Source organism: Xanthomonas sp. NCPPB 2922, from assembly GCF_041520885.1.
Classification (GTDB): Bacteria; Pseudomonadota; Gammaproteobacteria; order Xanthomonadales; family Xanthomonadaceae; genus Xanthomonas; species Xanthomonas campestris.
Map to the genome: position 1 here is coordinate 225,087 of NZ_JBGOFY010000004.1, position 55,293 is coordinate 280,379.

At 65.0% G+C, this 55,293-nt stretch carries 52 protein-coding genes, 3 tRNA genes and 2 other RNA genes (2 of these 57 running past the window's edge); 37 read left to right on the top strand and 20 right to left on the bottom strand.

Annotation, left to right across the window (positions count from 1 at the left end; translation table 11 throughout):
- Positions 1-547 carry the beginning of an MFS transporter gene (locus tag ACD584_RS07720; RefSeq protein WP_076035920.1) on the bottom strand. The gene continues 860 nt to the left of window position 1, outside the view, so only the first 547 of its 1,407 coding nucleotides appear in the window; its start codon is at positions 545-547; its stop codon lies beyond the left edge, outside the window.
- 422 nt (positions 548-969) lie between these two features.
- On the opposite strand from ACD584_RS07720, the gene ACD584_RS07725 reads away from it, so the two are divergent.
- Together ACD584_RS07725 and ACD584_RS07730 are read left to right on the top strand one after the other, a co-directional pair.
- Positions 970-1,971: an LLM class flavin-dependent oxidoreductase gene (locus ACD584_RS07725; RefSeq protein WP_076035919.1), complete on the top strand. Its 1,002-nt coding sequence runs from the start codon at positions 970-972 to the stop codon at positions 1,969-1,971.
- A gap of 60 nt (positions 1,972-2,031) precedes the next feature.
- A complete protein-coding gene (locus ACD584_RS07730) occupies positions 2,032-2,532 on the top strand; it encodes a pyridoxamine 5'-phosphate oxidase family protein (RefSeq protein ID WP_070693339.1) in 501 nt (166 codons plus the stop codon).
- A 31-nt stretch (positions 2,533-2,563) separates the two neighbouring features.
- Here ACD584_RS07730 and ACD584_RS07735 read toward each other — a convergent pair whose 3' ends face one another.
- Positions 2,564-3,238, bottom strand: coding sequence for an exopolysaccharide biosynthesis protein (locus ACD584_RS07735; RefSeq protein ID WP_175611495.1), 675 nt, complete (start codon positions 3,236-3,238; stop codon positions 2,564-2,566).
- Positions 3,222-4,532 (bottom strand): hemolysin family protein, encoded by a 1,311-nt coding sequence (locus ACD584_RS07740; protein ID WP_070693335.1) that lies wholly within the window; start codon positions 4,530-4,532, stop codon positions 3,222-3,224. The genes ACD584_RS07735 and ACD584_RS07740 overlap by 17 nt, the downstream gene beginning before the upstream one ends.
- Before the next feature lie 273 nt (positions 4,533-4,805).
- On the opposite strand from ACD584_RS07740, the gene ACD584_RS07745 reads away from it, so the two are divergent.
- The 3 genes from ACD584_RS07745 to ACD584_RS07755 all read left to right on the top strand — a co-directional run bounded on the left by ACD584_RS07745 (position 4,806) and on the right by ACD584_RS07755 (position 7,540).
- Positions 4,806-5,432 (top strand): DUF47 domain-containing protein, encoded by a 627-nt coding sequence (locus ACD584_RS07745; protein WP_011036867.1) that lies wholly within the window; start codon positions 4,806-4,808, stop codon positions 5,430-5,432.
- 9 nt (positions 5,433-5,441) lie between these two features.
- Positions 5,442-6,569 (top strand): inorganic phosphate transporter, encoded by a 1,128-nt coding sequence (locus ACD584_RS07750; protein ID WP_011036868.1) that lies wholly within the window; start codon positions 5,442-5,444, stop codon positions 6,567-6,569.
- A 209-nt stretch (positions 6,570-6,778) separates the two neighbouring features.
- Positions 6,779-7,540: a YdcF family protein gene (locus ACD584_RS07755; protein WP_050911563.1), complete on the top strand. Its 762-nt coding sequence runs from the start codon at positions 6,779-6,781 to the stop codon at positions 7,538-7,540.
- 54 nt (positions 7,541-7,594) lie between these two features.
- Here ACD584_RS07755 and ACD584_RS07760 read toward each other — a convergent pair whose 3' ends face one another.
- Positions 7,595-9,091 (bottom strand): S10 family peptidase, encoded by a 1,497-nt coding sequence (locus tag ACD584_RS07760; protein WP_076037714.1) that lies wholly within the window; start codon positions 9,089-9,091, stop codon positions 7,595-7,597.
- A gap of 69 nt (positions 9,092-9,160) precedes the next feature.
- On the opposite strand from ACD584_RS07760, the gene ACD584_RS07765 reads away from it, so the two are divergent.
- A complete protein-coding gene (locus tag ACD584_RS07765) occupies positions 9,161-10,027 on the top strand; it encodes a CDP-diacylglycerol diphosphatase (protein WP_228437999.1) in 867 nt (288 codons plus the stop codon).
- A gap of 268 nt (positions 10,028-10,295) precedes the next feature.
- On the opposite strand, the gene parE is transcribed toward ACD584_RS07765, so the two are convergent.
- Positions 10,296-12,185: a DNA topoisomerase IV subunit B gene (gene parE / locus ACD584_RS07770; RefSeq protein ID WP_076035918.1), complete on the bottom strand. Its 1,890-nt coding sequence runs from the start codon at positions 12,183-12,185 to the stop codon at positions 10,296-10,298.
- A 163-nt stretch (positions 12,186-12,348) separates the two neighbouring features.
- Here parE and ACD584_RS07775 point away from each other — a divergent pair, with 163 nt between their 5' ends.
- The 9 genes from ACD584_RS07775 to truD all read left to right on the top strand — a co-directional run bounded on the left by ACD584_RS07775 (position 12,349) and on the right by truD (position 20,301).
- Positions 12,349-12,588 carry a hypothetical protein gene (locus ACD584_RS07775; RefSeq protein ID WP_175611494.1) on the top strand — a complete coding sequence of 80 codons (240 nt, stop codon included), beginning with the start codon at positions 12,349-12,351 and terminating at the stop codon, positions 12,586-12,588.
- A gap of 166 nt (positions 12,589-12,754) precedes the next feature.
- Positions 12,755-14,419 (top strand): CTP synthase, encoded by a 1,665-nt coding sequence (locus tag ACD584_RS07780; protein WP_070693331.1) that lies wholly within the window; start codon positions 12,755-12,757, stop codon positions 14,417-14,419.
- A 414-nt stretch (positions 14,420-14,833) separates the two neighbouring features.
- Positions 14,834-15,664, top strand: coding sequence for a 3-deoxy-8-phosphooctulonate synthase (gene kdsA, locus ACD584_RS07785; protein WP_011036875.1), 831 nt, complete (start codon positions 14,834-14,836; stop codon positions 15,662-15,664).
- Positions 15,661-16,023 carry a hypothetical protein gene (locus tag ACD584_RS07790; protein WP_075285768.1) on the top strand — a complete coding sequence of 121 codons (363 nt, stop codon included), beginning with the start codon at positions 15,661-15,663 and terminating at the stop codon, positions 16,021-16,023. Before kdsA ends, ACD584_RS07790 begins: the two co-directional genes overlap by 4 nt.
- 126 nt (positions 16,024-16,149) lie before the next feature.
- Positions 16,150-17,442, top strand: a complete 1,293-nt coding sequence (gene eno / locus ACD584_RS07795; RefSeq protein ID WP_076035916.1) for a phosphopyruvate hydratase — start codon at positions 16,150-16,152, stop codon at positions 17,440-17,442.
- Between the two features lie 3 nt (positions 17,443-17,445).
- Entirely contained in the window at positions 17,446-17,811 is a 366-nt protein-coding gene (gene ftsB / locus ACD584_RS07800; protein WP_014507476.1) for a cell division protein FtsB, read from the top strand.
- On the top strand, positions 17,808-18,605 hold the full coding sequence (ispD, locus tag ACD584_RS07805; protein ID WP_014507477.1) for a 2-C-methyl-D-erythritol 4-phosphate cytidylyltransferase: 798 nt from the start codon (positions 17,808-17,810) through the stop codon (positions 18,603-18,605). Before ftsB ends, ispD begins: the two co-directional genes overlap by 4 nt.
- Positions 18,606-18,610: 5 nt before the next feature.
- Positions 18,611-19,102, top strand: a complete 492-nt coding sequence (gene ispF / locus ACD584_RS07810) for a 2-C-methyl-D-erythritol 2,4-cyclodiphosphate synthase (RefSeq protein ID WP_076035915.1) — start codon at positions 18,611-18,613, stop codon at positions 19,100-19,102.
- A 95-nt stretch (positions 19,103-19,197) separates the two neighbouring features.
- The gene (gene truD / locus ACD584_RS07815) at positions 19,198-20,301 is read left to right on the top strand and encodes a tRNA pseudouridine(13) synthase TruD (RefSeq protein ID WP_076035914.1); all 1,104 of its coding nucleotides are present in this window, start codon (positions 19,198-19,200) and stop codon (positions 20,299-20,301) included.
- Between the two features lie 117 nt (positions 20,302-20,418).
- On the opposite strand, the gene ACD584_RS07820 is transcribed toward truD, so the two are convergent.
- Both ACD584_RS07820 and ACD584_RS07825 read right to left on the bottom strand, forming a co-directional pair.
- Positions 20,419-20,494: non-coding RNA, sX9 sRNA (locus tag ACD584_RS07820), on the bottom strand.
- Positions 20,495-20,554: 60 nt separating this feature from the next.
- Positions 20,555-21,094: a Smr/MutS family protein gene (locus ACD584_RS07825; RefSeq protein WP_070693324.1), complete on the bottom strand. Its 540-nt coding sequence runs from the start codon at positions 21,092-21,094 to the stop codon at positions 20,555-20,557.
- Between the two features lie 99 nt (positions 21,095-21,193).
- Between ACD584_RS07825 and surE the strand changes: the two genes are divergently transcribed.
- Genes surE through ACD584_RS07845 form a run of 4 tightly spaced genes read left to right on the top strand, consistent with a single transcriptional unit; the run spans position 21,194 to position 24,059 of the window.
- On the top strand, positions 21,194-21,973 hold the full coding sequence (surE, locus tag ACD584_RS07830) for a 5'/3'-nucleotidase SurE (RefSeq protein WP_076035912.1): 780 nt from the start codon (positions 21,194-21,196) through the stop codon (positions 21,971-21,973).
- Positions 21,970-22,647: a protein-L-isoaspartate(D-aspartate) O-methyltransferase gene (locus ACD584_RS07835; protein ID WP_011036884.1), complete on the top strand. Its 678-nt coding sequence runs from the start codon at positions 21,970-21,972 to the stop codon at positions 22,645-22,647. The genes surE and ACD584_RS07835 overlap by 4 nt, the downstream gene beginning before the upstream one ends.
- A gap of 18 nt (positions 22,648-22,665) precedes the next feature.
- Entirely contained in the window at positions 22,666-23,280 is a 615-nt protein-coding gene (locus ACD584_RS07840; protein ID WP_011036885.1) for a YqaA family protein, read from the top strand.
- Positions 23,277-24,059: a peptidoglycan DD-metalloendopeptidase family protein gene (locus ACD584_RS07845; protein ID WP_029628973.1), complete on the top strand. Its 783-nt coding sequence runs from the start codon at positions 23,277-23,279 to the stop codon at positions 24,057-24,059. The genes ACD584_RS07840 and ACD584_RS07845 overlap by 4 nt, the downstream gene beginning before the upstream one ends.
- A 192-nt stretch (positions 24,060-24,251) precedes the next feature.
- Here the strand turns inward: ACD584_RS07845 and ACD584_RS07850 are convergent, their stop codons facing one another.
- The gene (locus tag ACD584_RS07850) at positions 24,252-24,626 is read right to left on the bottom strand and encodes an Mth938-like domain-containing protein (protein WP_011036887.1); all 375 of its coding nucleotides are present in this window, start codon (positions 24,624-24,626) and stop codon (positions 24,252-24,254) included.
- 16 nt (positions 24,627-24,642) lie between these two features.
- Positions 24,643-24,948: a ribosome assembly RNA-binding protein YhbY gene (gene yhbY / locus ACD584_RS07855; protein WP_011036888.1), complete on the bottom strand. Its 306-nt coding sequence runs from the start codon at positions 24,946-24,948 to the stop codon at positions 24,643-24,645.
- Positions 24,949-25,013: 65 nt separating this feature from the next.
- On the opposite strand from yhbY, the gene rlmE reads away from it, so the two are divergent.
- The 7 genes from rlmE to ACD584_RS07890 all read left to right on the top strand — a co-directional run bounded on the left by rlmE (position 25,014) and on the right by ACD584_RS07890 (position 32,433).
- Positions 25,014-25,646, top strand: coding sequence for a 23S rRNA (uridine(2552)-2'-O)-methyltransferase RlmE (gene rlmE, locus ACD584_RS07860; protein ID WP_012438562.1), 633 nt, complete (start codon positions 25,014-25,016; stop codon positions 25,644-25,646).
- Positions 25,647-25,707: 61 nt separating this feature from the next.
- Entirely contained in the window at positions 25,708-27,648 is a 1,941-nt protein-coding gene (gene ftsH / locus ACD584_RS07865; protein ID WP_040941435.1) for an ATP-dependent zinc metalloprotease FtsH, read from the top strand.
- 312 nt (positions 27,649-27,960) lie between these two features.
- Complete coding sequence (folP, locus tag ACD584_RS07870) at positions 27,961-28,863, top strand: dihydropteroate synthase (RefSeq protein ID WP_175611493.1); 903 nt, start codon at positions 27,961-27,963, stop codon at positions 28,861-28,863.
- Positions 28,863-29,846: a tRNA (adenosine(37)-N6)-dimethylallyltransferase MiaA gene (miaA, locus tag ACD584_RS07875; RefSeq protein ID WP_076035909.1), complete on the top strand. Its 984-nt coding sequence runs from the start codon at positions 28,863-28,865 to the stop codon at positions 29,844-29,846. Before folP ends, miaA begins: the two co-directional genes overlap by 1 nt.
- A gap of 76 nt (positions 29,847-29,922) precedes the next feature.
- Positions 29,923-30,201, top strand: coding sequence for an RNA chaperone Hfq (gene hfq / locus ACD584_RS07880; protein WP_011036893.1), 279 nt, complete (start codon positions 29,923-29,925; stop codon positions 30,199-30,201).
- Positions 30,202-30,212: 11 nt separating this feature from the next.
- Positions 30,213-31,532, top strand: coding sequence for a ribosome rescue GTPase HflX (gene hflX, locus ACD584_RS07885; RefSeq protein WP_070693316.1), 1,320 nt, complete (start codon positions 30,213-30,215; stop codon positions 31,530-31,532).
- A 406-nt stretch (positions 31,533-31,938) separates the two neighbouring features.
- Entirely contained in the window at positions 31,939-32,433 is a 495-nt protein-coding gene (locus ACD584_RS07890) for a CinA family protein (RefSeq protein ID WP_016945236.1), read from the top strand.
- Positions 32,434-32,623: 190 nt separating this feature from the next.
- On the opposite strand, the gene ACD584_RS07895 is transcribed toward ACD584_RS07890, so the two are convergent.
- Positions 32,624-32,698: non-coding RNA, sX9 sRNA (locus tag ACD584_RS07895), on the bottom strand.
- Between the two features lie 437 nt (positions 32,699-33,135).
- Between ACD584_RS07895 and ACD584_RS07900 the strand changes: the two genes are divergently transcribed.
- From ACD584_RS07900 to ACD584_RS07940, 9 genes are all read left to right on the top strand, one after another.
- Positions 33,136-35,484, top strand: coding sequence for a TonB-dependent receptor (locus ACD584_RS07900; protein ID WP_228438000.1), 2,349 nt, complete (start codon positions 33,136-33,138; stop codon positions 35,482-35,484).
- A 422-nt stretch (positions 35,485-35,906) separates the two neighbouring features.
- Positions 35,907-37,583 (top strand): 2-polyprenylphenol 6-hydroxylase, encoded by a 1,677-nt coding sequence (gene ubiB / locus ACD584_RS07905; RefSeq protein WP_011036897.1) that lies wholly within the window; start codon positions 35,907-35,909, stop codon positions 37,581-37,583.
- A gap of 66 nt (positions 37,584-37,649) precedes the next feature.
- Positions 37,650-38,291: a transcriptional repressor LexA gene (gene lexA, locus ACD584_RS07910; RefSeq protein WP_011269877.1), complete on the top strand. Its 642-nt coding sequence runs from the start codon at positions 37,650-37,652 to the stop codon at positions 38,289-38,291.
- A gap of 172 nt (positions 38,292-38,463) precedes the next feature.
- Positions 38,464-39,495, top strand: a complete 1,032-nt coding sequence (gene recA, locus ACD584_RS07915) for a recombinase RecA (protein WP_011036899.1) — start codon at positions 38,464-38,466, stop codon at positions 39,493-39,495.
- Positions 39,496-39,610: 115 nt separating this feature from the next.
- Positions 39,611-40,099, top strand: a complete 489-nt coding sequence (gene recX, locus ACD584_RS07920; RefSeq protein WP_076035908.1) for a recombination regulator RecX — start codon at positions 39,611-39,613, stop codon at positions 40,097-40,099.
- 101 nt (positions 40,100-40,200) lie between these two features.
- Entirely contained in the window at positions 40,201-42,849 is a 2,649-nt protein-coding gene (gene alaS, locus ACD584_RS07925) for an alanine--tRNA ligase (RefSeq protein WP_076035907.1), read from the top strand.
- Between the two features lie 141 nt (positions 42,850-42,990).
- On the top strand, positions 42,991-43,203 hold the full coding sequence (csrA, locus tag ACD584_RS07930; protein ID WP_014507494.1) for a carbon storage regulator CsrA: 213 nt from the start codon (positions 42,991-42,993) through the stop codon (positions 43,201-43,203).
- 85 nt (positions 43,204-43,288) lie between these two features.
- Positions 43,289-43,381 (top strand) — tRNA-Ser (locus ACD584_RS07935).
- Between the two features lie 1,035 nt (positions 43,382-44,416).
- Positions 44,417-46,381 (top strand): methyl-accepting chemotaxis protein, encoded by a 1,965-nt coding sequence (locus ACD584_RS07940; protein WP_076035906.1) that lies wholly within the window; start codon positions 44,417-44,419, stop codon positions 46,379-46,381.
- A gap of 691 nt (positions 46,382-47,072) precedes the next feature.
- On the opposite strand, the gene ACD584_RS07945 is transcribed toward ACD584_RS07940, so the two are convergent.
- A complete protein-coding gene (locus ACD584_RS07945; RefSeq protein WP_076035905.1) occupies positions 47,073-47,774 on the bottom strand; it encodes a pirin family protein in 702 nt (233 codons plus the stop codon).
- Between the two features lie 137 nt (positions 47,775-47,911).
- Here ACD584_RS07945 and ACD584_RS07950 point away from each other — a divergent pair, with 137 nt between their 5' ends.
- Positions 47,912-48,862: a LysR substrate-binding domain-containing protein gene (locus ACD584_RS07950; protein ID WP_076035904.1), complete on the top strand. Its 951-nt coding sequence runs from the start codon at positions 47,912-47,914 to the stop codon at positions 48,860-48,862.
- Between the two features lie 38 nt (positions 48,863-48,900).
- Positions 48,901-49,893 (top strand): DedA family protein/thiosulfate sulfurtransferase GlpE, encoded by a 993-nt coding sequence (locus ACD584_RS07955; RefSeq protein ID WP_076035903.1) that lies wholly within the window; start codon positions 48,901-48,903, stop codon positions 49,891-49,893.
- A 65-nt stretch (positions 49,894-49,958) separates the two neighbouring features.
- Here the strand turns inward: ACD584_RS07955 and ACD584_RS07960 are convergent.
- From ACD584_RS07960 to ACD584_RS08000, 9 genes are all read right to left on the bottom strand, one after another.
- A tRNA-Arg gene (locus ACD584_RS07960) sits at positions 49,959-50,035 on the bottom strand.
- Positions 50,036-50,131: 96 nt separating this feature from the next.
- Positions 50,132-50,208, bottom strand: a tRNA-Arg gene (locus tag ACD584_RS07965).
- A 68-nt stretch (positions 50,209-50,276) separates the two neighbouring features.
- On the bottom strand, positions 50,277-51,128 hold the full coding sequence (locus ACD584_RS07970; RefSeq protein WP_076035902.1) for a serine aminopeptidase domain-containing protein: 852 nt from the start codon (positions 51,126-51,128) through the stop codon (positions 50,277-50,279).
- Entirely contained in the window at positions 51,119-51,934 is an 816-nt protein-coding gene (gene thiD, locus ACD584_RS07975) for a bifunctional hydroxymethylpyrimidine kinase/phosphomethylpyrimidine kinase (protein ID WP_162277157.1), read from the bottom strand. The genes ACD584_RS07970 and thiD overlap by 10 nt, the downstream gene beginning before the upstream one ends.
- Before the next feature lie 66 nt (positions 51,935-52,000).
- Entirely contained in the window at positions 52,001-52,480 is a 480-nt protein-coding gene (locus tag ACD584_RS07980; protein ID WP_014507502.1) for a hypothetical protein, read from the bottom strand.
- The gene (locus ACD584_RS07985) at positions 52,480-53,877 is read right to left on the bottom strand and encodes a PhoH family protein (RefSeq protein ID WP_011036911.1); all 1,398 of its coding nucleotides are present in this window, start codon (positions 53,875-53,877) and stop codon (positions 52,480-52,482) included. The genes ACD584_RS07980 and ACD584_RS07985 overlap by 1 nt, the downstream gene beginning before the upstream one ends.
- 82 nt (positions 53,878-53,959) lie before the next feature.
- Positions 53,960-54,442 carry a peroxiredoxin gene (locus ACD584_RS07990; protein WP_076035900.1) on the bottom strand — a complete coding sequence of 161 codons (483 nt, stop codon included), beginning with the start codon at positions 54,440-54,442 and terminating at the stop codon, positions 53,960-53,962.
- A 38-nt stretch (positions 54,443-54,480) separates the two neighbouring features.
- Positions 54,481-54,831: a ribonuclease E inhibitor RraB gene (locus ACD584_RS07995; protein WP_162277156.1), complete on the bottom strand. Its 351-nt coding sequence runs from the start codon at positions 54,829-54,831 to the stop codon at positions 54,481-54,483.
- A 13-nt stretch (positions 54,832-54,844) separates the two neighbouring features.
- Positions 54,845-55,293 carry the 3' portion of a glycine cleavage system protein R gene (locus ACD584_RS08000; RefSeq protein ID WP_011036914.1) on the bottom strand. The gene runs 178 nt beyond the window's last position, so the window shows 449 of its 627 coding nt (coding positions 179-627); its start codon lies off the right edge, out of view; its stop codon occupies positions 54,845-54,847.

The window sequence follows — 55,293 nt, forward strand, 5'->3', positions numbered from 1 at the left end:
TCAGCGCCACGCTGGGCACCGCCAGGAACTGCAGGAAAAACGCGAACGCAAATGCGGCCCCGCGCATGTGACGCGGTACCAGTTCGGACAGGTAGGTATCGATGGTCACCAGTTCGATGCCCAGCCCGATCCCCACCACAAAGCGCAGCACGATCACTGCCGTGGCAGTGCTCTGCAGGCCCATGGCCACCGTGGCGGCGGTGTACCAGACCAACGCCACGGTGAACACCAGGCGGCGACCGAAGCGATCGGCAAAGGGGCTGAGCAGGGCGGCCCCGACGAACAGACCAAGAAAGGTCGCCGCGGCAAACGCGGCTTGATCGGACATGCCGAAGGCGCCGTCATTGCCGCTGGCAAAGATGCCGTCGCGAATGAGCCCCGGGCTGATATAGGCGGTCTGGAACAGGTCGTACAACTCGAAGAAACCGCCCAGCGCCAGCAGCCCGACCAGCCGCCACAGCGTGGCGCTGGCGGGCAGGCGGTCGATGCGCGCGGCGATCTGCGCACTGCTCGCCGTCGCGGCAGCGGAGGTGGAAGAAGACGTCATTGCAGGCGCCAAGTGGCAGGGCGCCTGAGCATAGCCAAGCCAGCTGCGGCATTGCGCAGTGCGGCTTCGCTACCTGCGCTGCATGTTCGCAAGGGGGTGTGTGCCCGCCTGACATGCCCGCTGGCGGAGGGCTGCAGCGCGGCTTTGCGTGATTTCACCACTGCGAAATGCACGCGCGATGCCGTGCCCCACATGCGCACGTATGCGTCGCGGCTGCCGTTCGCTGGCCATCAATCCGCTCAAGCAAGCCCGACCACTCCCGCGACACAGTACGCTTCGCTGCGGTCTGCCTGACCGCCACAGACGCGCCCACCGGTGTTCACCTGCTGGGACGCTGTAATCCCCCAGCCAGCCCTTGTACCGCTGGCAATGCGCGCAGCGCAGCCCCATCTCTGTCCCATCATTCTTCCCGGAGTCATCCAATGACGCCCATTTCCGTGCTGGACCTGGCACCGGTCTGCGAAGGCAGCGACACCACCCACGCCTTCGCCAACATGCTCGATCTCGCGCAGCACGCCGAACGCTGGGGCTACCAGCGCTACTGGCTTGCCGAGCACCACAACATGCCGGGCATCGCCAGCGCTGCTACCGCGGTGTTGATCGGCCATGTCGCCGGTGGCACCAGGACCATCCGCGTGGGCGCTGGCGGCATCATGTTGCCCAACCACGCCCCGCTGCAGGTGGCCGAGCAGTTCGGCACGCTGGCCTCGCTGTATCCGCAGCGGATCGACCTGGGCCTGGGCCGCGCGCCCGGCACTGACCAGCCCACCGCCCGCGCCCTGCGCCGGTACTTCGACAATGCCGACCAATTCCCGCAGGACGTGGCCGAACTGCTGCGCTATTTCGCGCCGGCCGTGCCGGGCCAGTTGGTGCAGGCCGTGCCCGGTGCGGGCCTGGACGTGCCGGTGTGGCTGCTCGGCTCCAGCCTGTTCAGTGCGCGGCTGGCCGCGGCGATGGGGCTGTCGTTTGCCTTTGCCTCGCACTTCGCACCCGATGCAATGGATGAAGCAGTGGCAATTTACCGCCGCGAGTTCCGTCCCTCCGCGCAGCTGTCCAAGCCGTACGTGATGCTGGCGCTGAACGTAGTGGCTGCCGAAACGCACGCGCAGGCACGCAAGTTGTTCACCACCCAGCAGCAGAGCTTCGTCAACCTGCGTCGCGGCCGGCCGGGCAAGATTCCGCCGCCGGTGGACGACATCGAAACGTTCTGGCAGCCGCATGAAAAAGCCGGCGTGGAGCGTGCATTGGCCTGCACCGTGCTCGGCGATGCAGATCAGGTGGCGCAGGGCGTTGCCACCTTCATCGAACGGCACGCACCGGACGAGTTGTTGTTCACCGCCAATATCTACGAGCACGCCGCGCGTCTGCGCTCGTTCGAGATCGCTGCGGCGGCCTGCCGCGAGCTGGACGTGACCACGGCGTGATTCACGTTGCTTTGCGCACCGATCCGCTCAGATGCAGCCACATCTATTGGGAGTGACTGCATGCAGATCCAGGAACGTGGCGAGAGCATCAAGCAACTGGCGGAATTGATCCGCGGGGTGAACGTGGCAATGTTCACCACCGTGTCGGCCGACGGCCGGCTGGTCAGCCGGCCGCTCGGCACGCAGGAAGTGGAGTTCGATGGCGACCTGTGGTTTGCCACCGCCGCCGACAGCCCGAAGGTGGCCGAAATCGCCGCCGATCCGCGCGTCAATGTCGCCTATGCCTCGGCATCGAAGAACAGCTACGTCTCGGTGGCCGGCACTGCGCGGGTGATCGATGACCGCGTCAAGATCGAGCAACTGTGGTCGCCGGCAATGAAGGTGTTCTTCCCCGGCGGAAAGGACGACCCGAACCTGCGCCTGATCCACGTGCGCGCCGAATCGGCCGAGTATTGGGACGGCCCCGGCGGGCTGCTCGGCAAGGCGCTGTACTTCGTGATGACTGCAGTGACCGACGATCCGGGCAGCCTGTCGGACAACCGCGTCGTGGACCTCAAGTAAAGCGGGTGATGCAGCTGCCTGCCGCCTGCGCTCAGCGCCAGGCGGCAGGCCACCAGCCACGGATCAGGTCCACCAATTGGTCGGAGGTCACGCCAAAGGCGGCCACCGACAGCAACGCTGCGCCCCAGCCAACCAGCAGCAGGGCGCCATCGCGTTCGAGCAATGCCAGCGCGAACAGCAGCAGGATCAGCCCGAAGATGTAGTTGGTGAACGGGATCGGCAGGGTCAGCAGAATGCCGACCAGCACCAGCAGCAATCCGGTGAATACCTGCGCCGGACGGCGATCGACCAAACCGTGCAGACGCGGCTTGAGCATCCGGTCCAGGCGTCGCAGTGTCGGCGCCAGCCGCGTCATGAAGCGTTGGCCGGTACTGCGGCGCGGCCCGCGTTCGCCAATGAAGCGCGGCACCCAGGGCTTGCGCAGGCAGCACATCATCTGCACGCCAATGAGTACCGTCAGCGGGCCGCTGATGCCGCCGGCTACGCCCGGAATCGGGATGAACGATGGCAGGATCGCCAGGAACAGAAACACGCCGAACGCGCTCTGCTGCAGGTCGGCCAGGATCTCGCGCACGCGCAGCACCTGCTGCGGGTCGCCGTCGCTGAAGGCAGCCAGCAGGCTGCGGATACCTTCGTTGCGGTAGCGCATCTGCTCGCGGTCTGCCGCCGCATCGGGCGGCGGCGCGGCATCACCCGACGATGTCATCGCTGTCCTCGTCGCCAACGCGGCGCAACAGCAGTTTGTCCACGCGCGCACCGTCCAGGTCGACGATCTCGATGCGCCAGCCGGCCCAGTCGAAGAATTCGCCGGCCTGCGGAATGCGGCCGAAGTAGTAGATGCACAGGCCCGCGAGCGTGTGGTAATCGCCCTCATCGGCTTCCGGCAGCTCGGCGCCCAGCACTTCGCGCAGTTCTTCCACCGGCAGCGAGCCATCGATCAGCAGCGAGCCGTCTGCGCGCGTGACCACCAGCGCATCGTCGTCGGTGTTTTCCACCGCCTGCAGGCGGCCGACCACCGCGCCCATCAGGTCGCTGATGGTGACCAGCCCGCGGATCTCGCCGTATTCGTCCACCACCAGCGCCATCGATTGCTGTTCTTCGCGGAAGATTTCCAGCAGCTTCATCGCATGCGTGGATTCGGAGACGAACAAGGTGTCACGCAGGTTCTGGAACAACTGCGCGCCGTGGCCATCCATGCGCGTCACCAGCGATTTGACTTCCAGCACGCCGGCAATGTCCTGGTCGCTGCCGCGGTACACCGGGTAGCGCGAGAACTCGTGTTCGCGCATCACATGCAGATTGCGTTCGGGTTCGGCGTTGGCATCCAGCCAGGCGATGCGGTTGCGTGGCGTCATCAGGCTGTCGGCGGTGCGGTCGCCCAGGCGCATCACCCGGTTCATCATGTCGCGCTCGTGCGCGTCGATCACGCCGGCTTCGTGGCTTTCGGCCACCAGCATGCGGATCTCTTCTTCGCTGACAGACGCCGATTCGTCCTTGCCCATGCCCAACATGCGCAGCACCAGCCGGGTGGAGCGCGCCAGCACCCACACGCCGGGCGCGGCGATCTTCGCCAGCCAGGCCATCGGTACGGCCACCACGCCGGCAATGTCTTCGGAATTGCGCAGGGCCAGGCGCTTGGGCACCAGCTCGCCAAAGATCAGCGTCAGGAAGGTGATCAGCGCCACCGCGAGGGTCTTGCCGATCACCGGCGCGTACGGGTCCAGCGCCGGCACGATGCCTTGCAGCCAGGTGCCGATGGCGATGCCGATCGCCTCGCCGCCGAACACGCCGGTCAGGATGCCGATCAGGGTGATGCCGATCTGGACCGTGGACAGGAAGTTTTCCGGGCTCTCGGCCAGGGCCAGCGCCCGCGCGGCGCGCTTGCTCGAGCCTGCCATCTGCTTCAGGCGGCTCTTGCGAGACGTCATCAGCGACATCTCCGACATGGCGAAGAAGCCGTTCAACAGAATCAGGGCGATGACGATCAGGAACTCAACCACGGGCGCATTCCCCGGTCAGTGAAGGGGAGGGCGGGGTGGGACGCAGGTCGCCGGCGGCCTCAAGGGCGGAGCGGCAACAGGGGGGGCTAGGGTCGTCTTCCATAGGATGCGCCCGAAGGCGCGGTGTCATGTTAGCAAATCACAGGGTGGTTCGAGCCGGGAAATGCCCATGTGAAGGGGCCGCGCAGCGTCGATATACCCAGACAGGTCATGGAACGGTCATAATTCGCCCTTGGTGCCGTCTCTCCCTCGACGGCAGGAAGTCCTCCACCCATGTTCTCGTTGCAGACCATCTTCGGTTCCGGCAAGCAGTTCTACGCGCTTCTGAACGAAGCGGCCGAGGCCGCCTACGACAGCACCAAGGCCTTGCACGCCATGATGCGCGAATCCGACCGGCAACCCGCGTTGGACGCGTTCAAGCTGGCCCGCCTGCGCGAACGCGCTGCCTCCGACAAGATCGGCCAGGCGCTGGTGGACAGCTTCATGACCCCGATCGAGCGCGAAGACATCGAGGCGCTGGGCTCGGCGTTGTACAAGATTCCCAAGCAGGTCGAGAAGTTCGCCGACCGTTATTCGCTGGCCACCCAGCACCTGGAACACATCGATTTCGCCCCGCGCGCCTCGATGCTGGAGCAGGCCGCCGCGGTGGTGGTGGAAATGGTCACCGACCTGCCGCGCATGAACATCGACCGCATGACCGCGCTCAACGACAAGCTGCGCATGCTGGAAAACGAAGCCGACCGTCTGATGCTCGAGCTGTACCGCGACATCTATTCCGGCCGCCTGGATACCCTGCAGATGTTCCTGCTCAAGGAGTTCTTCGAGATCCTGGAAAAGGCCATCGACCGTTGCCGCGAGGCCGGTGTGGTGGTGTACCAGATCGTGCTGAAGAACAGCTGAGGTCGCCGCGTGCTTACCCTTGTTCTGGTGGTGATCCTGGCGGCGCTGGTGTTCGAGTTCATCAACGGCTTCCACGACACCGCCAATTCCATTGCCACCGTGGTGGCCACCAAGGTGCTCTCGCCCGGCTGGGCGGTGATGCTGGCGGCCGGCATGAACCTCATCGGCGCGCTCACCGGCACCGCCGTGGCGCTCACCATCGCCTCGGGCCTGCTCAACACCAACGTGGTGGATGTCACCCCGCAGGTGATCCTGTGCGCGCTGCTGGGCGGCATCATCTGGAACCTGATCACCTGGTGGAAGGGGCTGCCGTCGTCGTCCTCGCACGCCTTGATCGGTGGGCTGTGCGGTGCCGGCCTGGCCGCCGCCCACAACAACTGGGATGCGCTGATCTGGTCGGAAAACATCGGCAACTGGGCCAAGAACAAGGGCCTGTTGTGGAAAGTGTTCGTGCCGATGATCACCTCGCCGATCGCCGGCTTCCTGCTCGGCATCGTGGTGATGCTGCTGCTGTGGGCGCTGATCGCCGGTATGGCCAAGCTGGGCGGGCCGATCGGCCGGCTGGCGCGTCCGCGCTGGGTCAACGCGTTCTTCGGCAAGGCGCAGATCGCCTCGGCGGCCTACATGGGCTACGCGCACGGCCATAACGATGCGCAAAAGACCATGGGCATCATCGCGATGACCCTGATCGGCGCGCAGTCGGCCGGTGCACTGGACGATCTGCCGAGCTGGCTGTCGTTTCTGCATCCGGGCACCGGGCTGGCCGCAGGTGCCGGCATTCCGATGTGGATCGTGCTGACCTGCGCAGTGGTGATGGCTGCCGGTACCGCCTCGGGCGGCTGGAAGATCATCAAGACGCTCGGCCACAAGATGGTCAAGCTGCACCCCATCCACGGCTTTGCGGCGGAAACCAGCTCGGCCACCGTGCTCACCGTGGCCGCGCACTTCGGTATGCCGGTGTCCACCACGCACAGCATTTCCACCGCGATCATGGGCGTGGGCTTTGCCAAGAATCCGCGCTCGCTGCGGCTGGGCGTGATCGAACGCATCGTCTGGGCCTGGATCCTCACCATCCCGGCTGCCGGTGGCGTGGCGTATCTGATCCTGCGCGGGTTCGAACTGTTCGGCTGGACCTGAGGTCTGTCGCGCGGCGGTCATCTGCATTGTCGACGATGTGCCGCCTCGCACGGCGCTGTCCGACGCTTGGGCGGATGCGGTCAGTAGTCCACGCATGAGGCATGCTGGCCGGGGGATGGGTGCGATACGCGCCGCTGTCAGGCGTCACGCGCCTGCGTCTGCGCGACGCAAACGCCTGAAGTCCCGCTCTTGGCTGACGGAGACGCAAGATGATGCTGTCGCTGGTCTGTGTGCTGTTCGGCTTTTCCTGGCTGATCGATCGGCTGGGCATGCGGCGCTTCTCGCGCCTGCTCGGCGCGCTGAGCCTGCTGCTGGTGCTGGCCGTGGGCTGCGGCCCGCTGCCGTCGTGGATGCTGCGCGACCTGCAACGCACCGGCGCCAACGATTTCACTGACTGGGGCGCGCGCAACGCCATCGTGCTGCTTGGCGCGGGCACGGTGCGTTCCGACCGTGCCGGCGCGCCGGCCGAAGCAAACGTGTTCGCGTATGGCCGCATCGTCGAGGCGGCGCGCCTGTACCGCGCCTGCGCCGCCACCGGCAACGATTGCAAGATCGAGATCAGCGGCGGCGATGCGCGCGGGCTCGGGCTGAGCGAGGCAGTGGTGTACCGGCGGGTTTTGCTGGGCTTGGGTGTGGAGGCCGGCGATTTGATTCTGGAGCCGGCCAGCATGACCACCTGGCAGAACGCGCAGTTCAGCCAGCCGCTGCTGCGCGCGTACCGGCCGCAGCGCATCGTCTTGGTGTCCTCGGCCACGCACCTGCATCGCGCCGAGCTGTATTTCCTGCACTTCGGCATGCGCACCACGCCGGTCCGCTCGGACTGGTTGCGGGCCTCGTGGTCGCTGCTGCCGCAGAGCTACAACTTCACCCTGGCCGATGTGGCGCTGCACGAATACCTGGGCATCGCGCGCTACCGTGTCTACGAATGGCTGGGCTGGAACGTGGAGGCCACGCTGCCCGGTGCGCTGTGATCGCTGCAAGGCATTGCGCCCTGCCGGCGACTGCTGCCGCCGGCAGGACCAACCTCAGCGTGTCTCGTACATCGCCTTGACGTCGCTGCGGAACGCGGCCTGGCTGTCGGCGCGGTTGTAGAACATGTGGCCGCCCGGGTACTCGCGCACCTGCACGCGCTTTGGGTCGCTGCCCATCGCCGGCATCTGGTCCACGGTGAGCACCGAACCCATGAAGGGGCAGGAGAGGTCGTTCCAGCCGTGCGCGATCAGTACGCGCAACTTCGGGTCGATCGCCACCGCCTGGCGCAATTGCGTCACCGCGCCCTTGCGCAGCTCATCGTCCCAGTCCCAGAGCTTGTTGACGTCGTAATTGAGTGCCTGGTAGCGCGCATCGATCTTCCAGCCCACCACGCGGGTCACGAAGTCCACCATCGCGGTGGTGGTGGGCGCGATGATGCTGTCCAGCAGTGGGTCGTTGGCGCGTTGCTCGGGGTCGTTGGGGAACGGGTCGAACGCGGTTACGTTGGAATCGTAACGGCTGCCCAGCTCGCCTTTATCGCGGAACACTTCGCGCAGATACGCCTGGGTTTCCAGGCGCCCGCCGGAGCGCCGCACATAGGCCGGATCCAGCCCGGTCATGCGCGTGACCTGCTGCAGCATCGCCTCGCTGGCCTGCGGGTCGGTGCGTCCTTTCATCAGCGCCACCGCGTAGTCGCCGCGCGTGTAGTCGATGACCTGGCGCATCGCCGCGTCGGTGAGCTGGCCCTGGCGTTCCAGGTGCGCGGCGGCGATGGAGGGCAGCGTCATCATCCAGGCCAGCGGCGACACATCGCTGTTGTCGTCCAGGGTCGGGTTGAGGTACGGCGACACCAGCACCACGCCATTCATCGCCACGCCCAGGCGGGTCTGCAGGTAGTGGGTGATGCGTGGGCCGCGGAAGCCGCCGTAGCTTTCGCCCACCAGGTATTTGCGTGCCTGCAGGCGGCGGTTCTTGAGCAGCCAGTCGTAGACCACGCGCGAAAGATATTCGACGTCGACCTGCGGGTTGTAGAACTGCTTCTTGGCCTCGTCGTCACTGATCAACGAGCGGCTGAAGCCGGTGCCGATCGGGTCGATGAACACCAGGTCGGTGAAGTCCAACCAGGTGCCGGGATTGTCGCGAAGCGCGGCCGGTGCCGAGGCGCTGTTGCCTTCGGCGCCAAATGCCACCACCTTTGGCCCGATCGCGCCCATGTTGAGATACACCGATGAAGCACCCGGGCCGCCATTCAACGCAAAGGTGACCGGGCGGTCCTTGCCGTCGACGGTGTAGGCGGTGAAGACCACCTCGCCGGTGGTCTTGCCCTGCGCATCGCGGACCGGCAGGGTGCCGACGGTGGCGGTGTAGCTCAGTGAGCGCCCGGCCACGCGGGTGCTCTGGCGTACGCTGGCATCGGCAGGCAAGGGCGCCGGTTTGGCAGCGGGTGCATCGGCGGCGGGGTCTGTCTTTTTGTCTGCCGGCGCGGCCGCCAGGGCCGGCCCGCCCAACAGAAGAAGCGTCAGCACGCTGGCGCGCAGGAAAGAAGGCATGGTGGTCAACGGCGATGGGGGAGCGACGATCCTAGGCGCCTGCGATCGCTATTGGATGTGCCCAAAGGCATGGCAGGACGCGCTGACCGAAGCGGCGCGGCTGGTTATGATGGCGCGCCGCAGGCGCTGGTTGAAGACGAACATGCGTTGCCGTGTTGCCCAATTCCTTGCTGTCGCGCTGTCGCGCTGTCGGTGGCCGGCTGCGCCTCGCCGCCGCCGGTGCGGCATGCCAGCGATCCGGATGCGCTGTGGCGCATCGTCACCACGCACTGCCTGCAGGCCGGGCCGGTGCCGGACGATTGCGCCGCGGTGTGGCCTGATCCGCAGCGGCAGGCGGTGGTACTGAAGGACAACCACGGCCGCTTCCAATACCTGCTGGTGCCCAGCGTGCGTGTCAGCGGGATCGAAGATCCCTCGCTATTGCAGGCCGATGCGCCCAACTATTTCGCCAGCGCATGGTCGGCGCGCAGCTTCGTTGCATCCGCGCTGGCGCAGCCGTTGCCGCGCGCCTATGTGAGCCTGGCGCTCAACTCGCCGTACGGGCGCTCGCAGGAGCAGCTGCACATCCACATCGATTGCCTGCGCCCGGACGTCTATGCCGCCCTGCAGCGAGAGCATGCGCAGATCGGCCCGCAATGGCGTGCGTTGGCCGAGCCCTTGCTGGGCCATGTGTATCTGGCCAGGACGCTGCCGGGCGATACGCTCAACGAGGATCCGATTCGCCTGCTCGCCAACGCCATTCCTGCCGATGCGAGCCTGCGCGATTACTCGCTGGTGGTGGCAGGCACGCACTTGCGCGATGGGCAGCCGGGCTTCGTGTTGCTGGCGACGCGGCAGGATGCGGCCACCGGCAATCGGGCCAGTGGCGAAGAATTGCAGGACCACGCCTGTGGCCTGGTCACCGGCGCCCGCAAGGTGTTGCCGGGTGTGCGCTGAGTGATGCGGGAGCGCGTGGCTCGCGATGCGTGCTGAAGCGATTGCTGCTGCGCGCTGTTTGATGACGCGCGCATCGGGATCCAGTGAAGCGTCAGGTGTTTGAACGTTCTACACGCACATGCGCCGCCATCACACGCTGCTGAAATTCGAGCTCCACTCGGCCCTGCATGCGGTGCGGTCATCCCAGAACACGTTCACCTCCGCCCGAAGAGATGCCTTCTCGCCGCTGCAACGAGCAGCGAGAAGGCAGTTCCGAATCGCCGCGTCCTTAGACTTCCAGCGACGCCAGATCGCCCTTGGTTTCCAGCCACTGCTTGCGGTCGCCCGCGCGCTTTTTGGCCAGCAGCATGTCCATCAACGAGCGGGTCTGTTCGCCGTCGTCAATCGTCAGCTGCACCAGGCGGCGCGTGTCGGGGTGGATGGTCGATTCGCGTAACTGCTGCGGATTCATCTCGCCCAGGCCCTTGAAGCGGGTGACGCTGATCTGGCCCTTCATCTTCTCGCGCGCGATCTTGTCCAGCAGCGTGGTCTTTTCTTCCTCGTCCAGCGCATAGAACACCTGCTTGCCCACGTCCACGCGGAACAGTGGCGGCATCGCCACGAACACGTGGCCGGCGGCCACCAGCGCGGGGAAGTGCTGCAGGAACAGCGCGGTGAGCAGGGTGGCGATATGCAGGCCATCGGAGTCGGCGTCGGCCAGGATCACCACCTTGCCGTAGCGCAGCCCGGTGATGTCGTCCTTGCCCGGGTCGCAGCCGATCGCAATGGCCAGGTTATGTACTTCCTCGGACGCCAGCACGCTGCCGGACGCCACTTCCCAGGTGTTGAGGATCTTGCCGCGCAGCGGCAGGATCGCCTGGAAATCCTTGTCGCGCGCCTGCTTGGCCGAGCCGCCGGCCGAATCGCCCTCCACCAGGAACAACTCGGTCCGCGACAGGTCCTGGCTGATGCAGTCGGCCAGCTTGCCAGGCAGGGCAGGGCCCTGGGTGACCTTCTTGCGGACGATCTGCTTTTCGGTCTTCAAGCGCGCGCTGGCGCGGTCGATGGCGATCTGCGCGATCTTCTCGCCGATCTCCACGTTCTGATTGAGATACAGGCTGAAGGCATCGTGCGCGGCGCCTTCGATGAAGCCGGCGGCCTGGCGCGAGGACAGACGCTCCTTGGTCTGCCCGGAGAATTGCGGGTCGGTCATCTTCAGGCTGAGCACGAAGGTGACCCGGTCCCACACGTCTTCCGGCGCCAGCTTCACGCCGCGCGGCAGCAGGTTGCGGAAGTCGCAGAACTCGCGCAACGCATCGGTCAGGCCCGAGCGCAGGCCGTTGACGTGGGTGCCGTGCTGCGCGGTGGGGATCAGGTTGACGTAGCTTTCCTGGGTCAGCTCGCCTTCCGGCACCCACGCAGCCGCCCAGTCGACAATCTCGGTGTCCTTCTTGAGGCTGCCGGCGAACAGATCCGCAGGCAGCAGCTCGCGGTCGGCCATTTCGCCCTTGAGGTAGTCGCGCAGACCGTCCTCGAAGTACCAGCTGTCCTGCTCGCCGGTAGCCTCGTCATGCAGCTTCACGGTCAGGCCGGGGCATAGCACCGCCTTGGCGCGCAGCAGATGGCGCAGCGCCCGCACATTGAACTTGGGGGTGTCGAAATATTTGGGGTCGGCCCAGAAACGCAGCCGCGTGCCGGTGTTCTTCTTGCCGACGGTGCCGACAACTTCCAGCTTGGAGGCGGCGTTGCCGTCGCGGAACTCCATGCGGTGCTCGTTGCCTTCGCGCTTGATGAACAGCTCGACCTTGGTCGAAAGCGCATTGACCACGCTCACGCCCACGCCATGCAGGCCGCCGGAGAAGGTGTAGTTGCGATTGCTGAACTTGCCGCCGGCATGCAGGCGGGTGAGGATCAGCTCCACGCCGGGGATCTTCTCCTCCGGGTGCATGTCCACGGGCATGCCGCGGCCATCGTCGGAGACCTCGCAGCTGCCATCCTTGTACAGGGTCACTTCGACCTGCTTGGCGTGACCGGCCAGCGCCTCGTCCACCGAGTTGTCGATGACTTCCTGCGCCAGATGGTTCGGGCGCGCGGTGTCGGTATACATGCCAGGGCGGCGCTTGACCGGGTCAAGGCCCGACAGGACTTCAATATCGGCGGCGTTATAACGGGTGTTCATGCATCTCGTTGGCACGTGAAACGACGCGCAAGTGTGGGGTCTGGGGCGATTTTTTGCACGCGACCGGCGTTCAGTGCCCGGCCGGGCGCCGCTGACTATGCTGGCGTTGGATTCGGAACCAAACGTCCCCACCTTGGGATGTCACCGAACCAGGAGTAGACCCATGAAGTTCAAGCACATTCTGATGCTCACCCTGGGCGCCGCCGCGGTTGCAGCATTGCCGGCCATCGCGCAGACCGCTCCGCCGCAGGGGCAGGGCGCCAGTACGCAGAAGGCCAATGACGACAAGGCCAAGACCGAGGCCGAGCGCAAGGCCGAGCGCCGCGCCGCTGCTGCCAAGGCCAGGCCGGAAGCCGGCCAGGCCCCGCGCGAGGAAGAGGAAGAAGAGAAGCCGTCGCGCTGAGGACAGCGCAGGTTTCGCCCGCAGACGCCCCGGCTCCGGCCGGGGCGTCTGCATTTGCACGGTGTGCGTGCATCCAGTGGCGTCACCGACGCCTGGAGTGCACGCAACCCTTGGGCATTCGCCCGTCACCCGTTAAACTATGGCTTTCCGGGAGGCCTTGAGCCCCATGACTCCCCTGATTTTTGTAACAGGCGGTGTAGTGTCCTCGCTAGGCAAGGGCATCGCCGCTGCTTCGCTTGCGTCCATTCTTGAGGCGCGTGGCCTGAAGGTCACGATGATGAAGCTGGACCCGTACATCAATGTGGACCCGGGCACGATGAGCCCGTTCCAGCATGGTGAGGTCTACGTCACCGATGACGGTGCCGAAACCGATCTGGACCTGGGCCACTACGAGCGCTACGTGCGCACGCGGTTGTCGCGCAAGAACTCGGTCACCACCGGCCGCATCTACGAAAACGTGATCCGCAAGGAGCGCCGCGGCGACTACCTGGGCGCGACCGTGCAGGTCATTCCGCATATCACCGATGAAATCCGTCGCTGCATCGACGAGGCCACGGCCGGCTTCGATGTGGCGTTGATCGAGATCGGTGGCACCGTGGGCGATATCGAGTCGTTGCCGTTCCTGGAGGCTATCCGCCAGGTGCGCACCGAGCGCGGCGCCGAGAAGGCCATGTTCATGCACCTCACCCTGGTGCCGTACATCGCTGCGGCCGGTGAGTTGAAGACCAAGCCGACCCAGCACTCGGTCAAGGAGCTGCGCTCGATCGGTATCCAGCCGGACGTGCTGCTGTGCCGCTCCGAACAGGCGGTGCCGGATTCGGAACGCCGCAAGATCGCGTTGTTCACCAACGTCTCCGAGCGTGCGGTGATCAGCTGCCCCGACATCGATGTGCTGTACGGCATGCCGCTGGAACTGCGCCGCCAGGGCCTGGACGAACTGGTCATCGATCAATTCAAGCTGCGCGACAAGGTCGCCGCGGCCGATCTGTCCGAGTGGGAAGCGGTGGTCGATGCGGTCAAGCATCCGCTCGATGAGGTGACCATCGCGGTGGTCGGTAAGTACGTCGATCACCAGGACGCCTACAAGTCGGTGGCCGAGGCGCTCAAGCACGGTGGCCTGCGTCAGCGCACCAAGGTCAACCTGACCTGGCTGGAAGCGCAGGATCTGGAAGGCAGCGACATGGCCGCATTGCAGGGCATCGACGGCATTCTGGTGCCGGGCGGCTTCGGCGATCGCGGCTTCGAAGGCAAGGTGCAGACCTCCAAGTACGCCCGCGAGCACAAGGTGCCGTATTTCGGCATCTGCTACGGCATGCAGGCGGCGGTGGTGGACTATGCCCGCCACGTGGCCGATCTGGATGCTGCCAACAGCACCGAGAACGATCGCCAGTCGCCGCACCCGGTGATCGGCCTGATCACCGAGTGGCGCACCGCCACCGGCGAGGTGGAAAAGCGCGATGAAAAATCCGACCTGGGCGGCACCATGCGTCTGGGCCTGCAGGAGCAGCGCCTGAAGCCGGGCACGCTGGCGCGCGAGGTGTACGGCAAGGACGTGGTGGCCGAGCGGCATCGCCATCGCTACGAGTTCAACAACCGCTACCGTACCCAGCTGGAAGATGCCGGCCTGGTGATTTCCGGCAAGTCGATGGACGACACGCTGGTGGAAATGGTGGAGCTGCCGCGCGATACGCATCCGTGGTTCCTGGCCTGCCAGGCGCATCCGGAATTTTTGTCCACTCCGCGCGACGGGCATCCGCTGTTTATTGGTTTCGTGCGCGCCGCGCGCGAGAAGAAGGCCGGCGGCAAGCTGTTGAAGGAAGCGCGTGCGTGATCCACGCCTTCTCCCGTTGGGAGAAGGTGGTCCGTAGATGTGGATGATGGGGCGCGGCAACACACTGGAAGGTGGCAGCCATGACGAACGCGTCGACGCGGAAGCCAAGGCAGGCCATGTTGCTATAGCTGTGCTTCGCAACCGTACTCTCACCCCAACCCCCTCTCCCGGTGGGAGAGGGGCTCAAATCAATAAGGTGCGCAGCAGCTTCCTTCTCGCATCGGGAGAAGGTGGCGCGAAGCGCCGGATGAGGGGCGCCGCAACACACCCGAAGATGGCGGCCCTGATGAACGCGTCGCCACGCGCCAACCAACGCAAACCACCCGGCTTCATAAGCGCTTGGTGCCCTTATTCTTACCCTCACCCCAACCCCTCTCCCGGTGGGAGAGAGGCTTCAATCAACAAGGTGACCTGATGAAACTGTGTGACTTCGAAGTTGGCCTGGATCAGCCGCTGTTCCTGATTGCCGGCCCCTGCGTGATCGAGTCGATGCAGCTGCAGCTCGACGTGGCCGGCAAGCTCAAGGAGATCACCGGCAAGCTGGGGATCAACTTCATCTTCAAGTCGAGTTTCGACAAGGCCAACCGCACCTCCGGCACCAGCTTCCGCGGCCCCGGCCTGGAAGAAGGCCTGAAGGTGCTGGACGCGGTGAAAAAGCAGATCGGCGTGCCGGTGCTCACCGACGTGCACGAATACACCCCGATGAATGAGGTCGCCGCCGTCGTCGACGTGCTGCAGACCCCGGCCTTTCTGGTGCGCCAGACCGACTTCATCAAGAACGTCTGCGCCGCCGGCAAGCCGGTGAACATCAAGAAGGGCCAGTTCCTGGCGCCGTGGGACATGAAGCCGGTGGTGGACAAGGCCAAGTCGACCGGCAACGAGCAGATCATGGTCTGCGAACGTGGCGCCTCGTTCGGCTACAACAACCTGGTCAGCGACATGCGCTCGCTCAGCGTCATGCGCGACACCGGCTGCCCGGTGGTGTTCGATGCCACCCATTCGGTGCAGTTGCCGGGCGGGCAGGGCAGCAGTTCCGGTGGCCAACGCGAATTCGTGCCGGTGCTGGCACGTGCCGCGGTCGCAGTTGGCATTTCCGGCCTGTTTGCCGAAACCCATCCGGACCCGTCCAAGGCGTTGTCCGATGGCCCCAATGCCTGGCCGCTGGACCGCATGGAAGAGCTGCTCGAGACGCTGATGGAACTGGATGCAGTGACCAAAAAGCACGGGTTCGCGCGCTTCGCATGAGTCCTGATCCATGGGCGCAGGCGGCAGTGCGCCGCCAGCGCCGGCAGTGGCGTCACTGGCCCTGGGGCTGGGTGGCGCTCGGCCTTTCGCTGTCCGCGTGGGCCTGTTTTGCGGTAATGGCCTTCCTGGCGGCCGCCAGCTTCGGCATGCCGGGCGACGGCAGCCATGCCATGCAGGCCACGCGCACCCCGATGCTGGTCACGCTGGTGGTGGGTGCGCTGGTGACATTGGGCGGCCTGGTGGCCGGCCCCCTTGCGCTTCGGCTGGGTCGCCAGCCTGTCGCCGCGGCGATGGGGCTGGCGTCGCTGCTGTTCTTGCTCTTGTTGTTTGGCTTGTCGCTGCTGGGCGTGATGGCCTAGCGGCGCGCCGGCTGGCTTGCCGTGCGTTCGCTGCCCATGCGATTTGGCAACGGGGCAGTGTGCGGCGATAATCCGGCAGCTTGTTTCCGGTGTACTTCCCCCCCTTACTGGTAACCGATCGGACCTATGACCACTATCGCCAAGATTCTCGCCCGTGAAATCCTCGACTCCCGCGGCAATCCCACGCTGGAGGCGGAAGTCACGCTGGCAGACGGCTCGTTCGGCCGCGCCGCCGTGCCCTCGGGCGCCTCGACCGGCACCAAGGAAGCGGTGGAACTGCGCGACGGCGACAAGACCCGCTACCTGGGCAAGGGCGTGCGCAAGGCCGTGGAAAACGTCAACGGCACCATCGCCGAGACGCTCAAGGACTTCGATGCCGCCGACCAGCAGGGTCTGGACCGTCGCCTGATCGACCTCGACGGCACCGAGAACAAGGGCCGCCTGGGCGCCAACGCGTTGCTGGGGGTGTCGCTGGCCGCCGCGCATGCGGTCGCCGCCTCGCGCAAGCAGCCGCTGTGGCAGTACCTGTCCACCATCACCGAATCCGATGTCGCCCTGCCGGTGCCGATGATGAACATCATCAACGGCGGCGCGCATGCCGACAACAATGTCGACTTCCAGGAATTCATGGTGCTGCCGGTGGGCTGCAGCTCGTTTTCCGAAGCGCTGCGCGCAGGCACCGAAATCTTCCATTCGCTGAAGTCCGTGCTCAAGGGCCACGGCCTCAGCACGGCGGTGGGTGACGAGGGCGGCTTCGCCCCGGACTTCCGCAGCAATGTCGAAGCGCTGGACACCATCCTCGAGGCGATCGGCAAGGCCGGTTACACCGCTGGCGAAGACATCCTGCTGGGCCTGGACGTGGCCTCGTCGGAGTTCTACGACAACGGCAAGTACAACCTGGTGGGCGAAAACAAGCGCCTGACCAGCGAGCAGTTCGTCGACTTCCTGGCCGACTGGGTGGCGCAGTACCCGATCATCAGCATCGAAGACGGCCTGGCCGAAGACGACTGGGCCGGCTGGAAGCTGCTGACCGATCGCGTCGGCAAGAAGGTGCAGCTGGTGGGCGACGATCTGTTCGTCACCAACCCGAAGATATTCAAGGAAGGCATCGACAGCGGCACCGCCAACGCGATCCTGATCAAGGTCAACCAGATCGGCACGCTGACCGAGACGCTGGAAGCCATTGCCATGGCGCATGCGGCCAACTACGCCTCGATCGTGTCGCACCGTTCGGGCGAGACCGAAGACACCACCATCGCCGATATCGCCGCGGCCACCACCGCCACCCAGATCAAGACTGGCTCGCTGTGCCGCAGCGACCGCGTGGCCAAGTACAACCAGTTGCTGCGCATCGAGCAGGCACTGGGGTCCGGCGCGCGTTACGCCGGCCGCGACGCGTTCGTTTCGCTCAAGCGATAAGCCATGCGCAACTGGCGCTGGCTCCTGCTGGTGCTGGCGGTACTGCTGGCGTGGCTGCAGTACCGCTTCTGGTTCGGGCCTGGGAATTCCGGTGAAGTGATGATGCTGGAAGCCCAGGTTGCCCATCAGACACGGGATAACGAAGGCCTGCGCCAACGCAATCAGGCATTGGCGGCAGAGGTCAAGGATTTGAAGGACGGCGAGGCGGCAATCGAGGAACGCGCGCGCAGCGAGCTGGGCATGATCAAGCCCGGCGAAACGTTCTATCGCGTGGTCGAAGATGCGCCGCTGTTGCCACCGGCAGCACAGGAAGCAGCAACGCCTGCACAACCGCCCGCAGCGTCTGCCGACCCGGTAGATCACCCATGACCGGCTCGGTGTGGGCGATTGTCCCGGCGGCCGGGCGTGGCACGCGCTTTGGCGGTGCGGTGCCAAAGCAGTATTTGCACGCGGCGGGCCAGCCGCTGATGGCCTACACGTTGGCGGCCCTGGCAGCACATCCGGCGGTGGCCGGGATCGTGGTGGCGATTGCTCCCGACGATGCCGACTGGCCGGGCTGGACAGCCGTGCACGCCAAGCCCGTGCTCACCTGCGTGGGCGGCGCCACGCGTGCGGCGTCGGTGCTGGCCGGGTTGCTGGCGTTACCCGATGGCGTGCGCGCCGATGACTTTGTGCTGGTGCACGATGCGGCCCGGCCCAACCTGGCGCTGGCCGATCTGGACCGGTTGCTGGAGATTGGCCGCGGCGATCCGGTCGGTGCCATTTTGGCCGCGCCGGTGCGCGATACGCTCAAACGCGCAGGCGACGATGGCGGGATCGACGGCACCGAGCCGCGCGAGCGGTTGTGGCGCGCGTTGACGCCACAGTTGTTCCGGCGCCATCAGTTGATTCGCGGTCTCACCGAGGCATCGGCTGCCGGCGTGGACGTGACCGACGAGGCGATGGCGATCGAGCGGCTTGGCTTGCGTCCCTTGCTGGTGGAAGGTGCCGAAGATAATTTCAAGGTGACCACGCCTGCGGACCTGGCACGTTTTGAATTCGAGCTGGCGAACCGCGACCGCGGTGGCGCAAGCCGGGAGGCTGAGCGCAGCGCTACGCCCTCTGCTGCAACGTCCGTTTTTTCCGGTGCGCGTTCTGCGGCGTCCGGTTCCGAAGAGGTGTAAGCAACATGTCCTTCAATTTCCGCATCGGCCAGGGTTACGACGTGCATGCGTTCGGCCCGGGCGATCATCTGATGCTGGGTGGCGTGCGCATGGCGCACAGTCACGGTGTGCTGGCACACAGCGATGGCGACGTGGTGCTGCATGCGTTGTGCGATGCGATGCTCGGTGGCCTGGCGCTGGGCGATATCGGTGTGCATTTTCCGCCCTCCGATGCGCGTTGGAAGGGTGCCGACAGCGCGCAGTTCCTGCAGCACTGCGACCAGTTGCTGCGTGATCGCGGCTGGCGGGTGGGCAATGCCGACATCACGGTGATCTGCGAGCGGCCCAAGGTGGGGCCGCACGCGTTGGCGATGCGCGAGCGCATTGCCGGGCTGCTGGCCATCGAACTGGATGCGGTGAGCGTCAAGGCGACCACCAGCGAGAAGCTGGGATTCACCGGGCGTAGCGAAGGCATTGCCGCACAGGTCGCGGTGCTGCTCGGCAAGATCGCCGCATAACTGGCGTCGCACGCGCGAGGCGTGCGATTGCATTCTGACGCCGGCGATGCCGGCAGCATGCGGACGTCACCTGTCGCATCTCACTGGACTTTCCCATGAGCGATTCACCCGTTTTGCCGCGCGCGCATGGCGCCGCGGTGCTCACTGCGGCAATGCGCAGCGTTGCCGAGGATTTCCAGGTTGATGAGTTGCCCGCGTTCGATGCATCGGGTGAAGGCGAGCATCTGCTGCTGAGCGTGCGCAAGCGTGGCCAGAACACCGCTTACGTGGCCAAGCGTTTGGCGCAGTGGGCCGGCATTGCGGAGATGGGCATTGGCTACGCGGGTCTGAAGGACCGCCACGCGGTGACCACGCAACGCTTCAGCGTACATCTGCCCAAGCGCATCGCCCCGGACCTGAGCGCGCTGGACGATGACGACATGCAGGTGGTGGAGCACACCTGGCACAACCGCAAGCTGCAGCGCGGCGCCTTGCATGGCAATCGTTTCGTGCTGACGCTGCGCGAGGTGGTGGGCGATCAGGCGGCCATCGATGCGCGCCTGCACGCGATCGCTGCGCGCGGCATCCCCAACTGGTTTGGCGAGCAGCGCTTCGGCCGCGATGGCGGCAATGTCGCCGCGGCATTGGCGATGTTCGGTTACACGCGGCAGCTGGACGGCACGCTCGCGCCGGCACCCAAGCGTCGCCTGCGCAACGATCAACGCTCGCTGCTGTTGTCGGCAGCACGCTCGGCACTGTTCAACCAGGTGCTGACTGCGCGCGTGGAGCAGGGCAATTGGGATGCGCCACTGGACGGCGAGGCCTGGATGCTGGACGGCTCGCGCAGCGTGTTCGGTCCCGAACCCTGGAGCGAGGTGTTGGCCGAGCGTCTTGCACGTTTCGACATTCATCCCAGCGGCCCGTTGTGGGGCGCTGGCGAATTACGCTGCAGCGCTGAGGCCGCGGCGATTGAGCAGGCGGCCGTGTCGGATCCACAATCGCTCGCGTTGCGCACGGGTTTGGAAGCGGCCGGCCTCAAGCAGGAGCGCCGCGCGCTGCGGCTGCGTCCTCAGGCGTTGGCACATGCCTGGCTGGACGCGCAGACGCTGCAGCTCACCTTCGCCTTGCCACCCGGGTGCTATGCAACCGCGGTGTTGTGGGAACTGGGCGAGGTCGTCGATGCAGCGCGCGTTGCACCGCAGTCGCGTTCCGAGGGCTGAGTGGTACGCCAGCACTAGCATTCCCGTAGGAGCGGCCTTGGCCGCGATGAGGCGTTACCGATAATGCCCATCGCGGCCGGGCCGCTCTTACGATGCATGACCGGTGCGACCAAGAGCGGCTATCAAAACGTAGCGAGCAGCCGTGAGGTGGGTGCGGACGGTGCGGAAGAACCGGTGTGCAGGAGTGGTACATGCCGATTCCGAGCGCCGGCCGCGCCCGCCTGGCGGCTGCGCCGTGGTGTTGCTAGCTGCTCTAACGCCGTGCCAACAACACCAGCAGGGCACCGGTTCCACCTTGCGTCGGCGGTGCGGAATGGAAGGCCAGCACATCGTTGCGCTGGCGTAGCACACGGTCCACCAGATTCTTCAGCACCGGTGCGCCACTGTCCGATTGCAGGCCCTTGCCGTGGATGATGCGCACGCAGCCGTGCTCGTGTGCATGCGCTTCCAACAGGAACTGGCGTAGCAAGGCGTCGGCTTGCGCGGCAGTGGCGCCGTGCAGGTCCAGTTCGTCCTGCACCGAAAACTGACCGCGCTTGAGTCGCTGGAACAGCCGCGCGGGCAGGGTATCGCGCCGGTAGCTGGCGGTGTCACCAGCTTCCAGCGGCGAAGAATCACGTAGCAGGCGCGCAAATTCGCTCTGCGCCTCGGCTTCGTCGCGCTCGGCCATGCGCGCACGCGGCTTGGGCCGCGGCTTGGTGTTGGCGGGCGGCGCAACAGCGCGGATCGGCTTCACTTCGCCAATGGCTGCACGGAACAGCGCGCCGTCGTCTTCGTCTTCAGGATGCGACATCGTCACAGCGTACCCTGCCCAACCTCAGGCGCAAGCGAAGATCAAGCGCGAAGCGGACGGACGCATCCGGTATCATGGCCGGGTTTTCCGAGGAGTCCCATGCGCGTACTGGTTAGCAACGACGACGGTGTCGACGCCCCCGGCATCCAGATCCTGGCCGAGGCGCTGCGCCGCGCCGGTCATGAAGTGATGGTAGTCGCGCCCGATCGCGATCGCTCCGGTGCCAGCAATTCGCTGACCCTGGATGTGCCGATCCGCACCCGCCGCATCGACGCACAGACCTGCGCGGTTGCCGGCACACCCACCGACTGCGTGCATCTGGCGCTCACCGGCATGCTCGATTACGACCCGGATATCGTGGTCTCGGGCATCAATAATTCCGCCAATCTCGGCGACGACGTGATCTATTCGGGTACGGTGTCTGCTGCGATGGAAGGGCGTTTTCTCGGCCTGCCCGCAGTGGCGGTCTCGCTGGTGACGCAGAATCACGAAGCCCATCATTTCGAGACCGCCGCGCGCGCCGCGGTGGAAATCGTGGCGCGGTTGAAGGCCGATCCATTGCCCGCCGACACCATCCTCAACGTCAACGTGCCGGATCTGGCCTGGGCGGATGTGCTCGGGTTCGAAGTGACGCGTCTTGGCAACCGGCATCGGTCCGAGCCGTGCGTGCCGCAGAGCGATCCGCGTGGCCGTACCGTCTACTGGATTGGCCCGGCCGGTCCCGAACAGGATGCTGGCGTCGGCACCGACTTCCACGCCGTGCGCACCGGGCATATCTCGATCACGCCGATCCACGTCGATCTCACCCGCTACCAGGCGCTGGACACCGTGGCCGGCTGGGTCGGCGGCCTGACCGCCGCGCTGGACGCGCCGGCATGACCCCGCGGCTGCGCCTGCAACCGGAATCGGTGGGAATCGGCATGACCTCGCAGCGGGTGCGCGACCGTCTGGTCGAGCGTCTGCGCGAGTCCGGTATCCAGGACGAAGCCACGCTCAACGCCGTGCGCACCGTGCCGCGTCATCTGTTCATCGATGAAGCGCTGGCCTCGCGCGCTTACGAAGACACCGCGCTGCCGATCGGCCATGGCCAGACCATTTCCCAGCCATGGGTGGTCGCGCGCATGACCGAGGCGGTGCTGCAGGTGGCGCCGAAGAAAGTGCTCGAAGTGGGCACCGGCTCTGGCTACCAGGGCGCGATCCTGGCGGCACTGGGCCTGGAGGTCTATACCGTCGAGCGCATCGGCGATCTGCTGCGCCAGGCGCGCAAGCGCTTTCGCCATCTGGGCATGAACGTGCGCAGCAAGCACGACGATGGCCGGATCGGCTGGCCGGAACACGGCCCCTATGATGCGATCGTGGTCACCGCGGCCGCGCCGGCGCTGGTCGACGCCTTGGTCGATCAATTGGCGGTCGGTGGCCGGTTGGTGGCCCCGGTCGGTGGTGCCTCGTCGCAATCACTGGTGCAGTTGACGCGCGGCGCCGATGGCGAGATCGCGCAAGAGGTTCTGGCGCCGGTCACGTTCGTCCCTCTGTTGTCGGGCATGCTGGATTGAACCCATGAGAGTTTCTCGATGAAGATATTCGGGCCGTTGTACGACGTGGCCATCCGTTGGTCCCGCCACCGCCGCGCACCAGCGCTGCTGACCGGCCTCAGTTTCGTCGAGGGCTTCATCTTTCCGGTTCCGCCGGAAGTGATGCTGGCGCCGATGTCGCTGGCCGAACCGCGACGCGCGCTGTGGTTCGCCACGCTGAGCCTGATCGGATCGCTCAGTGGTGCGCTGGTGGGCTATCTGCTTGGCCACTTCGCGTTCGCTGCCTTGCAGCCGCTGATCGAGTGGCTGGGCTGGAGCGCGCGCATCGACGAGCAGGTGCAGAACCTGCGGCAGGTGGTGGCCGAATCGCCGTGGAAGGCGTTCTGGTTGCTGGTGATCGTGGGCTTTACGCCCATTCCCCTGAAGATCTTTACCTGGGCCTCGGGCGTGGTCGGCGTGCCGATCCTGCCGTTCATCGCCAGCATGCTGGTGGGGCGCGGCAAGCGCGTGTACCTGGTGGCCGGCGCGATCCGCCTTGGCGGCGCGCGCGCGGAAGCCGCGCTGCACCGCTGGATCGAACCCCTGGGCTGGGTGGCGATGGCGGTCCTGGCGGTGGTGGCCGGCTGGCTGGTGTGGAAGGCAACGAACGGATGAGCAGGGCGCAGATGAAATTGGTACGCAAGACAGCGGTGATGCTGGTAGTGGCGGCAGGGCTGACGGCCTGCAGCAGCGCGACAGTGGTGCGTTCGCCCAACTCGGGCAGTGGTGGTGGCGCTTCGCGGCCCAGTGCCGCGCCGCGTCCGTCGGTGCCGCGTCCCGGTGCAACCGTGACCGTGCAGCGCGGCGACACGCTGTATGCGATTTCGCGCCGCACCAATATCACCGCGCCGGACCTGGCTGCCTGGAACGGGCTGTCTTCACCGAACACGATCTACCCCGGGCAGACGCTCAAGCTGTATCCGCCCGGCGCGAGCAAGCCTGGTGCAAGTGCACCGGTGGCCAGTGGCGGCACCGTGGTTCCGCCGCGCCCGGCCGCACCGATTGCGGCCCCGGTCAGTAGCGGCTTCAGCTGGCGCTGGCCGGCCGACGGCGTGGTGGTGGGGACCTTCGTCACCGGCGAGACCACCAAGCAAGGCGTGGACATTGCCGGTGCCAGCGGTCAAGCCGTACGCGCTGCAGCCGATGGCGTGGTGGTTTACTCCGGCGCCGGCCTGGTCGGCTACGGCGAGCTGATCATCATCAAGCACAACGATCAGTGGCTGTCGGCCTACGGCCACAACCGCAAGCGCCTGCTCAACGAAGGCCAGAGCGTGAAGGCCGGGCAGCAGATCGCCGAGATGGGCCGCAGCGGCGCCGCCCGCGACATGCTGCACTTTGAGATCCGCTACAACGGCAAGCCGGTTGACCCGCTGCTGTATCTGCCCAAGAAGTGAAGCCGGGAGTCGGGAATGGGGAGTCGGGAATCGTAACGGCCTTGGGCTGAGGCGCTACGGTAAGGCGCGAATTCTGCGCTTCACCAAGGGCGCGTCATCCAGCCAAGTGGCATGGCTCGCTTGACAGCAACGAGTGCTTCAGCAGGATTTGCCGAATCCCGAATCCCGAATCCCGAATCCCGAATCCCCAACTCACCCGCCTACGATCATCGCCAGCGCCACCCGGCGGCCTTCGCTGGCCAGCACGTTGTAGGTGCGTGCCGCCGCCGCATTGGTCATGGCTTCCAGGCCGATGCCGCGGGTCAGGCAGGCGGCCAGGACATCCGTAGACGGAAACTGCTGGCGCTCGCCGGTTCCCAGCAGGATCACTGCCGGGTTCAGCGCCAGCACGGCGTCCATGTGGGCAGGCTGCAGCTGGCCGAGCGAGGGGACGGGCCAGTGTTCCACCAGCTCGTCGGGCATCAGGATGAAACTCTGCTGCAGAATCTGCTCGTTCACCTTGGCGTGGCGGCCATCGGCCGCGCGTAGCGCGTAAGTGTAGTCGGGGTGTTCCTGGTTCAAAGGCATGGCAGAACTCGTCGGGTCAGCCGCGCGGCAGCACGATCTGTCGCTTTTCCTTGCTGGGGCGGTACAGGATGGCGACATGGCCGATGCGCTGCACCAGCGCGCAGCCGGTGTGCTCGATGATCTCGGCGATCAACGCGTCGCGGGTTTCACGGTCTTCCGCTGCCACCTTCACCTTGATCAGCTCGTGGCGTTCGAGCACGTCTTCCAGCTCGGCCACGAACGCCGGCGTGACGCCCTTGCCGCCGGTCTGCAGCAGTGCTTTGAGATCATGGGCCTGGCCGCGCAGGAAACGGTTCTGGGCGGAGGTTAGAACGATGGACATGCAGGATCGAAAGGAAGCAAAGGGTGTTCAGGGTATCATGGCGGCCCGTTCGGACCCCTTTGCCAATGCCTTCCCGTAGTAAAAGCAGCCAGCGCTGGCTCAAGGAACACTTTGCCGACCCCTTCGTCAAAAAGGCCCAGGCCGAAGGCATGCGCTCGCGTGCCGCCTATAAACTGGAAGAGCTGCTGCAGCGCGACCGCCTGCTCAAGCCCGGCATGGTGGTGGTGGACCTGGGCGCGGCGCCGGGAGGGTGGTCTCAGCAGGTGCGCAAGTCGATGGGCGCGAGTGGCCGGGTGGTGGCGCTGGACATCCTGGAGATGCCGCCGCTGGCCGGGGTGGAGTTCCTTCACGGCGACTTCAGGGAGCAGGCCGTCCTATCGGAGTTCGAGGCCATGCTGGGCGATGTGCCGGTAGACCTTGTTCTGTCGGATATGGCCCCCAATAAGAGCGGTATGGATGCGGTCGACCAACCGCGGATGATGCACCTGGCGGAACTGGCCATGGAATTTGCCGACACCCACCTCAAGGTAGGCGGGGCGTTCCTGATCAAGCTGTTCCAGGGTGTAGGGTCCGACGACTACATTCGTGAGCTTCGCCGCCGCTATGAGAAGGTGACGATTCGCAAGCCGGCGGCCTCGCGAAAGCGCTCCGCGGAAGTTTATGTGCTCGGTCAGGGCAAGCGTGCCCAGATCAAGTAAGCTGCCTACGATGATTGTTTTTTCAAGAATAGAAGAGTAGAGGGCACCGGAGCCAATGAGGATGAACGACTTGACCAAGAATCTGCTGCTATGGGTGGTCGTCGCGGTTGTGCTGATGGTCGTCTTCCAGAGCTTTTCGCCGCGCATGGCCGGCGGAGTGGGCCCTGACTCGATCACCTACACCCAGTTCCTGAAGGAAGTGGATTCGGGCCGGGTGAAGTCGGTGGATTACACCGATGAGACCAACCTGGCCGTCAACGCGATCCGCTTCAAGCGCACCGACGGCAGCGAAGCCACCGTCTACGGTCCGCGCGACGACAAGCTGGTCGACGTGCTGTACAGCAAGAACATCGAAATGACCCGCCAGAAGCCGTCCACCGGGCCGGGCTTCTGGTCGCTGGTGCTCAACTTCCTGCCGGTCATCCTGATCATCGGCTTCTGGCTGTTCATCATGCGCCAGATGCAGGGCGGTGGCGGCGGCGCCAAGGGAGCGATGAGCTTTGGCAAATCGCGCGCCAAGCTGCAGGGCGAAGACCAGGTCAAGGTCACCTTCGCTGACGTCGCAGGCTGCGATGAAGCCAAGGAAGAAGTGGGCGAGCTGGTCGACTTCCTGCGCGATCCCACCAAGTTCACCAAGCTGGGTGGCAAGATTCCGCGCGGCGTTTTGATGGTGGGCCCGCCGGGTACGGGCAAGACGTTGCTTGCCAAGGCGATCGCCGGCGAAGCCAAGGTGCCGTTCTTCAGCATCTCCGGTTCGGACTTCGTCGAAATGTTCGTGGGTGTTGGCGCCAGCCGCGTGCGCGACATGTTCGAGCAGGCCAAGAAGCATGCCCCGTGCATCATCTTCATCGACGAAATCGATGCGGTGGGCCGTCATCGCGGTGCCGGTCTGGGCGGCGGTCATGACGAGCGCGAGCAGACCCTCAACCAGTTGCTGGTCGAGATGGACGGCTTTGAGGGCGGCGAAGGCGTGATCGTGATTGCTGCGACCAACCGTCCTGACGTGCTGGATCCGGCGCTGCTGCGTCCGGGTCGCTTCGACCGTCAGGTCGTGGTCGGCCTGCCGGACGTCAAGGGCCGCGAGCAGATCCTGCGCGTGCACATGCGCAAGCTGCCGCTGGCCGACGACGTCGTGCCGCTGGTGATTGCACGTGGTACCCCGGGCTTCTCCGGTGCCGATCTGGCCAATCTGGCCAACGAGGCCGCATTGTTTGCTGCACGTGGCAACGAGAAGGAAGTCCGCATGGACCACTTCGACCGTGCACGCGACAAGATCCTGATGGGTGCCGAGCGCCGCTCGATGGCCATGAGCGAGGACGAGAAGACCCTGACTGCGTATCACGAGGCTGGTCATGCCATTGTCGGCCGCCTGGTGCCCGAGCATGACCCGGTCTACAAAGTCACGATCATTCCGCGTGGTCGCGCCCTGGGCGTGACGATGTACCTGCCGGAAGGCGACCGCTACTCGATGAATCGCGTGGCGATCGAATCGCAGCTGTGCTCGCTGTATGGCGGCCGCGTTGCCGAAGAGCTGATCTTCGGCGGCGACAAGGTCACCACCGGTGCGTCCAACGACATCGAGCGCGCCACCAAGATGGCCCGCAACATGGTCACCAAGTGGGGCCTGTCCGATGAACTCGGTCCGGTGGCCTACGGCGAGGAAGAGGACGAGGTGTTCCTGGGCCGTTCGGTGACCCAGCACAAGAACGTCTCGGATGAGACCGCACGCAAGATCGACGAAGTGGTGCGGTCGATCCTGGACAAGGCGTACAGCAAGACCAAGACCATCCTCACGGAGAATTTGGACAAGCTGCATGCGATGTCGCAGCTGCTGCTGCAGTACGAGACCATCGACGTGCCGCAGATCGACGCCATCATGGAAGGCCGCGACCCGCCGCCGCCGGCTGGCTGGGCCAAGTCCGACAAGGACGGTGGCAACAACAACGACAAGGGTAGCCCGCGTCCGTTGCCGCCGATCGCAGGTCCTGCCGAGCAGCTGTAACGCCTGGTGGTCAGCTGCATGAAACGCGCAAGGCCAGGAGTGATCCTGGCCTTGTTGCATTGTGGTGGATTGAATTGCCGGTCCAATGTCAGTGGCTCCTGCGCCACCGATGGCAAGTGCAGGGACGATGTGCAGAGGCCGATGCGCTGCGCGACAATGCCCGCCCCACGCCAGTGAGTAAGCAGGGCTGAGGTTGCCGCTGTCTCAACCACGCGTCCCCGCGTTGCACGACAAGATGCTGCGCGGCGAAATGCGCGCACGGCTGCCTGCCAAGTGCGCATGCGGATCCTTTTTCCTGATCGAGAATTGCCGATGTTCGACACCACACCGCAATTGAACTGCGCCGGCCGTCTTCTGCGCCTGGATGGCCCGCAGGTGATGGGCATCGTCAATGTCACGCCGGACTCGTTCTCCGATGGCGGGCAGCACACGACGGTGGACGCGGCAGTGGCCCATGGGCTGCGACTGGTCGCAGAAGGTGCGGCGGTGCTGGATGTGGGCGGTGAATCCACTCGGCCTGGCGCCAGTGCGGTATCGCTGGAAGAGGAACTGCAGCGGGTAATCCCGGTGATCCAGGCCCTGAGCGCGCAGACCGCTGTGCCGATCAGCGTGGACACCTACAAGCCCGAGGTCATGCGCGCCGCAGTCGCCGCGGGCGCGGGCATGATCAACGATATACACGCGTTGCGGTCGCCGGGCGCGCTGGAGGCCGCTGCAGAACTCGCGGTGCCGGTGGTGCTGATGCATGCGCTGAGCGCACCGCACGCGATGCAGGCCGAGCCGCATTACGACGATGTGGTGGCCGAGGTGCATCGCTTTCTGGCCGAGCGCATTTTTGCTGCGGAAATGGCCGGCATCGACAAGCGTCGGCTGATCCTCGACCCCGGATTCGGATTCGACAAGAGCACCGCGCATAACCTCACCGTGCTGGCGCAACTGCAGCGGCTGCAGGAATTTGGCCTGCCGGTGCTGGCGGGATTCTCGCGCAAGCGCACGATCGGTGAATTGACCGGTCGCCAGGTTGCGGCCGACCGCGTGCATGGCTCGGTGGCCGCGCATCTGATCGCCGCCCAGCAGGGCGCGCAACTGCTGCGCGTGCATGACGTGGCGGCGACCGTGGATGCGTTGAAGGTATGGCGTGCGGTGGCTGCAATTCCCACCCCGCGCGTGGCAGCACCTGCGGCGCCGACGATTCGCTGGCCGGACGAGGACTGATGGCAGCCGACCAGCGCCCGCTGGCCATCGCTGTGATGGGCCCGACCGCCAGCGGCAAGACGGCACTGGCGATCGAGGCAGCGCAGCGCTGGGGCGGTGAGATCGTCAGTGTCGACTCCGCGCTGGTCTACCGCGGGCTGGATATCGGTGCGGCCAAGCCGGACGCGGCGATGCGTGCGGCGGTTCCTCACCATCTGCTCGACCTGCGCGATCCGTGGCAGGTTTATTCAGCGGCGGAATTTGCCGCTGACGCGCGCACTGCCATGGCGCAGATCGTAGCGCGCGGCAAGATTCCGATCCTGGCGGGCGGGACGGGCCTGTATTTCCGTGCGGCATTGGAAGGGCTGGCGCAGATGCCCGAAGCCGACCCCGCGGTGCGGCTGGCGATCGCTGCCGAAGCCGAGCAGCTGGGGTGGGGGGCACTGCATGCGCAACTGGCACGGATTGATCCGGTTGCTGCCGCTCGCATCCATGCCACCGACCCGCAACGCATCCAGCGTGCGCTGGAGGTCTACCGCATCAGCGGCAAGCCGATCAGCTACTGGCAGACGCGACCACCGGGGCCGCGAGCGCCGGTGCGGGTGCTCAAACTGGTGCTTGCGCCCCGGCAACGCGCCGTGCTGCATGCACGCATTGCCATGCGCCTGGACGCGATGTTGGCGGAAGGTTTCCTGACCGAGGTCGAGCACCTGCGCGCGTTGCCGCAGATGCGCGCGGTGGCGGCACCACTGGATTTGCCGGCGGTGCGGGCAGTGGGCTACCGGCAGGCCTGGGAGTATCTGGATGGGGCCGGCAGCCTGGCCGAGTTCCGCGACAAGGCAGTGCAGGCCACCCGGCAGTTGGCCAAGCGGCAGCTGACCTGGCTGCGTGGCGAGCTCGATGCGCGCTGGTTCGACCCGGAGCGTGATCGCGGTCAATTGGAACAGGCCGTTGCCGGCTTCCTCGGCCAACGGCGCACTATGCAGCAGCCTTCAGCCGTGTAACATCCCGTTTCCGGGACCGGCTGGGGAAAGCAGGGTCGACCGGAATCATAAGAACAATAATGAAGAGGATTTTTCGATGGCCAAGGGGCAATCTTTACAGGATCCATTCCTTAACGCGCTGCGTCGCGAACGGGTGCCGGTCTCTGTGTATCTGGTCAACGGCATCAAGTTGCAGGGTACGATCGAATCGTTCGACCAGTTCGTGGTGCTGCTGCGCAATACCGTGAGCCAGATGGTCTACAAGCACGCCATTTCCACCGTTGTTCCGGCGCGCAACGTGCGCGTGGGCCCGGGTGGCGGCTATGTGCAATCCAATGAAAACAACCAGGCGGAAGATGACGACGTCGAGCAATGATGGAGTAGCGCGTGTTTGATCGTTCACGCAAGGGTGAACACGCGTTGTTGATTCAGACCCACTCCGGTGGGCCTGCCGAAGAGGATGTGCTGGAGGAGTTCGCCGACCTTGCCAAGTCGGCGGGCGCCACGGTGGCGGCCACGCTCACCGCGCGCATCGATAAACCCAGCCCGTCGACATTGATCGGCAGCGGCAAGCTGGAAGAGGTCAAGGCTGCGGCCGAGGCCACCGGCGCGGATCTGGTGCTGGTCAACCACACCTTGTCGCCGGGCCAGGAGCGCAACCTCGAGCGGTATCTGGAGCGGCGCGTGATCGACCGCACCGGGCTCATCCTGGATATCTTCGCGCAACGCGCGCGCAGCCACGAAGGCAAGTTGCAGGTGGAACTGGCGCAGCTGCGCCACATGGCCACGCGCCTGGTGCGCGGCTGGACTCACTTGGAACGTCAGCGCGGCGGTGCGATCGGTCTGCGCGGCCCTGGCGAAACCCAGCTGGAAACCGACCGCCGCCTGCTGCAGAAGCGTGTGGAACAGTTGCAGAAGCGGCTGGAAAAAGTCGAAGTGCAGCGGACCCAGATGCGTCGTGCGCGCATGCGCAGCGAATTGCCGCGGATTGCGCTGGTGGGCTACACCAATGCTGGCAAGTCCACGCTGTTCAATGCGTTGACCGGCGCCGATGCCTACGCGGCCGACCAGCTGTTCGCCACGCTCGACCCCACGGTGCGGCGCATCGCCTTGCCAGGCGGCAGCGCGGTGCTGGCCGACACGGTGGGCTTCGTACGGGATCTGCCGCACGAACTGGTGGCTGCATTCCGGTCGACCTTGTCCGAAGCGCGCGATGCGGATCTGCTGCTGCACATCGTCGATGCGGCGGACCCGTTGCGCGAAGAACGCATCCATCAGGTCGATGAGGTCTTGCAGGCCGTCGGTACGGGCGATCTGCCGCAGCTGCTGGTGTTCAACAAGATCGACAAGATCGAGGGCGCCGAGGTGCGCCATGACGCGCAGGACGGCATCCCCGACCAGGCACGCCGTGAGCGCGTCTGGATTTCTGCGCGTGATGGACGTGGCCTGGAAGAACTGCAGCGTGCGTTGGGCCATCGGCTGGACCTGCGCCACATCACCGGTTCGCTCCGCTTGCCGGCCTCTGCCGGTCGTCTGCGCTCCAGGCTGCATCAGCTGGAAGTGATCCGTAGCGAGCAGGTGGACGAGGAGGGCTGGTTGCTGGAAGTCGACTTGCCCTATGTCGAAGCCGAACGTCTTGCCGCCGGCGAAGACGGTGCACCGCTGCGTGCGTTGTTGCCGGATCGCCGTGAGGACTGGGAGACCTGATGCATGGCGGTGCGGCCGCCGCAATGCGGCCGCATCCGGCATCGCATGTCATCGGTTGCTTCCGCAGCATCGCGTAACGCGAGTGGGCTGCGTGCTTGCGACCGATGGAGTCTGTTAGCGGCAGATCCACCTTCCTGTGGTCGCCTGCGGCCCGGCAATGCGCATCGCACACGCGGCCGAGAATCTCGCAAAGAGCTATAGGCGTGTCTGCGGCTAGCAGACGTCGAGCTTGGTCGGTTGACGCGGTGGCTATTTTTTTCTGGTGCAGCCCGCGTCGGGGCAGTGGCGACGCGCTGCGCATGTAGCCACTGAACCGCGGCCGCCCAGTAACCCGTCCTGTGCTGGTCTCACCGCAGACATTGGCGATGAATTGGGCTAAAACGTCGATTCCCCACACGCCGTGCCCATGTCCATGTCCACCGATTCCGAATTGCAGCAGCTGTCCGAGGTGTTGGGGCAACAGTTGCTTGCCGCGCGCGAGCGCCTGGTCACCGCCGAGAGCTGCACCGGCGGCTGGATCGCTAAGGCGGTGACCGACGTGGCCGGCTCCTCGCACTGGTTCGAGTGCGGCATGGCCGCCTACAGCTACGAGGCCAAACAGGCCTTGCTTGGTGTGCGGCCGCAGACGCTGGAAGTACATGGTGCGGTGAGTCGCGAGACGGTGATCGAGATGGTTTCCGGCGCGCTCGTGAATTCCGGCGCCAGCATCGCCGTCGCCGTAACGGGCATTGCCGGCCCCGGTGGTGGAAGCGACGACAAGCCAGTCGGCACGGTCTGGATCGGCTGGAAGCGGCGCGGCGGCTATGCCACTGCGCAGTTGTTCCATTTCAGCGGCGACCGCGATGCGGTACGTCGGCAGACGGTGGCTGCGGCGTTACGTGGCCTGAGCGCGTTGCTTTAGCACGTGCATTGCGCACTGCTGCACGGCGCGCTGCCTTGCAGGTGCTCCAGGCACGCGCTGCGGCGCCGTCATCCCGGAAGTGTCGAATACCCGGTGGTTGTAAGGTCACGTCTCACCGCGAGAGACCGTTCGTGTTGCATGTAAGGACCGGCAGGACCGCATCCTGCGAGGTCGCGACCGATCTAAGAGCGGCTGACAAAACGTAGCAAGCAATTAGCGGGCGAGCACGGACGGGGCAGAGGAACCGGAGTTTACGGCTGTACATGAGACTTCCAAGCGTCGGCCGCGCTCACCTGTCGGCCGCGCAGTCGGGTTGATGGCTTCTCTAAACCGCGGCCGTGCTCACACAAGCGAGCACGGAGTCGCCTGGCGTTCGTCGCGCGAGCGATGGATTCGGTCATGCGCCCGCTGCGTAGATGCGCGAACGGTAGCGTTGCTTGTGACATATCTCGCGGCCGTCGCCGCATGATGCAGTCGCAGCGTCTCACCGCCTCACCGCCGGGAAACCCAATGCATATCGATCACCGACGCGGTGGCAGGCTTGCGCTTGCCATCTTCGTAGCGACGCACGCGCCCTGGCTGTACGCACAAGCGCAGAGTGACGCGCCTGCCGAACGCACGGAACCAGCGACCTTGGCCGCCTTGACGGTCACTGCGCAGAAGCGCGAAGAAGCATTGCAGGACGTACCGATCATCGTTTAGGTGCTGCCCGAGCAACTGCTGCTGGACAACGGCGTCCACGACATCAAGGATTTGCAGGTGCTGGTGCCGGGATTGATCGTCACCAGTACCCAGAGCGCTGCGCAAACCACTGCACGTATCCGCGGCATCGGCACGGTGGGCGATAACGCAGGCCTGGAATCTTCGGTGGGTGTGGTGATCGACGGGGTGCCGCGTGCGCGCAACGGTGTGGGGTTCTCGGACCTCGGCGAGCTGGAACGCATTGAGGTGCTGAAGGGTCCTCAAGGCACCGTATTCGGCAAGAACACCTCGGCCGGCGTGATCAATGTGGTGACGCGCCGCCCCAGCTTCACGCGTAGCGCGGAAGCGGAACTGACGGCCGGCAACTACGGAGCGTTCGGTCTGGCTGCGGCATTCAACGATGCAGTGGGAGAAACCAGTGCGCTGCGCGTCTATGCCGCCAAACGCCGCCGCGACGGGTTCGAAAATGTCGTGACTGGCGCTGGCCCGCGCACGGCGACCGACGACGGCGACCAGAATCTGGAGACCGGCCGCATCCAGCTGCTGTGGGAGCCGTCGCATGATCTGGCCATCAATATCGCCGCCGATGCCACCAATCGCAACGAGAACTGCTGTGTCACCGTCACCACCGAGCGTGGGCCGACCGCCGCGATCCTCAACGCGCTGACGCCAGGCGGGCAGGGCGCCATCGGGCAGGCGGATCTGTCCCGGCGGCTGGCCTACAGCAATCGCAGCACCGCGCAGGACATTCGCGACCGTGGGGTGTCGGCGCAGGTGGACTGGACCACGCCCTGGCTGGGCGCGCCGGTGCTGACGTCGATCACCGCGTTACGTGACTGGACCTCGGTCAACGGCCTGGATTTCGATTTCAGTGCCGCAGACGTGCTGTACCGCGCACCGCAGCAGGATGAAATGCTCACGGGGTTCAGAACCTTCAGCCAGGAGCTGCGGCTGGCCGGTTCCAGTGAGCAGCTGGACTGGATGGTGGGCGCGTTTTACGCCGATGAAACCGTGCATCGCAACGAGTCGTACCGCTTTGGAACGGCCTACGAGCCGTACCTCTCCACGGCGCTGTTAGGACGCATCAACCCCGCGCTGGCCGCACGTGCGGATGCACCGCGCTTTCTCGCCGACGCCACCGGCCTGCCTACCGGTTCGCTGTTTCGCGGCCAGGGCAGCCAGGACCGCTTCCGCCAGGATGGCCGGAGCGTTGCCGTGTTCACCAACAACACCTGGCATGCCACCGATGCGCTGGATGTGGTGGTGGGGCTGCGCTACACCTACGAAAACAAGGCGCTGGCTTCCTCGTTCGAGAATCCGGACGGCAGCCCGGCCTGCGCGAGCTACTTCGCCGCGAACGGGCAGCTGGATCCGGCTGCGGCGCGACGCATTGGTGCGGCGCTGACTGCGCGTGGCGTACCGGCAGCATCCGTGCCGAGCATCGCTCCGCAAGTGGTGGGCTTTACCTGCCTGCCGTGGAGCAACGTGGCGCATGACGGCCGCAGGACCCAGCAACAACTGACCGAGCGCGAATGGTCCGGCACTGCCAAGCTGGCGTATCGCTGGAACGACGCGCTGATGACGTATGTGTCGGCGGCGCGCGGCTACAAGGCTGGCGGCTTCAACCTGGACCGCGTGCAATCTGCCGACGGTTTGTCCACGGGCGTGCAAGGCATCGTGCCGGTGGACGACACCGCCTTCCCGGGCGAGTTCGTCGACAGTTACGAGCTTGGCGCCAAGACCACCTGGTTGGGTGGCAACCTGCTACTGAACGCCGCGCTGTTCTACCAGGATTTCAGCGACTTCCAGCTCAATAATTTTCTGGGCACCAGCTTCGTGGTGCGCGCCATTCCGACAGTGATCTCTCAAGGCGTGGACGCGGAAGTGCTGTGGCAGACCGGGTTGCCCGGCCTGATGCTGCAAGGTGGCCTCAGCTATACGGATACCGCCTACGGCCAGGACCGCCTGCCCGATGCAGACCTGGCATTGCTGCCCGGCAGCCGCACGAGTTTTGCGCCGCGCTGGTCTGGCAACCTCGCGCTGAGCTACGAACACGCCATCGGCAGCCAGCTGATCGGTCGTGCCGATCTGGGCGCCAAGTACAGCTCCGATTACAACGTCGGCACCGACCTGGATCCGCAGAAGCTGCAGCCGTCCTACACCATCGTCAACGCGCGATTGGGCATCGGCGCCAGCGATAAACGCTGGCAACTGGAAGCCTGGGCGGAGAATCTTGGCAATGTGACCTATCGGCAGGTGGCCATCGATGCGCCGCTGCAGGCCGGCTCATGGAATGCATTTTTGGGTGCGCCGCGCACCTTCGGCATGACGCTGCGCTTGCGCTACTGAGATAGGTGCAGCGCCTGCCTGCGCGCTTCCGCGCTGCATGGCCTGGGTAATCCAAGGGCTGGGTGCGGCGTCTGCTTCAGCTGCGCAGGCGACAGATGCGGGCGGATCGGCTACAAACGTACATCGTTCCCGTGTGCGTGACCCATGCGTTTGTCTCCTGCTTTCTCCTTGCGCGCGCTCGTCGCGCAGTCGCTCGCCACGGGCCTGCGGCGTCCCAGTGCGCGCACGCGTGTGCCGCAGCATGCGCCTCGCTTTCAACAGTCTGTGTGGATGGCACTGCGTGCTGATGCGGTGGGCTCCGCGCTGCTGATCGCTCCGCGTACGCGCGCGGCCGCTGCGTTATGGCGAGTCAAAGTGCAGGGCAGTGTCCAGGCATCTGCGTCGCTGCGTTGCGCAATCGCTGCGTCGCAAGGAGCACGCTGATGTGGGAAGCACTTGGCACCGTCCGTGACCTTGGGCGCCTGCAGGAAATTGCCTCCGTCCTGATCCGCTATGGCTTCGGCGATGTGGTGCGGCGGATCGGCCTGGCCGACGTGCTGGAGCGTGCGGGCCGGCTGTTGCACTGGACCAATGCCGAAGGCCGTCTGCGCATGTCCGCGGCCACGCGTGTCCGTCGCGCCTTGGAAGAGCTCGGTCCAACCTTCGTCAAGCTGGGGCAGGTGTTGGCCACGCGCGTGGATCTGTTGCCGCCAGACTGGATCGAGGAACTCAGCGAGCTGCAGAACGCCGTGCCGGCGCTGCCGTTCGCACATATCCGCCCGCAACTGGTGGCCGCGCTGGGAATGGAACCGGAGCAGGTCTTCGCGCGGCTGGATGAAGAGCCACTGGCGGCCGCATCGCTGGCGCAGACGCATCGCGCCTGGCTGGCCGACGGCACCGCGGTGGTGCTCAAGATCCGGCGCCCCGGCATCGGCGACACCATCGATGCCGACCTGCGTCTGCTCGCACGGCTGGCCGAAATCGTCGAAACCCGCGCGCCGGATCTGAAGCGCTATCGCCCCGCCGAAGTGGTGCAGCAGTTCACGCTGTCGCTGCGCCGCGAGCTCGATTTCGCCGCCGAGTGCCGCAATGCCGAGCGCATCGCCGCCAACTTCGCCAACGATCCACAGATCCTCATTCCCGCCGTGCATTGGGAATGGACCTGCGAGTCGCTCAACGTGCAGGACTTCGTCGACGGCATTCCCGGGCGCGATCTGGTTGCTGTGGATGCCGCCGGCCTGGACCGCAAGGCGCTGGCACGCACCGGCGCCGGCATCGTGTTGAAGATGGTGCTGCAGGACGGCTGTTTTCATGCCGATCCGCATCCCGGCAATATTTTCTATCTGCGCGACGGGCGCATCGCGGTCATCGACTTCGGCATGGTCGGGCGCATTTCCGAACAGCGCCGCTTCCAGGTCGCGCAACTGTTGCACGGCATGGTGAGCTACGACGCCGAGTCGGTGATCGACGTGTTGCTGGAATGGGCAGGCACCAGCCTGGACATCGACGAGCCGCGCCTGCAACAGGACATCGGCGCCTTCGTCGATGCCTATCGTGGCGTACCGCTCAAGGAACTGCGCATCGGCGCGATGCTGGGCGATGTCACTGCCATCCTGCGCGATCACGGGCTGACGTTGCCATCGGACCTGGCGCTGATGATCAAGGCCTTCCTCACCCTGGAAGGCATGGGGCGCCAGCTCGACCCGGATTTCGACATGGCCAGCGAAGCGCGCCCCTATCTCGAACGCGTGGTGCTGCAGCGGTACGCGCCCAGCGCGATGCTGCGGCGTGGCCGGCGCACGGTGACCGGGGCGATCGACCTGATCGGCGATCTGCCGCGCGATCTCAAGCGGCTGATCCAGGCCGCGCGTCGCGGCAAGCTGCAGCTGCACGTGGAAACGCGAGCCTTGCGCGAATTCGGCGAGCAGGTCGACCGTGCCGCCAACCGCCTCACCATGGGAATCGTCACCGCCGCATTGGTGATTGGCTCGTCGATCGTGATGAACAGCGTTGGCGGCATTGCCAGCCGCTGGCTGCTGGCACTGGGCGTCAGCGGGTTCATCGGCGCGGCGTTGTGCGGGGTCTGGATCCTGTTCTCGATCTGGCGCAGCCGCCGCTGACGCGGTCCCTGCGGAGGAGCAAGCAATCGCTTGCGCGCACGGTCGTTAGTAGTAATACTACTAACCATGGACCTGACCGATACCCAGCAAGCAATCCTCGCCCTCATCGCCGAGCGGATCGAGACCGATGGCGTGCCGCCCTCGCAGACCGAGATCGCGCGGGCATTCGGCTTCAAGGGCGTGCGCGCCGCGCAATACCATCTGGAAGCGCTGGAGCAGGCCGGCGCCATCCGTCGCGTGCCGGGCCAGGCGCGCGGTATCCGGTTGGCCGGCGCCGCTGCGCACGCCAGGGCCGCCCCTGCAGAGGAGCCGGTTCGCGATGACGTGCTGCGCTTGCCGGTGCTGGGGCGCGTGGCGGCCGGGCTGCCGATCGGCGCCGACATCGGGTCGGACGATTTCGTGGTGCTGGACCGGGTGTTCTTCTCGCCATCGCCGGATTACCTGCTCAAGGTGCAGGGCGATTCGATGCGCGACGAAGGCATCTTCAACGGCGACCTGATCGGCGTGCATCGCACCCGCGACGCCCGCTCGGGGCAGATCGTGGTGGCCCGGATCGACGAAGAGATCACCGTCAAGCTGCTCAAGATCGGCAAGGACCGCATCCGGCTGCTGCCACGCAATCCGGACTACGCGCCGATCGAAGTGCTGCCGGATCAGGATTTCGCCATCGAGGGCCTGTATTGCGGCCTGTTGCGGCCCAACCGTTGAGCACTGCGCCGATGCATGCGCTGGCCGTTTCCCGAGCCGGTAGCGCAGAATTTCCCGCTGCCGCCACCAAGTTGGCCTCCCTAATCTAAGTGTGTCGCAGGCAGTCTCAGTCCGTGCGATACACCGCCGCTACATTAGCCCCATACCGAAATCACTGACGAGGATCACCCAGATGGATGAGAACAAGAAGCGCGCCCTTTCCGCCGCCCTGAGCCAGATCGAAAAGCAATTCGGCAAAGGCTCGGTGATGCGCATGGGCGACCGGGTCATCGAGGCCGTCGAGGTCATCCCGACCGGTTCGCTGATGCTGGACATCGCACTGGGGATTGGCGGCCTGCCGAAGGGCCGCGTGGTCGAGATCTACGGGCCGGAATCCTCGGGCAAGACCACCCTGACCCTGCAGGCCATTGCCGAATGCCAGAAGCTGGGCGGCACCGCGGCCTTCATCGACGCCGAGCATGCGCTGGACCCGATCTATGCCGCCAAGCTGGGCGTCAATGTCGATGACCTGCTGCTGTCGCAGCCGGATACCGGTGAGCAGGCGCTGGAAATCGCCGACATGCTGGTGCGTTCGAGCTCGGTGGACATCGTGGTGATCGACTCGGTTGCCGCGCTGACCCCGAAGGCCGAAATCGAAGGCGAGATGGGCGACCAGCTTCCTGGCCTGCAGGCCCGTTTGATGAGCCAGGCGCTGCGCAAGCTCACCGGCAACATCAAGCGCTCCAACACGCTGGTGGTCTTCATCAACCAGCTGCGCATGAAGATCGGCGTGATGATGCCGGGCCAGAGCCCGGAAGTGACCACCGGCGGCAATGCGCTGAAGTTCTACGCCTCGGTCCGCCTGGACATCCGCCGCATCGGTGCGATCAAGAAGGGTGACGAGATCATCGGCAACCAGACCAAGATCAAGGTGGTCAAGAACAAGCTGGCGCCTCCGTTCAAGCAGGTCATTACCGAGATCCTGTACGGCGAAGGCATCAGCCGCGAGGGTGAGCTGATCGATATGGGCGTGGAAGCCAAGCTGGTCGACAAGGCAGGTGCCTGGTACAGCTACGGCGACGAGCGTATCGGCCAGGGCAAGGACAACGCCCGTGGGTATCTGCGCGACAACCCGCAGGTGGCGATCAAGCTCGAAGCCGAGCTGCGCGAGAAGTTCCAGCCCGCCGAGGCGCCGCGTGAAGCCGGCGAGACCGAGAGCGAGTGAGTTTTCCCTATCGCGGGGACGGCGGAGTCAGTGCCGTCGCTCCTCGCGGTAGTTCTATCGAAAGCCAGGAGGGCGGGCGCCACGGACGGCGCATTTACCTTCGGGACACGTCACGATGAGTGAGCAAACGCCCGCACCGAAGCGGGGACGTCGGTTCAAGGAACAGACGCCGGTCCAACGTGCACTGGGATTACTGGTGCGCCGTGAACATTCCAAAAAAGAGTTGAACCGCAAGTTGCAGGCGCGTGGCATCGAGCCAGAGGCCGCACAGGCCGCCGTTGAGCGGCTCGCAGGCGAGGGCTGGCAGGACGATGTACGCTTTGCTGCCTCGGTGGTCCGTAACCGGGCCAGTTCGGGGTATGGGCCGTTGCACATCCGCGCAGAACTTGGAACCCACGGCCTGGATAGCGACGCGGTCAGTGCAGCGATGGCAACCTTCGAAGGGGACTGGACCGAAAACGCACGCGATCTGATCCGCCGCCGTTTCGGCGAGGATGGGCCGGTTGACTTGGTACAGCGGCGCAAGGCTGCCGACCTGCTGGCGCGGCGCGGCTTCGATGGCAACAGCATTCGGCTGGCAACACGCTTCGACCTTGAGGACTGAGGGCGTCAGGCCTGCTACCCTTCGTGGTTTCAGGTTGTTCCGCTCCTCTGCGCCCACATCTCATGGGGTGACCGGGACCACCGCCCGCCCAATGCCAGCCCATGAACGCACCCGCCAAATTCAGCACTTCCCAGATCCGTAGTGACTTCCTCGCGTTCTTCGAGGGGAAGGGCCACACCATCGTGCCATCCGCGCCGCTGGTGCCGGGCAACGACCCGACCTTGCTGTTCACCAATTCCGGCATGGTCCAGTTCAAGGATGTCTTCCTTGGCGCGGAAAAGCGCAGCTACGTGCGTGCCGCCGACGTGCAGCGCTGCCTGCGTGCCGGTGGCAAGCACAACGATCTGGATTCGGTGGGCTACACCGCGCGCCACCACACCTTCTTCGAGATGCTGGGCAACTGGTCGTTCGGTGATTACTTCAAGAAGGACGCCATTGCCTGGGCGTGGGAGCTGCTGACGCAGGTCTGGAAGCTGCCGGCCGATCGCTTGCTGGTCACGGTGTACCACACCGACGAAGAAGCCTTTGAACTCTGGCGCGACATGATCGGCATCCCGGAAAGCCGCATCGTGCGCATCGGCGACAACAAGGGCGCGCCGTATGCGTCGGACAACTTCTGGCAGATGGCCGACACCGGTCCCTGCGGTCCGTGCACCGAAATCTTCTTCGATCATGGCGATCACATCGCCGGCGGCCCACCGGGTTCGCCCGATGAAGACGGCGACCGCTTCATCGAAATCTGGAACCTGGTGTTCATGCAGTTCGATCGCCAGCCAGACGGCACCTTGGTGCCGTTGCCGGCACCGTGCGTGGATACCGGCATGGGCCTTGAGCGGCTGGCCGCCATCCTGCAGCACGTGCACACCAATTACGAAATCGACGTCTTCCAGGCGCTGATCGGTAAGGCCAGCGCGCTGACCGGCATTGCGGATCTGGAAAACAAGTCGCTGCGGGTGATCGCCGATCACATCCGCGCCTGTTCGTTCCTGATCGTGGATGGCGTGTTGCCATCCAACGAAGGGCGTGGCTATGTGCTGCGCCGGATCATCCGTCGCGCGTTGCGGCATGGCTGGATGCTGGGCGTCCGCCAGCCGTTCTTCAGCAAGATGGTGCCAATGCTGGTCGAGCTGATGGGCGAGGCCTATCCCGAGCTGGTGGTTGCGCAGGAGACCGTGGCACGTGCATTGCTGGCCGAAGAAGAACGGTTTGCCGAGACGCTCGACGCCGGCATGAAGATTTTCGACGACGTGGCGTCGCGCTCGAAGGAGATTATCCCGGGCGCAGATGCGTTCCGTCTTTACGACACCTACGGCTTCCCGGTCGATCTCACCGCCGACATCGCGCGTGAGCGCGGAATGCGCGTGGACATGGAGGGCTTCGAGTTCGCCATGGAGCGTCAGCGCGAAACCGCGCGCGCGGCAGGCAAGTTCGGTGGCGGCGTGGCGCTGCCTGCGGATCTGGTGGCCACCATGGCGCCGACCGTGTTCCTCGGCTATGAAGCCCAGGACGCGGATGCGCTGAAGGTCGTCGCGCTGCTCAAGCAGGGGCGGCCGGTGGACCATGCCGAGGCAGGTGATGAGGTCATCGTGTTCACCGATCGCACGCCGTTCTACGCCGAATCTGGCGGCCAGGTCGGCGACAGCGGTCAGCTCAGCGGCACGGACGTCAGTATTGAGGTCGCCGACACACAAAAGTTCGCCGGCCAATTCCATGGGCATGTCGGACGTATCGCGGAGGGCGCGCTGAAACTTGGCGACGTGCTGTCCGGTGGTATCGATGTGCAGCGTCGTGGCAAGACCATCCTCAACCACTCGGCCACGCATCTGCTGCATGCCGCGTTGCGCGAGGTGCTGGGGACCCACGTGCAGCAAAAGGGCTCGCTGGTGGCGCCGGATCGCCTGCGCTTTGACTTCTCGCATTTCCAGCCGATCACTGCGGAAGAACTTGCAGTGATCGAGCGCAAGGTCAATGCGGAAGTGCGCACCAACCACAGCGTTGAAGTGCACAACATGGCCATGCAGGAGGCCCTGGACTTCGGTGCGATGGCGCTGTTTGGCGAAAAGTATGGCGAGCGCGTGCGCGTGCTCAAGATGGGCGGCTATTCGACCGAACTGTGCGGCGGCACCCATGTCAGCCGCACCGGTGACATCGGCTTGTTCAAGATCACCTCTGAAGGCGGCGTCTCTTCCGGCGTGCGCCGCATCGAAGCGGTGACAGGGCAGGGCGCACTCGACTACGTGGCTGAAGAGGAGCGTCGTCTGGGTGAGGCCGCAAGCCTGCTCGGCGGCAACAGCACCGAGATTGTCGACAAGGTGCGGGCGCTGACCGATCGCCAGAAGCGCCTGGAGCGCGAGCTGGAGTCGCTCAAAGCCAAGCTTGCATCCGGCGCGACCGCCGACCTCGGCGCCAGCGCGGTGGACGTGGCAGGCGTCAAGGTGATTGCGGTGCGCCTTGAGGGATTCGACGCCAAGGCGTTGCGCGAGGCCATGGATCGCCTGAAACAACAATTGGGCGACTCGGTGATCGTGCTGGCCGGCGCTGCAGGCGGCAAGGTCGCCCTGGTGGCCGGCGTGAACGGCAGCCCAACTGGCAGGGTGAAGGCAGGGGAACTCCTTGGCCATATCGCCAGTCAGATCGGGGGCAAGGGCGGTGGCCGTCCGGATCTCGCCCAGGGTGGTGGCGAGGACGGGCCCGCCCTTGCGACTGCGCTCCAAGGCGTGCCCTCCTGGGTCAAGCAACACTTGGGCTGAACACTTGTCCTGCCAAGCCTTGCTGGCTGGCAGGATGTCCCGCTACCATTTCTGGTCTTTATCCCCTTTACCTAGGGCGCGTCTCATTCAGGAGGCCGTCGATGCTGGTGGGATACCCGCCAGTTCCAGGAGATTTGCAAAATGTTGATCCTCACTCGCCGAGTAGGCGAAACCCTGATGATCGGCGACTCGGTCACCGTGACCGTGCTCGGCGTCAAGGGAAATCAGGTGCGCATTGGCATTACCGCGCCTAAGGATGTTGCCGTGCATCGCGAAGAAATCTATCAGCGCATCCAGCGCGGTGACGAGCCGGTTGCGTCCGGTGCGCATCACAACGACGATTGTTCGGACTGATCGATTCAAAAGGGTTTACGTTAGCCCCTCTTACCCGGTATTCTTCGCGGCCTGCCACGAGACACTGCGGCAGGATGCAAAAACTGGAGCGATGCCCGAGCGGCTGAAGGGGCTCCCCTGCTAAGGGAGTATAGGGTCAAAAGCTCTATCGAGGGTTCGAATCCCTCTCGCTCCGCCAGTTAAAAAACACCCGCAAATCCCTGATTTGCGGGTGTTTTCATTTGTGCGTTCGCCAAGTAGAAGATATCGCTCCATCTGCTTCGCACGCTCGGATGCTCCGTGTGGTTGCAGTGGTCAAAGTGATTGTCCAGGCGGACGGCGCTACCCAGCATCACACGTGCAGTGCGATCACTTGCAGGCATGACCCGTCCACTGGCATGCAGTCCCTAAAGCCGCCTCGGCGCTACTTTCAGGTCTATGCAGGCATCTTGGAGTTGCGGATGGCGTGGTGTTGGCTGCTGTTGCCATGCATTGCGGTGCCGGTGTCGAACGGCATCAGCGCGTGCCGGCGTGCAATGCGGCTGTTCGCTGGGCCCTGGGTATGACCACGCATCGCCTGGCCTTGAGCGCAGGGCCGTTCCTTTTGGCTACATCCTGTGCTCGATCAGCTAAACAGCAAACGCAGCATCGTCAGGCGTTGCTTCTGCTGCACTTGCTCGCCGGCTGATATGGCTGAGATGCCTCCAATTGATGATGGTTTCGGTTTCTAGCGAAGGTCGCTCCGGAATTTCGGCACGACAGTCTCTGCCTGCAGATTGAGACTACCGGCGTGGCTGGCATTGATTGGATGCGTTGCGTCGTGGTCGCATCACAGGGTGCCGATGGTGTCTCAACCGCATCCGTGGCACAGCACCGCGTCCGATGATCACGCGATCTATTTCCTTGGCGTCCACGCAACGATAGTGCGATTGCCGCCTGGCGTGGGTGCTTCGTCCTTGGAGCGATTTCATCGCATTGCGAAGAGTGAACTCGCAATGCCAGGGCGGCCTTTGCATGCGCGCAAGCCATGCCGGCCGCCGATGGATAGGAACAACTGATCGATGAGCGCTCGCGAGATAGCGCTACCTAAGCTTCTTCAGTGATGTGGCCGGCCCAGAAGAGCCCGGTTTTCGCCTTAAATCATGCATAAACCTGCCTCCATGCGCGCTTGGAAACGGTCAAGGATTCAATCAGTAAGCCGCTAAAGATGTGACCCACACCACGGAACGTTGGAATGCGCTTGCAGTCGCTTGTTGGACGTCTTACCTCTCTCTGGACCCGAGGGCTGCAGCACAAGGCCACCGCGATGGATCGGGTCATGGCTGTCATCGAGTTCGATCTGGACGGCCGCATCCTGGATGCGAACCACAACTTCCTCGCCTTGATGGGCTATCGACTGGAAGATGTGGTCGGCAAGCACCACCGCATGTTCGTGCACCCGAGCGAGCGCGAGAGCGATGGGTACCGGCAGTTCTGGGACACGCTGCGGCGCGGCGACTTCCATGCCGGGCGCTATTGCCGCCTGGGCGACGGCGGGCGCGAGGTGTGGATCAACGCCTCCTATAACCCGCTGCTGGATCGCTCCGGTAAGCCGTATCGTGTGGTGAAGTACGCCACCGACATCACCGCGCAGGTGCGCCAGACCGCCGATTTCGAAGGCCGCATCGATGCGATCGACAAGGTGATGGCGGTGATCGAGTTTTCGCTGGATGGCACGGTGCTCGATGCCAATGCCAATTTCCTAGAGGTCATGGGCTACCGGCTGGACGAGATCCGTGGTCAGCACCACCGCCTGTTTGTCGAACCGGCGCAGCGGCAGTCGGCCGAATACCGCGTGTTCTGGGAAAAGCTCGGGCGTGGCGAATTCGATGCCGGGCGCTACAAGCGCGTGGGCAGGGACGGGCGTGAGGTCTGGATCCAGGCCTCCTACAACCCGGTGCTGGACGAGCGTGGGCGCCCTTACAAGGTCATCAAGTACGCCACCGACATCACGCGCCAGGTGGTGGAATCCGCCGATGCGGACGGCCGGATCCAGGCGATTGCCAAGGTGATGGGCGTGATCGAGTTCGACCTGGATGGCCGGGTACTGAGCGCCAATGACAACTTTCTGGCGATTCTCGGTTACCGCGCCGACGAGGCGATCGGCAAGCATCACAGCGTGTTCGTCGATGCTGCCTACAGCGCCTCGGAAGACTACCGTCAGTTCTGGGCCAAGCTGGCGCGCGGGCAGTTCGATGCGGGCCGGTATCGGCGCCTGCGCAAGGATGGCAGCACGGCCTGGATCCAGGCCTCCTACAACCCGATCCTGGATGTATCCGGGCGCCCATACAAAGTGGTGAAGTACGCCACCGACGTCACCGACCAGGTGCGCTCGGCCGAGCGTATGCGCGATCTGGTGCGGCAAACCATGGGCATCGCGCAGAACGTGCAGCGCGAGGCGCACCATATTTCGGCAAGCAACCAGGAATTGGTGAGCCGTGCGGCCAGCCAGTCCGATGCCGTGCAGCAGACCTCCACCAGCATCGAGCAGCTGGCCGAGACGGTGCGCGCCAATTCGGAAAACGCCGGCGCTGCGCAACACATGGCCGAAGAGTCAGCCACTGTGGCGCGCAAGGGCGCGCACGTCATTGCCGAGGTCGTGCAAACCACTTCCAGCATTCGCAAGGCGACCGACCGCATCGGCCAGATCATCGAGGTGATCGACGGCATTGCCTTCCAGACCAACATCCTGGCGCTCAACGCGGCGGTGGAAGCCGCGCGTGCAGGCGAGCAGGGCAGGGGCTTTGCCGTGGTGGCGACCGAGGTGCGCAGCCTGGCGCAGCGCTGCAGCGTGTCTGCGCGCGAAATTCGCTCGCTGATCGAAGACGCCACCAATCAGGTGGGCGATGGCTCACGCCTGGCCGAGCAGGCCGGCAAGGTGATGCAGGACATGGTCAGCTCGGTGTTGAAGGTGACCGCGACCGTGGAGCAGATCGCCGCAGCCAGCCAGGTGCAGGCCCAGGACATTTCCACTGCCAACCAAGCGCTGCAGTCGATCGGTGTGCAGGCGCGTGATCAGGCGCAGATGGTCGATGATCTGGCGCGCTCTGCGCGTGTGCTGGAGGCCGATGCGGACGCGCTGTTCGCGCTGGTCAATGGCGACGAGGTCGGTCAGCCGCAGGACGCACCCGCGGTGGATGTGTTGGCACGGCGTGCGTGATGCATGTGGCTAGCATTCTTTGCGGGCGCTGACTGTTTCGCTTGCACGTGGGTTGGAGTGCCGGTTGGTTGGATAAAGCGCGTGTGCTGGAGCAGTGGCAGGCATGCTCGTTCTGCTGATCGACCGGTATGCTCAGTGCGTGGCTAGCGAGTGATGCAACGCGCCGTGTGTGCAGCGCCGCTGGAGTGCTCCGCGTTGGTCGCCGTGTGGCGCGTGTGGTGCGATTTGTCCGTAGTGCGGTGGACCCGGAAGCGCCCACGTTGCAGAGCATGCCTGTGCGAAATGCACGCTTGTACGTCCTGCGGTTTGTGATGTGCCGAGCAGAGTGCTTCTCGAATCGTCGTGCGTTGATTCGGATTGCTTGCATCGCATCAAATCGCGGCGCTTTCATTGCGTTTGGCCCGTGTCGTCGCGTGGCTGACTACTGCAAGAAGCGCAGCCCCTATGGTTCTACTGCCGTTATCGCCGCCAGGCAGCCGAGGCTGCAGCGCAGAGGTGCGGCTACACCCTTGGCATGACACGGTGCCTACGCCACCTGTCATTCAATCAAGCAGGCATGTTCTAACGCCTGCTGCAGTCGAGGCAGCCGATGCCACAACAAAAACCCGCCAGTCGGCGGGTTTTTGCATTACTGGTGCGCAGTCGCAGCGCTCGTGACTCCGATGCATGAAGGCGAGGCACTGCGAACCACTCACTGCGGCAGGTCGAACACCAGCACTTCGGCATCACGGGCATCGGCCAGCACGATCTCCGGTTCGCCCGTCACCTGCAAGGCATCACCGGCCGACAGCACCTGGCCGTTGACGGTCAGGCTGCCGCGCGCCACCTGCACGTAGCCGAGGCGGCCCTGAGCCAGTGGGTGCTGCAGACGGCCTTCGCGATCCAGGATGGTGGCGTACAGGCGCGCATCCTGGTGCAGCTTCAGCGAGCCACCGTCGCCGTTGGGCGAGGCGATCAGGCGCAAGGTGTTGCGCTTGCTGTCGGCGTCGAAATGCTTTTCCTCGTAACTGGGCTCGATGCCGTTGCGCTCGGGCATCACCCAGATCTGCAGGAAGTGCACCGGGTCGCTGGCCGAGTGGTTGAACTCGCTGTGGGTGACGCCGCTGCCGGCGCTCATGCGCTGCACATCGCCGTAATGCAGGACAGAGCCGGTGCCCATGCTGTCCTTGTGCTCCAGTGCGCCGTCCAGCACGTAGGAAATGATCTCCATGTCGCGGTGGGCATGCGTACCGAAGCCTTCGCCCGCCTTTACCTTGTCTTCGTTGATCACGCGCAGCGGGCCGATGCCCATGTGGCGCGGATCGTGGTAGCTGGCGAAGGAGAAGGTATGACGCGAGGACAGCCAGCCGTGCTCGGCGCGGCCACGGGTTTCGCTCTTGCGGACAGTCAACATGGTGCTTCTCCTTGGAAAGATTCGAATGAGGCGGAAGTTGCGTTTTGCTTGCCCGTTCCGTTGATGCGTAGTGTGGAGAGGTGCCCCGGGTAAAAAAAGCGAGTAGATTTGACTGCTATCATCGAAAAAATCGAACAATGAAAATCAGCCTGGATGCGTTGCAGATCCTGGACGCGATCGACCGCCGTGGCTCTTTCACTGCCGCAGCGAAGGTGCTGTTCAAGGTGCCGTCGACGATCTCCTACACGGTCTCCAAGCTGGAGGAGGACCTGGGGGTCCTGTTGTTCGAGCGCGTTGGCCCCAAGGCCACGCCAACGCAGGCCGGCCGCGAGCTGTTGCGTGAGGGGCGGCAATTGCTGCGCGCGGCGCAGGAGCTGGAAGTGCGGGTGCGGCGGGTCGCCTCCGGCTGGGAGTCGGAGTTCGCCATTGGTCTGGACGCGGTCCTGCCGGCGTCATTGCTGCTGCCGCAACTGCTGGACTTCTATCGCATCGCCGACAGCACCCGGTTGCGGGTGGTGAGCGAGTCGCTCTCCGGCAGCTGGGAGGCGTTGCTGGATCGACGCGTGGATCTGGTGGTTGCTGCTGGCGAAGGGCCGAGCGGTGGCGGTTATGTGGCCGAACCGATCGGCTCGCTGCGGTTCGTGTTCGCAGTGGCCGCTACGCACCCGCTGGTGGACGCCGGAGTGCTGGGCGTGGCGGAGCTGGCCGAGCATCGCGCGATCGCGGCAGCGGACTCTGCGCGCCGGCTGCTGCCACGCACGGTGGGGCTGCTCTCCGGCCGCGACGTGCTCACCGTGCCTGACATGCAGACCAAGTTACAGCTGCAGCTGGCTGGGGCCGGCTATGGCTTCCTGCCCGAGCCATACGCGCGCGGCGCACTGCAGGCCGGCGCCCTGCGCGCGCTTGCGGTGGAAACGCACAAGCCCGACGAGACGTTCTACCTAGCGTGGCGTCCGGGCGAGGAGGGCGAGGCGCTGGGCTGGTGGCGGCAGGCGCTGCGCAGTGACGGGTTATTTGCGCGCTGGCTGGAGCAGCTGGCCGAAACGTATCGTTCCGTTGCCGCCGGGCAGCCGGTGGCGTCGCGATAGGCGGATAATGGCCGCTCGCCGTCGCGCCAGGGTGCCGCATGCAAGGCTTGATCGAACAGTACGGATTGGCGCTGGTGTTCGCCAACGTGCTGGCGTTGTCGCTCGGTCTGCCGGTGCCGGCCATGCCGACCCTGGTACTGGTGGGCGCCGGCTATGCCTTGCATGGCGGCAGCGCCGCGTGGAGTGCCGCGCTGGCAGCACTGGCTGTTTCCGTATTCGCCAGCGTGCTGGGCGATCTGGTCTGGTATCTGGCCGGGCGTCGCTTTGGCAATCGCACCTTGCAGTCGCTGTGCCGGCTGTCGCTGTCGCGCGATACCTGCATGAAGAAGACCGAGCGTTTCTTCGGGCGCTGGGGCGTACGCGTGCTGGCGGTGGCCAAGTTCGTGCCTGGCCTGTCGATGGTGTCGGTGCCGATGGCGGGCGCGATGCAGGTGCGGCCAGGAGCATTCCTGCGCTACGACGCATTTGGCGCGTTGCTGTGGGCAGCGGTGGGGCTTGGGTTGGGCGCACTGTTCGCCGATCAGGTGCAGGACGTGCTGCACTTTCTCTCCACTCTGGGCTCGGGCGCCGTGCTGGTGGTGGCGTTGCTGTTGGCCGGTTATGTCGGCTGGCGCTGGTGGCGCCGCCATACGCTGCTGCGCTCGCTGGAGACCGCGCGCATTGCGGTCGAAGAGCTGGTCCCGATGCTCGCCGCAGACGAAGCGATGCGGCCGGCGGTGCTGGATATCCGCGCGCAGGGCTTTCGCGATCTGCAGCCGTACACGATTCCCGGTGCGGTGTTCGCCGATGAGCGCGAGCTGGCGCAGATTCTGGCAACGGTGCCGCGCGATCGCAGCGTGGTGATCTATTGCGCCTGCCCGGATGAAGTGTCCGCCGCCTGGTTGGCTGGGCGCTTGCGCGAGCGCGGGTATCGCGATGTGCGTCCGCTACTGGGTGGGCTGGATGCCTGGCGCGATGCGGGGCATCCGGTGGTGTCACTGGTGCCATTGGCCGCGCTTGCGCCGACCGGCGAAGCAGGCGCGCTGGCCTGACGCACAGTCCACTGGATCTGATAGGCAAAAAAAAACGACCAGCAAGCTGGTCGTTTTTCCAAGAATGGTGCGCCCGGAGAGATTCGAACTCCCGACCGCCTGGTTCGTAGCCAGGTACTCTATCCAACTGAGCTACGGGCGCATGTCTTGTTTGAGTGGTGCAGATCCGCCGCAATGCGATCGAACCTTTGTAACTAAAAAGACAGCGGTTGAAGGCTGTCTTATGTTGTTCTGAAGATGGTGCGCCCGGAGAGATTCGAACTCCCGACCGCCTGGTTCGTAGCCAGGTACTCTATCCAACTGAGCTACGGGCGCCTCGTCAGGAGCGGAATTATGCGGATGCCTGACGCGTGCGTCAATCCCTTTATGACGATCCCGTGGCGCTATCGATCGTGCAGCGACGTGCGTAATGCAGCGGCGACCGCGAGGGGTGCGCGCATCCACGCGAAATGGTCGCTGCGCACGCCGAGCGCTGCGTCGTCGAGCAGGCGCAGCGTCGCGGGCGCACGCGGCATCTTGGCGCAAAGCGCGTCTAGCGCTGTGGCGGGGCCGAAGCGGTCGCGTGCGAACACCACACCGTCGACCGGGCAGGTGACGCTGGCGAATGCCTGCTCCAGATCCCACGGTGCGCCCGCAGCGCGGTAGCGATTGCTGCGGCCAACGCGCGCCCAGTCGGCGATCAGGCTGCGTGCTTCGGTCCCCGCAAAGCCGAGCCGCCGCCCGTGCAGCACGCCTTGCACACGTGCCAGCCATGGCAGGAACCGGTACGCCAATGGCAGCCCATAACGCAGCGGTGGCGGAAAGTTGCGCCAGTACGGCGAGCCGCTGGCGACCAGCCACAGGCGCGCCGCACTGCACGGATGCAACGCGGCATGGCAGCAGGCCAGTTGCCCACCCAGGCTGTGGCCGCCCAGCAGCCGCGGCAGCGGCGGTGACTGCGCAGCGACAATGGCCTGGCTGGAAGGCAGATCATGTTCAAGCAGGGTGCGAAACCCCCAATCATGGCGACGCGATGCACGCAGGGTGCTGCTGCCATTGCCACGCCATTCGTGCACGAAGACCGCAATGCCGCGCTCGGCCGATGCCTGCGCGAAGGGCGCGTAATGCCGGGCCGCCACGCCCAGTGCGGGTAACCACAACAGGCTGGCGATCGGCTGCGCAGGCGCGTAGTGCAGCAGCTGCCAGCCGTGCCCATCCGCTGCGGCGGCCGTGTGTGCGGCGTTGATCAATCCCATGCGTGTGGCGCGGCACCAAAGTGATCCAGCACCACCACATCGCTCTGGCCCGGACGCTGGCCGTTGGCAATTGCACGGGCCACATAATCGATCGCGGCCTCGCAGGCGTTGAGCAACGACAGGCCCTGACACAACTGCGCGGCAATGGCGGCAGAGAGGGTGCAGCCGGTGCCGTGTGCGTCCAGCTCCAGGCGCGGATGCATGAAGATTTCCTGCGCAACGCCGTCGTCGAACCGATCGATCACGCGCGTGCCTTCGCGCAAATGCCCGCCCTTGAGTAGCACGGCGTTGGCGCCCAGCTCCAGTAAGGCGGCGGTTGCACGGTCGGCGGCATCGGGGGTGTCGATACGGCGGCTGGTGAGCAACTCGGCCTCGGGCGTGTTGGGCGTGATCAAGCTCGCCAGCGGCAACAGGCGAGTGCGCAGTGCGTCCAATGCGGCGTCTTCGAGCAAACGCGCACCGCTGGTGGCCACCATCACCGGGTCGAGCACCACGAATGGCGGGCGGTACTGTTCGAGCAGGTCGGCCACGCAGTGGATGACCTCGGCGTTGGCCAGCATGCCGAGCTTGACCGCCTGGATCTGGAAATCGGCAAAGCAGGCATCGACCTGGGCGCGCAGGAATGCCAGCGGCGGCACATGCACGGCGGTGACACCACGGGTATGTTGCGCGGTCAGCGCGGTAATGGCGGACAAGCCGTGCACGCGATGCGCGGCGAAGGTCTTCAGATCGGCCTGGATGCCGGCACCACCGCCGGAATCCGAACCGGCGATGGTCAATGCGGACAGCGTGCTGGGCGTGGTCATGCGGCGATTCTGCACTGCCGCGGCGCGACTGTGCAGACTCCGTTCAACGTCTTACGTCGTGATCGATCAGGCGCCGCCGTTGATGGCGATTTCCGAGAACGCGCCAGTTTGTGGGTCGTACAACGCGCCCCAGAAGGCAGCCCCGCCATCACAGGCGCGCACTGCGGTCGTGGCCGGTTTCAGCGAGGGGCTATCGGGCAGTTTGAACGCGTTGATGTAGATCAGCTCACGCCCATCGACGACCACGCCCACGTATTGCCGGTCGAAGTCGCGCGGCTCGGCGATGGTGGGGGTGAGTGCGTCCTGGCGTGATTCGAGTAGTTCGATCTGCTGATGCGTCGGCGCCCAGTAGCCGGTGATCCTGCCCGGTTGGCGTGCCGGGCTGTCGCGCGAGCAGGTGTCCAGCACCTGATCGGCGATGGTCTGCCGCGTGATCACCCACGACTGGCCGCTTTTCAGGTTGGTCGGCACGCTGGCCGGCTGCGTGGTTGCGCAGCCAGCCAGGGTGAGCAACGTCAGCGCCGCAGCGCTGCGCAGCGTGGGCATCACAGCACCTCCGAAGCGAAGTCGGCCAGCCGCGAACGCTCGCCGCGCCGCAGCGTGATGTGCGCGCTATGCGGCCAGGCCTTGAAGCGATCCACCGCGTAGGTGAGGCCCGAGGTGGTTTCGGTGAGGTAGGGCGTGTCGATCTGTTCGACATTGCCCAGGCACACGATCTTGGTGCCGGGGCCGGCACGGGTGATCAGCGTCTTCATCTGCTTGGGCGTGAGGTTCTGCGCTTCATCCAGGATCAGATAACGCGACAGGAAGGTGCGCCCGCGCATGAAGTTCATCGAGCGGATCTTGATGCGGCTGGCGAGCAGGTCATTGGTGGCTGCGCGGCCCCATGAGCCGCCGTCCTGGTTGTGGGTGAGCACTTCCAGGTTGTCGGTGAGTGCACCCATCCACGGGGTCATCTTTTCTTCTTCGGTGCCGGGCAGAAAGCCGATGTCTTCGCCCACGCTCACCGTCGCGCGGGTCATGATGATCTCGCGGTAACGCTGCTGGTCCATCGTCTGCGCCAGGCCCGCGGCCAGTGCGAGCAGCGTCTTGCCGGTGCCGGCGGTGCCGAGCAGGGTGACGAAATCGATCTCCGGGTCCATCAGCGCATTGAGTGCAAAGTTCTGCTCGCGGTTGCGCGCGGCAATGCCCCAGACCGCATGCTGGGTATGGCGGAAATCATCCACCAGGCACAGCGTCGCCTTGCCGCCGCCGACCTTGGCCACGCGCAGTTCCACTTCGTCTTCGCCGGGCAGATACAGATACTGATTGGGATACCAGTCTTCGTCGTCGGCCAGCACGATCTCGTAATGGGTGCGTCCGCGCTCGTTCCAGCTGCGCAGGTCTTCGTTGTGTTTTTGCCAGAAGTCTTCCGGCAACTCGATCGCGCCGGTGAACAGCAGGCTGAAATCGTCCAGCGCGCGATCGTTCTGGTAGTCCTCGGCAACCAGGCCGCTGATGTAGGCCTTGATGCGCAGGTTGATGTCCTTGGAGACCAGGATCACCGGTACATCGGGGTTTTCTTCGCGCAGCGCCAGCACCGAGGCGAGGATCTTGTTGTCCGGCAGCATCGCGCCGAAGGTGCGGCCCGGCTCGATCGGGTGGATCTGGAAATACAGCCGCCCGATCGCGGCCTGGCCCTTGAGCTGGATGCCTTGCGGGTGGCTCAGCAGGATGCCGGCCTGGATCTGCTCGGCGTTGGTGTTTTCCAGCAATTCGTCCAGGAAGCGGCTGACCTGGCGCGCGTTGCGGCTGACTTCGGATGTGCCCTTCTTGGCGTTGTCGAGTTCTTCGATCACCTGCATCGGCAGGAAGACATCGTGTTCTTCGAATTTGAACAGCGCGGTGGGATCGTGCATCAGCACGTTGGTGTCCAGCACGTAGATGCGCTTGCCTCGGGTCATTGGGTCTTCCAAGTGATGGAGCAGGGGCGAGCCATCACGCCTGCGCAGGCAGGGTGATGGAGGACGCGGGAAACGAGGGGACTCACTGTTTGGCGTGCGCCTTCAACGCGGCCAGCACCGCATCGGCATGGCCGGCGACCTTGACCTTGCGCCAGGCCTGCACGACCTGCCCCTCGGGCGACAGCAGGAAGGTGCTGCGCTCGATGCCGAGCACCTGCTTGCCGTACATGTTCTTTTCCTTGATCACGTCGAAGGCGCGGCACAGTGCTTCATCGCCATCGCTGACCAGCGGAAATGCAAACCCCTGCTTGGCGCAGAAGTTGTCGTGCGACTTCACCGAATCGCGCGAGACGCCCAGGATCTTGGCGCCGGCCTTGTCGAATTCCGGCAGCAGCACGTTGAAGTCCAGGCCTTCGGTGGTGCAGCCGGGTGTGCTGTCCTTGGGGTAGAAGTAGATCACCAGCCAGTGGCCGGCATGGGCACGCAAGGTGGTCTGGGTGCCGCCGGACAGCGACAGCGGCAGATCGAAGGTTGCAGCGGGCAGTTCCAGTACAGCGTCGGTCATCGTTGCTCAGCCTGAAGGGGAGAGGCGGTCGGTGCCGATCAGGCCGGCCCGACGTCCATCCCATCATAAGCAGCCACATGGAAACGTTTGGCGAGTGCGTCGAACGCGGCATTGCGCTGATTCAGCGTTTCCAGGGTGTGGTGTTCCAGTTTGTCCACATGCAGGAAGTACGACTCTTCGTCGTCACCATCGTCCTCGTCGCGTTCGCCGAGAAAGATATCGATGACGCGGTAGCCGTCCTTGGTCAGTTGCTCGGCTAGTTGCTGCAGCGGTTGCTGCGCCGGATCGGCAAAGAAGTATTCCCAGCGCAACGGGCCGTCCAGGTTCCACTCGGTTTCCGAGCGGATGTGGTCGAACATCTGTTTCAGCGCAGACATCGCGATGGCCATGCGAACTCCTGTCTTAAAACTTCATCGGGTCCATGATCGCGTCGAGATTGAGGTGATCACAGAATTCCAGGAAATCATCGCGCAAGGCAGCGATGTGCATGTTGGCCGGCACGCCGATGGTGACCTGCGCAGAGAACATCTCCGCACCGGTCTGCATCGCGCGGTAGCGGGTGCTCTGCAGGTTCTCGATGGTGATGCCCTGGCGGTCGAAGAAATCGGCCAGCTGGAACAGGATGCCGGGCTTGTCGGCGGCGATCACCTCGACGATGTACGGCAGCAGATTGGATTGCGCCTGCTTGGGGCCGGTGCGGTACCACACCAGCTTCAGGCCTTCTTCGCGTTCGAGCCGCGTCAGCATGGCTTCGAGCTTGGCAACCGAGTCCCAGGAGCCGGTGGCCAGCGCGGTGACCGAGACATCGCGCCCCACGGTGGCCAGGCGGGCGTCCACGAGATTGCAGCCGC

Excerpts from the sequence above, each read along its gene's own strand:
- folP (WP_175611493.1), top strand. The coding sequence starts at position 27,961 with ATGTTCGACACCACACCGCAATTGAACTGCGCCGGCCGTCTTCTGCGC.
- ACD584_RS07755 (WP_050911563.1), top strand. The coding sequence starts at position 6,779 with ATGATGCTGTCGCTGGTCTGTGTGCTGTTCGGCTTTTCCTGGCTGATC.
- eno (WP_076035916.1), top strand. The coding sequence starts at position 16,150 with ATGACCACTATCGCCAAGATTCTCGCCCGTGAAATCCTCGACTCCCGC.
- parE (WP_076035918.1), bottom strand. The coding sequence starts at position 12,185 with ATGAACACCCGTTATAACGCCGCCGATATTGAAGTCCTGTCGGGCCTT.
- ACD584_RS07890 (WP_016945236.1), top strand. The coding sequence starts at position 31,939 with ATGTCCATGTCCACCGATTCCGAATTGCAGCAGCTGTCCGAGGTGTTG.
- alaS (WP_076035907.1), top strand. The coding sequence starts at position 40,201 with ATGAACGCACCCGCCAAATTCAGCACTTCCCAGATCCGTAGTGACTTC.
- ACD584_RS07980 (WP_014507502.1), bottom strand. The coding sequence starts at position 52,480 with ATGCCCACGCTGCGCAGCGCTGCGGCGCTGACGTTGCTCACCCTGGCT.
- ACD584_RS07725 (WP_076035919.1), top strand. The coding sequence starts at position 970 with ATGACGCCCATTTCCGTGCTGGACCTGGCACCGGTCTGCGAAGGCAGC.
- ispD (WP_014507477.1), top strand. The coding sequence starts at position 17,808 with ATGACCGGCTCGGTGTGGGCGATTGTCCCGGCGGCCGGGCGTGGCACG.
- surE (WP_076035912.1), top strand. The coding sequence starts at position 21,194 with ATGCGCGTACTGGTTAGCAACGACGACGGTGTCGACGCCCCCGGCATC.
- ACD584_RS07850 (WP_011036887.1), bottom strand. The coding sequence starts at position 24,626 with ATGCCTTTGAACCAGGAACACCCCGACTACACTTACGCGCTACGCGCG.
- ACD584_RS07765 (WP_228437999.1), top strand. The coding sequence starts at position 9,161 with ATGGCAGGACGCGCTGACCGAAGCGGCGCGGCTGGTTATGATGGCGCG.
- recA (WP_011036899.1), top strand. The coding sequence starts at position 38,464 with ATGGATGAGAACAAGAAGCGCGCCCTTTCCGCCGCCCTGAGCCAGATC.
- kdsA (WP_011036875.1), top strand. The coding sequence starts at position 14,834 with ATGAAACTGTGTGACTTCGAAGTTGGCCTGGATCAGCCGCTGTTCCTG.
- truD (WP_076035914.1), top strand. The coding sequence starts at position 19,198 with ATGAGCGATTCACCCGTTTTGCCGCGCGCGCATGGCGCCGCGGTGCTC.
- ACD584_RS07825 (WP_070693324.1), bottom strand. The coding sequence starts at position 21,094 with ATGTCGCATCCTGAAGACGAAGACGACGGCGCGCTGTTCCGTGCAGCC.
- ACD584_RS07970 (WP_076035902.1), bottom strand. The coding sequence starts at position 51,128 with ATGGGATTGATCAACGCCGCACACACGGCCGCCGCAGCGGATGGGCAC.
- ubiB (WP_011036897.1), top strand. The coding sequence starts at position 35,907 with ATGTGGGAAGCACTTGGCACCGTCCGTGACCTTGGGCGCCTGCAGGAA.
- ACD584_RS07735 (WP_175611495.1), bottom strand. The coding sequence starts at position 3,238 with ATGACATCGTCGGGTGATGCCGCGCCGCCGCCCGATGCGGCGGCAGAC.
- ACD584_RS07955 (WP_076035903.1), top strand. The coding sequence starts at position 48,901 with ATGCAAGGCTTGATCGAACAGTACGGATTGGCGCTGGTGTTCGCCAAC.
- ftsB (WP_014507476.1), top strand. The coding sequence starts at position 17,446 with ATGCGCAACTGGCGCTGGCTCCTGCTGGTGCTGGCGGTACTGCTGGCG.
- ACD584_RS07845 (WP_029628973.1), top strand. The coding sequence starts at position 23,277 with ATGAGCAGGGCGCAGATGAAATTGGTACGCAAGACAGCGGTGATGCTG.
- ACD584_RS07760 (WP_076037714.1), bottom strand. The coding sequence starts at position 9,091 with ATGCCTTCTTTCCTGCGCGCCAGCGTGCTGACGCTTCTTCTGTTGGGC.
- lexA (WP_011269877.1), top strand. The coding sequence starts at position 37,650 with ATGGACCTGACCGATACCCAGCAAGCAATCCTCGCCCTCATCGCCGAG.
- ACD584_RS07940 (WP_076035906.1), top strand. The coding sequence starts at position 44,417 with ATGCGCTTGCAGTCGCTTGTTGGACGTCTTACCTCTCTCTGGACCCGA.
- csrA (WP_014507494.1), top strand. The coding sequence starts at position 42,991 with ATGTTGATCCTCACTCGCCGAGTAGGCGAAACCCTGATGATCGGCGAC.
- ACD584_RS07730 (WP_070693339.1), top strand. The coding sequence starts at position 2,032 with ATGCAGATCCAGGAACGTGGCGAGAGCATCAAGCAACTGGCGGAATTG.
- yhbY (WP_011036888.1), bottom strand. The coding sequence starts at position 24,948 with ATGTCCATCGTTCTAACCTCCGCCCAGAACCGTTTCCTGCGCGGCCAG.
- recX (WP_076035908.1), top strand. The coding sequence starts at position 39,611 with ATGAGTGAGCAAACGCCCGCACCGAAGCGGGGACGTCGGTTCAAGGAA.
- ftsH (WP_040941435.1), top strand. The coding sequence starts at position 25,708 with ATGAACGACTTGACCAAGAATCTGCTGCTATGGGTGGTCGTCGCGGTT.
- ACD584_RS07990 (WP_076035900.1), bottom strand. The coding sequence starts at position 54,442 with ATGACCGACGCTGTACTGGAACTGCCCGCTGCAACCTTCGATCTGCCG.
- ACD584_RS07745 (WP_011036867.1), top strand. The coding sequence starts at position 4,806 with ATGTTCTCGTTGCAGACCATCTTCGGTTCCGGCAAGCAGTTCTACGCG.
- ACD584_RS07780 (WP_070693331.1), top strand. The coding sequence starts at position 12,755 with ATGACTCCCCTGATTTTTGTAACAGGCGGTGTAGTGTCCTCGCTAGGC.
- ACD584_RS07950 (WP_076035904.1), top strand. The coding sequence starts at position 47,912 with ATGAAAATCAGCCTGGATGCGTTGCAGATCCTGGACGCGATCGACCGC.
- ACD584_RS07840 (WP_011036885.1), top strand. The coding sequence starts at position 22,666 with ATGAAGATATTCGGGCCGTTGTACGACGTGGCCATCCGTTGGTCCCGC.
- ACD584_RS07985 (WP_011036911.1), bottom strand. The coding sequence starts at position 53,877 with ATGACCCGAGGCAAGCGCATCTACGTGCTGGACACCAACGTGCTGATG.
- ispF (WP_076035915.1), top strand. The coding sequence starts at position 18,611 with ATGTCCTTCAATTTCCGCATCGGCCAGGGTTACGACGTGCATGCGTTC.
- ACD584_RS07945 (WP_076035905.1), bottom strand. The coding sequence starts at position 47,774 with ATGTTGACTGTCCGCAAGAGCGAAACCCGTGGCCGCGCCGAGCACGGC.
- ACD584_RS07790 (WP_075285768.1), top strand. The coding sequence starts at position 15,661 with ATGAGTCCTGATCCATGGGCGCAGGCGGCAGTGCGCCGCCAGCGCCGG.
- ACD584_RS07835 (WP_011036884.1), top strand. The coding sequence starts at position 21,970 with ATGACCCCGCGGCTGCGCCTGCAACCGGAATCGGTGGGAATCGGCATG.
- ACD584_RS07775 (WP_175611494.1), top strand. The coding sequence starts at position 12,349 with ATGAAGTTCAAGCACATTCTGATGCTCACCCTGGGCGCCGCCGCGGTT.
- rlmE (WP_012438562.1), top strand. The coding sequence starts at position 25,014 with ATGCCTTCCCGTAGTAAAAGCAGCCAGCGCTGGCTCAAGGAACACTTT.
- miaA (WP_076035909.1), top strand. The coding sequence starts at position 28,863 with ATGGCAGCCGACCAGCGCCCGCTGGCCATCGCTGTGATGGGCCCGACC.
- ACD584_RS07995 (WP_162277156.1), bottom strand. The coding sequence starts at position 54,831 with ATGGCCATCGCGATGTCTGCGCTGAAACAGATGTTCGACCACATCCGC.
- hfq (WP_011036893.1), top strand. The coding sequence starts at position 29,923 with ATGGCCAAGGGGCAATCTTTACAGGATCCATTCCTTAACGCGCTGCGT.
- thiD (WP_162277157.1), bottom strand. The coding sequence starts at position 51,934 with ATGACCACGCCCAGCACGCTGTCCGCATTGACCATCGCCGGTTCGGAT.